Origin of the sequence: Pseudomonas sp. 44 R 15, assembly GCF_900004965.1 — a bacterium.
In the GTDB taxonomy this organism is placed as follows: Bacteria; Pseudomonadota; Gammaproteobacteria; order Pseudomonadales; family Pseudomonadaceae; genus Aquipseudomonas; species Aquipseudomonas orientalis_A.
In genome coordinates this window covers 68,475-123,037 of the sequence record NZ_CVTU01000099.1, presented here as the reverse complement: position 1 = coordinate 123,037, position 54,563 = coordinate 68,475, and the positions used below count along the sequence as shown (strand labels likewise).

52 protein-coding genes and 1 other RNA gene are annotated in these 54,563 nt (G+C 61.1%); 35 read left to right on the top strand and 18 right to left on the bottom strand.

All coding sequences use genetic code 11. The features are described from left to right. Nucleotides 1-314: 314 nt before the first annotated feature. The gene (argH, locus tag BFP93_RS16770; protein WP_065886979.1) at nt 315-1,709 is read right to left on the bottom strand and encodes an argininosuccinate lyase; all 1,395 of its coding nucleotides are present in this window, start codon (nt 1,707-1,709) and stop codon (nt 315-317) included. 502 nt (nt 1,710-2,211) lie between these two features. Between argH and BFP93_RS16765 the strand changes: the two genes are divergently transcribed. The 7 genes from BFP93_RS16765 (at nt 2,212) to BFP93_RS16735 (ending at nt 8,597) form a co-directional block, all read left to right on the top strand. Beyond that, nucleotides 2,212-2,958 (top strand): LytR/AlgR family response regulator transcription factor, encoded by a 747-nt coding sequence (locus BFP93_RS16765; protein WP_065893926.1) that lies wholly within the window; start codon nt 2,212-2,214, stop codon nt 2,956-2,958. A gap of 137 nt (nt 2,959-3,095) precedes the next feature. Further along, the gene (hemC, locus tag BFP93_RS16760) at nt 3,096-4,037 is read left to right on the top strand and encodes a hydroxymethylbilane synthase (protein ID WP_065893925.1); all 942 of its coding nucleotides are present in this window, start codon (nt 3,096-3,098) and stop codon (nt 4,035-4,037) included. Then, nucleotides 4,034-4,792: a uroporphyrinogen-III synthase gene (locus tag BFP93_RS29305; RefSeq protein WP_065893924.1), complete on the top strand. Its 759-nt coding sequence runs from the start codon at nt 4,034-4,036 to the stop codon at nt 4,790-4,792. Before hemC ends, BFP93_RS29305 begins: the two co-directional genes overlap by 4 nt. 18 nt (nt 4,793-4,810) lie before the next feature. Beyond that, entirely contained in the window at nt 4,811-5,926 is a 1,116-nt protein-coding gene (locus BFP93_RS29300) for a uroporphyrinogen-III C-methyltransferase (RefSeq protein WP_065893923.1), read from the top strand. A gap of 5 nt (nt 5,927-5,931) precedes the next feature. Then, entirely contained in the window at nt 5,932-7,173 is a 1,242-nt protein-coding gene (locus BFP93_RS16745) for a heme biosynthesis protein HemY (protein ID WP_065886984.1), read from the top strand. A gap of 237 nt (nt 7,174-7,410) precedes the next feature. Continuing rightward, nucleotides 7,411-7,962, top strand: a complete 552-nt coding sequence (locus BFP93_RS16740; protein WP_065893922.1) for a disulfide bond formation protein B — start codon at nt 7,411-7,413, stop codon at nt 7,960-7,962. Between the two features lie 179 nt (nt 7,963-8,141). Next, complete coding sequence (locus BFP93_RS16735) at nt 8,142-8,597, top strand: Rsd/AlgQ family anti-sigma factor (RefSeq protein WP_065893921.1); 456 nt, start codon at nt 8,142-8,144, stop codon at nt 8,595-8,597. Between the two features lie 52 nt (nt 8,598-8,649). On the opposite strand, the gene BFP93_RS16730 is transcribed toward BFP93_RS16735, so the two are convergent. Further along, nucleotides 8,650-9,327, bottom strand: coding sequence for an FKBP-type peptidyl-prolyl cis-trans isomerase (locus BFP93_RS16730; RefSeq protein ID WP_065893920.1), 678 nt, complete (start codon nt 9,325-9,327; stop codon nt 8,650-8,652). A gap of 192 nt (nt 9,328-9,519) precedes the next feature. Between BFP93_RS16730 and BFP93_RS27575 the strand changes: the two genes are divergently transcribed. After that, entirely contained in the window at nt 9,520-10,671 is a 1,152-nt protein-coding gene (locus BFP93_RS27575; protein WP_083205679.1) for an AlgP family protein, read from the top strand. Here the strand turns inward: BFP93_RS27575 and BFP93_RS16715 are convergent. Beyond that, a complete protein-coding gene (locus BFP93_RS16715; protein WP_065893917.1) occupies nt 10,668-11,132 on the bottom strand; it encodes a TIGR02444 family protein in 465 nt (154 codons plus the stop codon). The two genes, BFP93_RS27575 and BFP93_RS16715, sit on opposite strands and share 4 nt — an antisense overlap. A gap of 50 nt (nt 11,133-11,182) precedes the next feature. Between BFP93_RS16715 and BFP93_RS16710 the strand changes: the two genes are divergently transcribed. From BFP93_RS16710 to BFP93_RS16690, 5 genes are all read left to right on the top strand, one after another. Continuing rightward, complete coding sequence (locus BFP93_RS16710) at nt 11,183-13,093, top strand: ATP-binding cassette domain-containing protein (protein ID WP_065893916.1); 1,911 nt, start codon at nt 11,183-11,185, stop codon at nt 13,091-13,093. After that, nucleotides 13,093-13,665 (top strand): mechanosensitive ion channel family protein, encoded by a 573-nt coding sequence (locus tag BFP93_RS16705; RefSeq protein WP_065886992.1) that lies wholly within the window; start codon nt 13,093-13,095, stop codon nt 13,663-13,665. The genes BFP93_RS16710 and BFP93_RS16705 overlap by 1 nt, the downstream gene beginning before the upstream one ends. A gap of 87 nt (nt 13,666-13,752) precedes the next feature. Beyond that, on the top strand, nt 13,753-14,385 hold the full coding sequence (locus BFP93_RS16700) for a LysE family transporter (RefSeq protein ID WP_065886993.1): 633 nt from the start codon (nt 13,753-13,755) through the stop codon (nt 14,383-14,385). Nucleotides 14,386-14,496: 111 nt separating this feature from the next. Then, nucleotides 14,497-16,392: a cytochrome c/FTR1 family iron permease gene (locus BFP93_RS16695; protein ID WP_065893915.1), complete on the top strand. Its 1,896-nt coding sequence runs from the start codon at nt 14,497-14,499 to the stop codon at nt 16,390-16,392. A 2-nt stretch (nt 16,393-16,394) separates the two neighbouring features. Next, nucleotides 16,395-16,850 (top strand): YaiI/YqxD family protein, encoded by a 456-nt coding sequence (locus BFP93_RS16690; protein ID WP_065886995.1) that lies wholly within the window; start codon nt 16,395-16,397, stop codon nt 16,848-16,850. Between the two features lie 106 nt (nt 16,851-16,956). On the opposite strand, the gene elbB is transcribed toward BFP93_RS16690, so the two are convergent. Further along, on the bottom strand, nt 16,957-17,622 hold the full coding sequence (gene elbB, locus BFP93_RS16685; protein ID WP_065893914.1) for an isoprenoid biosynthesis glyoxalase ElbB: 666 nt from the start codon (nt 17,620-17,622) through the stop codon (nt 16,957-16,959). Between the two features lie 115 nt (nt 17,623-17,737). Here elbB and BFP93_RS16680 point away from each other — a divergent pair, with 115 nt between their 5' ends. After that, nucleotides 17,738-18,973 (top strand): sterol desaturase family protein, encoded by a 1,236-nt coding sequence (locus tag BFP93_RS16680; RefSeq protein ID WP_065893913.1) that lies wholly within the window; start codon nt 17,738-17,740, stop codon nt 18,971-18,973. Here BFP93_RS16680 and BFP93_RS16675 read toward each other — a convergent pair. Continuing rightward, the gene (locus BFP93_RS16675; RefSeq protein WP_065886998.1) at nt 18,954-19,589 is read right to left on the bottom strand and encodes a DedA family protein; all 636 of its coding nucleotides are present in this window, start codon (nt 19,587-19,589) and stop codon (nt 18,954-18,956) included. The genes BFP93_RS16680 and BFP93_RS16675 overlap by 20 nt on opposite strands. A 208-nt stretch (nt 19,590-19,797) precedes the next feature. Here BFP93_RS16675 and hemB point away from each other — a divergent pair, with 208 nt between their 5' ends. Further along, nucleotides 19,798-20,811, top strand: coding sequence for a porphobilinogen synthase (hemB, locus tag BFP93_RS16670; protein ID WP_065886999.1), 1,014 nt, complete (start codon nt 19,798-19,800; stop codon nt 20,809-20,811). A 17-nt stretch (nt 20,812-20,828) separates the two neighbouring features. After that, entirely contained in the window at nt 20,829-23,051 is a 2,223-nt protein-coding gene (ppk1, locus tag BFP93_RS16665) for a polyphosphate kinase 1 (protein ID WP_065893912.1), read from the top strand. Between the two features lie 130 nt (nt 23,052-23,181). Here the strand turns inward: ppk1 and ppx are convergent, their stop codons facing one another. Beyond that, nucleotides 23,182-24,684, bottom strand: coding sequence for an exopolyphosphatase (ppx, locus tag BFP93_RS16660; RefSeq protein WP_065893911.1), 1,503 nt, complete (start codon nt 24,682-24,684; stop codon nt 23,182-23,184). A 482-nt stretch (nt 24,685-25,166) separates the two neighbouring features. Between ppx and BFP93_RS16655 the strand changes: the two genes are divergently transcribed. The 4 genes from BFP93_RS16655 to BFP93_RS16640 all read left to right on the top strand — a co-directional run bounded on the left by BFP93_RS16655 (nt 25,167) and on the right by BFP93_RS16640 (nt 29,691). Further along, nucleotides 25,167-25,823 carry a DUF1120 domain-containing protein gene (locus BFP93_RS16655; RefSeq protein ID WP_065893910.1) on the top strand — a complete coding sequence of 219 codons (657 nt, stop codon included), beginning with the start codon at nt 25,167-25,169 and terminating at the stop codon, nt 25,821-25,823. Between the two features lie 131 nt (nt 25,824-25,954). Beyond that, a complete protein-coding gene (locus tag BFP93_RS16650) occupies nt 25,955-26,644 on the top strand; it encodes a fimbria/pilus chaperone family protein (protein WP_083203321.1) in 690 nt (229 codons plus the stop codon). A gap of 7 nt (nt 26,645-26,651) precedes the next feature. Beyond that, the gene (locus tag BFP93_RS16645; protein WP_065893908.1) at nt 26,652-29,153 is read left to right on the top strand and encodes a fimbria/pilus outer membrane usher protein; all 2,502 of its coding nucleotides are present in this window, start codon (nt 26,652-26,654) and stop codon (nt 29,151-29,153) included. Then, nucleotides 29,143-29,691, top strand: coding sequence for a hypothetical protein (locus BFP93_RS16640; protein WP_065893907.1), 549 nt, complete (start codon nt 29,143-29,145; stop codon nt 29,689-29,691). Before BFP93_RS16645 ends, BFP93_RS16640 begins: the two co-directional genes overlap by 11 nt. Here BFP93_RS16640 and BFP93_RS16635 read toward each other — a convergent pair. From BFP93_RS16635 to BFP93_RS16620, 4 genes are read right to left on the bottom strand one after another with little or no spacing between them, the layout of a single operon-like run. Continuing rightward, nucleotides 29,663-30,400, bottom strand: coding sequence for an amino acid ABC transporter ATP-binding protein (locus BFP93_RS16635; protein ID WP_065887006.1), 738 nt, complete (start codon nt 30,398-30,400; stop codon nt 29,663-29,665). The genes BFP93_RS16640 and BFP93_RS16635 overlap by 29 nt on opposite strands. Beyond that, the gene (locus BFP93_RS16630) at nt 30,387-31,037 is read right to left on the bottom strand and encodes an amino acid ABC transporter permease (protein WP_065893906.1); all 651 of its coding nucleotides are present in this window, start codon (nt 31,035-31,037) and stop codon (nt 30,387-30,389) included. The genes BFP93_RS16635 and BFP93_RS16630 overlap by 14 nt, the downstream gene beginning before the upstream one ends. Then, on the bottom strand, nt 31,034-31,702 hold the full coding sequence (locus BFP93_RS16625; protein WP_065887008.1) for an amino acid ABC transporter permease: 669 nt from the start codon (nt 31,700-31,702) through the stop codon (nt 31,034-31,036). Before BFP93_RS16625 ends, BFP93_RS16630 begins: the two co-directional genes overlap by 4 nt. 14 nt (nt 31,703-31,716) lie before the next feature. Beyond that, complete coding sequence (locus tag BFP93_RS16620) at nt 31,717-32,502, bottom strand: transporter substrate-binding domain-containing protein (RefSeq protein ID WP_065887009.1); 786 nt, start codon at nt 32,500-32,502, stop codon at nt 31,717-31,719. A 255-nt stretch (nt 32,503-32,757) separates the two neighbouring features. Here BFP93_RS16620 and BFP93_RS16615 point away from each other — a divergent pair, with 255 nt between their 5' ends. The 6 genes from BFP93_RS16615 (at nt 32,758) to BFP93_RS16590 (ending at nt 40,031) form a co-directional block, all read left to right on the top strand. After that, nucleotides 32,758-33,453 (top strand): FadR/GntR family transcriptional regulator, encoded by a 696-nt coding sequence (locus BFP93_RS16615; RefSeq protein WP_065893905.1) that lies wholly within the window; start codon nt 32,758-32,760, stop codon nt 33,451-33,453. A gap of 120 nt (nt 33,454-33,573) precedes the next feature. Continuing rightward, entirely contained in the window at nt 33,574-33,903 is a 330-nt protein-coding gene (trxA, locus tag BFP93_RS16610) for a thioredoxin TrxA (protein WP_015886460.1), read from the top strand. 234 nt (nt 33,904-34,137) lie between these two features. Continuing rightward, a complete protein-coding gene (rho, locus tag BFP93_RS16605; RefSeq protein WP_003176825.1) occupies nt 34,138-35,397 on the top strand; it encodes a transcription termination factor Rho in 1,260 nt (419 codons plus the stop codon). A gap of 157 nt (nt 35,398-35,554) precedes the next feature. Further along, nucleotides 35,555-37,537: an acyltransferase family protein gene (locus BFP93_RS16600; protein WP_065893904.1), complete on the top strand. Its 1,983-nt coding sequence runs from the start codon at nt 35,555-35,557 to the stop codon at nt 37,535-37,537. Nucleotides 37,538-37,596: 59 nt separating this feature from the next. Next, nucleotides 37,597-39,063, top strand: a complete 1,467-nt coding sequence (ubiD, locus tag BFP93_RS16595) for a 4-hydroxy-3-polyprenylbenzoate decarboxylase (protein WP_065887012.1) — start codon at nt 37,597-37,599, stop codon at nt 39,061-39,063. Beyond that, nucleotides 39,063-40,031, top strand: a complete 969-nt coding sequence (locus BFP93_RS16590) for a CDP-6-deoxy-delta-3,4-glucoseen reductase (protein WP_065893903.1) — start codon at nt 39,063-39,065, stop codon at nt 40,029-40,031. The genes ubiD and BFP93_RS16590 overlap by 1 nt, the downstream gene beginning before the upstream one ends. 181 nt (nt 40,032-40,212) lie before the next feature. On the opposite strand, the gene BFP93_RS16585 is transcribed toward BFP93_RS16590, so the two are convergent. Then, nucleotides 40,213-40,695 carry a sn-glycerol-3-phosphate transporter gene (locus BFP93_RS16585; protein WP_065893902.1) on the bottom strand — a complete coding sequence of 161 codons (483 nt, stop codon included), beginning with the start codon at nt 40,693-40,695 and terminating at the stop codon, nt 40,213-40,215. 326 nt (nt 40,696-41,021) lie between these two features. Here BFP93_RS16585 and BFP93_RS16580 point away from each other — a divergent pair, with 326 nt between their 5' ends. Then, nucleotides 41,022-43,409, top strand: a complete 2,388-nt coding sequence (locus BFP93_RS16580; RefSeq protein WP_065893901.1) for a TonB-dependent receptor plug domain-containing protein — start codon at nt 41,022-41,024, stop codon at nt 43,407-43,409. Between the two features lie 27 nt (nt 43,410-43,436). After that, nucleotides 43,437-44,090, top strand: a complete 654-nt coding sequence (locus BFP93_RS16575; protein WP_065887016.1) for a gamma-glutamylcyclotransferase — start codon at nt 43,437-43,439, stop codon at nt 44,088-44,090. Here the strand turns inward: BFP93_RS16575 and glpT are convergent. After that, nucleotides 44,087-45,424 (bottom strand): glycerol-3-phosphate transporter, encoded by a 1,338-nt coding sequence (glpT, locus tag BFP93_RS16570; RefSeq protein WP_065887017.1) that lies wholly within the window; start codon nt 45,422-45,424, stop codon nt 44,087-44,089. The genes BFP93_RS16575 and glpT overlap by 4 nt on opposite strands. Before the next feature lie 274 nt (nt 45,425-45,698). Further along, a complete protein-coding gene (locus tag BFP93_RS16565) occupies nt 45,699-46,676 on the bottom strand; it encodes an NADPH:quinone oxidoreductase family protein (RefSeq protein ID WP_065893900.1) in 978 nt (325 codons plus the stop codon). 150 nt (nt 46,677-46,826) lie between these two features. Here BFP93_RS16565 and BFP93_RS16560 point away from each other — a divergent pair, with 150 nt between their 5' ends. Next, the gene (locus BFP93_RS16560; protein WP_065893899.1) at nt 46,827-47,243 is read left to right on the top strand and encodes a flagellar basal body-associated FliL family protein; all 417 of its coding nucleotides are present in this window, start codon (nt 46,827-46,829) and stop codon (nt 47,241-47,243) included. 4 nt (nt 47,244-47,247) lie between these two features. Here the strand turns inward: BFP93_RS16560 and BFP93_RS16555 are convergent, their stop codons facing one another. Next, entirely contained in the window at nt 47,248-47,697 is a 450-nt protein-coding gene (locus BFP93_RS16555; RefSeq protein WP_065893898.1) for an EVE domain-containing protein, read from the bottom strand. 194 nt (nt 47,698-47,891) lie between these two features. Between BFP93_RS16555 and BFP93_RS28905 the strand changes: the two genes are divergently transcribed. Beyond that, nucleotides 47,892-48,038, top strand: a complete 147-nt coding sequence (locus tag BFP93_RS28905; RefSeq protein WP_015886446.1) for a hypothetical protein — start codon at nt 47,892-47,894, stop codon at nt 48,036-48,038. A gap of 6 nt (nt 48,039-48,044) precedes the next feature. Here BFP93_RS28905 and BFP93_RS16550 read toward each other — a convergent pair whose 3' ends face one another. The 4 genes from BFP93_RS16550 to BFP93_RS16535 all read right to left on the bottom strand — a co-directional run bounded on the left by BFP93_RS16550 (nt 48,045) and on the right by BFP93_RS16535 (nt 49,465). After that, nucleotides 48,045-48,674, bottom strand: coding sequence for a 5-formyltetrahydrofolate cyclo-ligase (locus tag BFP93_RS16550; protein WP_065893897.1), 630 nt, complete (start codon nt 48,672-48,674; stop codon nt 48,045-48,047). 58 nt (nt 48,675-48,732) lie between these two features. Beyond that, nucleotides 48,733-48,911, bottom strand: a non-coding RNA gene (gene ssrS / locus BFP93_RS16545) — 6S RNA. A gap of 30 nt (nt 48,912-48,941) precedes the next feature. Further along, nucleotides 48,942-49,259, bottom strand: coding sequence for a cell division protein ZapA (locus BFP93_RS16540; RefSeq protein ID WP_065887022.1), 318 nt, complete (start codon nt 49,257-49,259; stop codon nt 48,942-48,944). Next, nucleotides 49,256-49,465: a TIGR02449 family protein gene (locus BFP93_RS16535; RefSeq protein ID WP_003177365.1), complete on the bottom strand. Its 210-nt coding sequence runs from the start codon at nt 49,463-49,465 to the stop codon at nt 49,256-49,258. Before BFP93_RS16535 ends, BFP93_RS16540 begins: the two co-directional genes overlap by 4 nt. A gap of 139 nt (nt 49,466-49,604) precedes the next feature. Between BFP93_RS16535 and BFP93_RS16530 the strand changes: the two genes are divergently transcribed. The 5 genes from BFP93_RS16530 to BFP93_RS16510 are packed head-to-tail and all read left to right on the top strand — an operon-like array spanning nt 49,605 to nt 54,393. Then, on the top strand, nt 49,605-50,162 hold the full coding sequence (locus tag BFP93_RS16530) for a YecA/YgfB family protein (protein ID WP_057723388.1): 558 nt from the start codon (nt 49,605-49,607) through the stop codon (nt 50,160-50,162). 20 nt (nt 50,163-50,182) lie between these two features. Further along, nucleotides 50,183-51,505, top strand: coding sequence for a Xaa-Pro aminopeptidase (gene pepP, locus BFP93_RS16525; RefSeq protein ID WP_065893896.1), 1,323 nt, complete (start codon nt 50,183-50,185; stop codon nt 51,503-51,505). Continuing rightward, the gene (gene ubiH, locus BFP93_RS16520; RefSeq protein ID WP_065893895.1) at nt 51,502-52,689 is read left to right on the top strand and encodes a 2-octaprenyl-6-methoxyphenyl hydroxylase; all 1,188 of its coding nucleotides are present in this window, start codon (nt 51,502-51,504) and stop codon (nt 52,687-52,689) included. The genes pepP and ubiH overlap by 4 nt, the downstream gene beginning before the upstream one ends. Beyond that, on the top strand, nt 52,682-53,167 hold the full coding sequence (locus BFP93_RS16515) for a DUF4442 domain-containing protein (RefSeq protein ID WP_065887025.1): 486 nt from the start codon (nt 52,682-52,684) through the stop codon (nt 53,165-53,167). The genes ubiH and BFP93_RS16515 overlap by 8 nt, the downstream gene beginning before the upstream one ends. Before the next feature lie 8 nt (nt 53,168-53,175). Continuing rightward, nucleotides 53,176-54,393, top strand: coding sequence for a 2-octaprenyl-3-methyl-6-methoxy-1,4-benzoquinol hydroxylase (locus BFP93_RS16510; protein WP_163003354.1), 1,218 nt, complete (start codon nt 53,176-53,178; stop codon nt 54,391-54,393). Nucleotides 54,394-54,563 lie beyond the last annotated feature (170 nt).

The window sequence follows — 54,563 nt, the reverse complement described above, 5'->3', positions numbered from 1 at the left end:
TTTTGCGCTTTTCAAAAGTGAGCCGCCGTCAGGGCGGAACCCTAAGCAGCCGTTACCGCAGAAACGGATATGTACTCGGTCCAATCCAACATCCCGGCCAGCCCAGAGGCCGCCATCGGGGGCAAGCCCCCTCCCACAGTTCGACCTCGGAGCGTCAGGTAGATACGCGTTAGCTCCCTCGCCATAGGAGCGGTGTCGCACCAAAATTGTGTAGATACCTATGCCCCGATGAGGGAGTGTCAGTCAGCACATGTGTGACTGACCCACCGCCATCGGCGGGCAAGTCGAATCGTCGCACCGCCCCCCCACATTTTTTAGCGACTGGCGAGCAGTGCCTGGCCACGCACGACTGCGGCCTTCACCTGCGCCGGCGCGGTGCCACCGATGTGATTACGGGCATTCACCGAGCCTTCCAGGGTCAGCACGGCAAACACGTCCTGCTCGATCTGGTCGCTGAACTGGCGCAGTTCTTCCAGGCTCATTTCCGCCAGGTCCTTGCCGGTGTCCACGCCGTACTTCACGGCATGGCCAACGATTTCATGGCAGTCGCGGAAGGGCAGGCCACGACGCACCAAGTAGTCGGCCAGGTCGGTCGCGGTGGAGAAACCACGCAAGGCCGCTTCGCGCATGATCGCATGCTTGGGCTTGATCGCCGGAATCATGTCGGCAAACGCACGCAGTGAATCGCGCAGCGTGTCGGCGGCGTCGAACAGCGGTTCCTTGTCTTCCTGGTTGTCCTTGTTGTAGGCCAGCGGCTGGCCTTTCATCAGGGTCAGCAGGCCCATCAGCGCGCCGAATACGCGGCCGCTCTTGCCACGTACCAGTTCGGGAACGTCGGGGTTTTTCTTTTGCGGCATGATCGAGCTGCCGGTGCAGAAACGGTCCGGCAGGTCGATGAACTGGAATTGCGCGCTGGTCCACAGCACCAGCTCTTCGGAAAAGCGCGACAGGTGCATCATCGCAATGCTGGCGGCGGCGCAGAATTCGATGGCGAAGTCGCGGTCCGACACGCCGTCCAGGGAGTTACCGCCCACGGCATCGAAGCCCAGCAACTGCGCGGTGTACTCGCGGTCGATCGGGTAGGTGGTGCCGGCCAGCGCGGCGCTGCCCAGTGGCATGCGGTTGGCGCGCTTGCGGCAATCGACCAGGCGCTCGTAATCGCGGCTGAGCATTTCGAACCAGGCCAGCAGGTGGTGGCCGAAGGTCACGGGCTGAGCGGTCTGCAGGTGCGTGAAGCCGGGCATGATGGTGTCCGATTCGCGCTCGGCCTGTTCCAGCAAACCTTTCTGCAGGCGGGTGATTTCAGCCAGGATCAGATCGATTTCATCGCGCAGCCACAGGCGGATATCGGTGGCCACCTGGTCGTTACGGCTGCGACCGGTGTGCAACTTCTTGCCGGTCACACCGATGCGATCGGTCAGGCGTGCCTCGATGTTCATGTGCACGTCTTCCAGGTCGACGCGCCAGTCGAACGTGCCGGCTTCGATCTCGCCCCGGATGGTGGTCAGGCCTTCGATGATGCTGTCGCGCTCGGCATCGGTCAGCACGCCGACCTTGGCCAGCATGGTGGCGTGGGCGATGGAGCCCATGATGTCGTGGCGGTAGAGGCGCTGGTCGAAGTTGACGGAGGCGGTGAAGCGCGCGACGAAGGCGTCGACGGGTTCACTGAAGCGGCCGCCCCAGGACTGGTTGGTCTTGTCGGTGCTCATGAATTCGCTCGTGATCTGCTTAAAAGAGGCGTGAAGGTGTGCCGCCGATAATAACAGGGTTGTTCGCGGACGCGATGGTGCGGGTGGACGGCAATTTTATTTGTACAAAGGATGGCTAAGTGCCTTGCCGCCGATCGCATCCAGGACGAGACTGGGAGCAGGCCGTTATTGAAACGATATTTGACGATTGAGCAATATCGTTCCAGCGAGCGTCTACAGTTGGACTGAGAGTGTGTGAATGCACCAAAGTCGGGTGATGCGGTCAGAGCCCAGACTATCCATTAAATACGGGGGTATTCGGATTGTGTATCAGCAAACCCTATGACAATGCGCGAAGTTGGCGGGTCTTGGGCGCTATTGAACAGGTCCGGGTAAATTTGGGTGCCACTCCAAGGGCACTTTTTGCCGCTTGCGCCAGTCTTAGCGTGGATCGCTGTGACGTAAGTCACCGCACCTGTCTACGCTATCCTTGTGCGAGACTCACGCAGGAATCCAGCGCAATATGAATGTCCTGATCGTTGATGACGAACCCCAAGCCCGCGAGCGACTGAGCCGTCTGGTCAGTGAAATCGAGGGTTATACAGTCCTTGAACCGAGCGCCACCAGCGGCGAAGAGGCGTTGACGCTGATCGACAGCCTCAAGCCGGATGTGGTGTTGCTCGATATCCGCATGCCGCTCCTCGATGGCCTGCAAGTCGCCGCCCGCCTGAGCGAGCGCGAATCGCCACCGGCCTTGGTGCTGTGCGCGGCACAGGAAGAGTTTTCTGCACAGACGCTCGAAGAAAGCGGTGTGAGTTTTCTCGTCAAGCCGGTGGCCGGCGACGCATTGCTCAAGGCGTTGAAGAAGGCCGAGCGTCCCAGCCGCGCCCAGCTCGCAGCCCTGACCCAACCGGCTGCCCAGAGTGGCAATGGCCCCCGCAGCCATATCAGCGCACGCACCCGCAAGGGCATCGAGCTGATTCCCCTCGCTCAGGTGGTCTATTTTATCGCCGACCATAAATACGTGACCTTGCGTCACGAAGCGGGCGAAGTGTTGCTCGATGAGCCGCTCAAGGCTCTGGAGGATGAGTTCGGCGACCGCTTTGTGCGCATCCATCGCAATGCGCTGGTGGCTCGCGAGCGGATCGAGCGCTTGCAGCGCACGCCTCTTGGCCACTTCCAGCTCTTTCTGAAGGGGCTCAACGGCGATGCCCTGATCGTCAGTCGGCGCCATGTCGCCGGCGTGCGCAAGATGATGCAGCAGCTCTAGCCAGGGGCGGTGGCGAGCTCTGCAGTTCCTATCCCGGTGTGATGCGGCCAGGGAGGCCCCGCACTTGCTGATTCAAATCAAAGCGTATTTGCCTGAGCTGTTATTATCTGCCGTATCTATTCAGTACGGATTGATCCATGTCTTCTCGCGAAATCCGCATCGCCACCCGTAAAAGCGCCCTGGCCTTATGGCAGGCCGAGTACGTCAAAGCACGTCTTGAACAGGCTCATCCTGGCCTCAGGGTGACCCTGGTGCCCATGGTCAGTCGCGGCGACAAGCTGCTGGACTCGCCGCTGTCGAAAATTGGCGGCAAGGGTCTGTTCGTCAAGGAGCTGGAAACCGCGCTGCTGGAAAATGAAGCAGACATCGCTGTGCATTCGATGAAAGACGTGCCCATGGACTTCCCTGAAGGGTTGGGCCTTTTTTGCATCTGTGAGCGGGAAGACCCGCGCGACGCCTTTGTTTCCAACACTTACGCATCCCTGGATGAATTGCCCCTGGGCAGTATCGTGGGCACCTCGAGCCTGCGTCGCCAGGCCCAATTGCTGACCCGTCGACCCGACCTGCAGGTCCGCTTCCTGCGTGGCAACGTCAACACGCGCCTGGCCAAGCTGGACGCGGGCGAGTATGACGCGATCATCCTCGCCGCCGCCGGCCTGATCCGCCTGGGCTTCGAAGACCGCATCACCCGCGCAATCAGCGTCGAAGACAGCCTGCCGGCCGGCGGGCAGGGCGCGGTCGGCATTGAATGCCGTACCGCCGACAGCGAAATTCACGCACTGCTCAAGCCGCTTGACCACGCGGACACCGAAGTTCGCGTCACGGCCGAGCGTGCCCTGAACAAACACCTCAACGGTGGCTGCCAGGTACCGATCGCCTGCTATGCCGTGCTCGAAGGTGAAAACCTGTGGTTGCGTGGCCTGGTAGGCGACCCGGAGGGCGGAACGTTGCTGACCGCCGAGGTGCGCGGTCCACAACGCGACGCCACTGCCCTGGGCATCCAGGTCGCCGAGGAACTGTTGGACAAGGGCGCTGGCGCCATTCTGCAAAAAATCTACGGCGAGGCCGGCCCGCAGTGACCCAGTGGCGAGTGCTGCTGACACGGCCTGCCGAAGAATCGACAGCCCTGGCGGCGACATTGTCCGATGCGGGAATATTCAGCAGCGAACTGCCGTTGCTGGAGATCGAAGCTTTACCGGTCACGCCGGAACAACAGGCGGTCCTTGGGGCGCTGCAGCGCTATTGCGCAGTGATCGTGGTGAGCAAGCCGGCGGCGCGTCTTGCCTTGCAACAATTGACCGCGCCCTGGCCGCGACTGCCGTGGTTCAGTGTGGGGGCGGCCACGGCACAGGTACTGGCCGATCAGGGTTTGGACGTCCACTATCCGCCAACGGGTGACGACAGCGAAGCCTTGCTTCAATTGCCGGCCTTGCGCGAGGCTATCGCATGCCTCGGTGCCAGGGTATTGATCCTGCGCGGCGAGGGCGGCCGGGAGTTGCTCGCAGAGCGTTTGCGCGAGCGAGGTGTTAGTGTCGACTACCTGGAGTTGTACCGCCGTTTCCTTCCGGCCTACGACGCGGGCGCACTGATGCAACGCATCCAGTTGGAACGCTTGAACGGCCTGGTGGTCAGCAGTGGGCAGGGTTTTCTACACTTGCAGGCCGTGGCCGGCTCCGATTGGCCTGAGGTGGCGAAGCTGCCGTTGTTTGTGCCCAGTCCGCGCGTCTACGAGATGGCGCGGGCCGCTGGCGCAGAAAAAGTTGTGGATTGTCGAGGCGCGAGTGCCTCGGCTTTGTTAGTGGCGTTAGGGAGCAATCCCGTTCCCACTCTCTGATACGCAAAGGACGGATACGTGAGCGAAACAGCCTTGCCTAAAGATGAAGCTCAGCCCGCGCTCGATGCGCCGGTCGGGACACCGGTCACCGCGCCACGCCGTGGCAATGGCCTGGCGGTCGTCGCGTTGCTGCTTGGCGCTGCCGGTGTTGCCGCCGGCGGCTGGGGGATCTGGCAGGTCCGTGCCCTGCAAGCCAGCACCCAGCAGCAACTGGGTCAGGTGCAGACCCTCGATGGCCAATCCCAGAGCCTCAAGCAGAGCCAGCAACAATTGGCGGCCCGCCTGGCGCAGTTGCCCGGCGCGGATGAGCTGGAAGAGCGTCGACGCCTGGTTGCCCAGTTGCAGGGTGATCAGCAGCGCCTGAATCAGCGTCTGGAAACCGTACTGGGCGCCAGCCGCAAGGATTGGCGCCTGGCTGAGGCCGAGCATCTGATTCGTCTGGCCAGCTTGCGTCTGTCGGCTTTGCAGGACATCAACAGCGCTCAGTCGCTGGTCCAGGGCGCCGACGAAATTCTTCGTGAGCAGAGCGACCCAGGCGCGTTCGCCGCCCGTGAGCAACTGGCCAAGAGCCTGGCGGCGTTGCGCAGCACCGAACAACCGGACCGCACCGGCTTGTACCTGCAGTTGGCGGCGTTGCGCGACCAGGTGGTGCAATTGGCGGCTGTCGCTCCGGAGTATCAACTCACCGAGTCCGGTTCCCAGAGCCGTCCCAGCAGTGATACGGGTAACCAGTTGAGCCAATGGTGGGAACAGATCTCCCGTTATTTCCGTATCGACTTCAACCCGGATGACAACATTCGTCCGCTGCTGGCGGGCCAGGGGTTGAATCAGGTGCGCCTGGCCTTGAGCCTGGCGCTGGAGCAGGCACAGTGGGCAGCGCTCAACGGCGAATCGGCGGTGTATAGCCGTTCGCTGGGCGAAGCGCGTAGCGTGTTGCAGGATAACTTCAACCAGGACAACCCGCAGAGCAAGGCGATGCTGGCGCGTATCGCCGAGCTTGAGCCCAAGGCCGTTTCGGTGGTGACGCCTGACCTGGCCGCGAGCCTGGCGGCCGTGCAAGCGTACCTCGAGCGCCGCCATTTGTCTGCCGACGAAGCCAAGGCTTCGGCTGCCAAGCCTGCGACCCAGGAGTAGAACCGATGAAGCGTTTCTATGTGATCCTGGTGCTGGCAATTGCGATCGCCCTGGCGCTGGCCGTGGGCATTTCCAAACACACCGGCTACGTGCTGATTACCTATCCCCATTTGCTGCATTACGAGTCGAGCCTGTGGGCCACATTGGTGGCGGTGTTCGCCATAGGCCTGGCGATCTACCTGATCCGAGTGCTGTTGGGTCTGGTCAGCGTTTCCGGCGGTGTGGTCAACCCGTGGTCGCGGCGCAATCGCAGCCGCCGTGTGCAAGTTGCAATCGAGCAAGGCCAGATGGACCTTGCCGAAGGCCGCTGGGCCAGTGCCGAACGCCACCTGCACCGTGCTGCCGAGGCGGAGCGCCAGCCATTGCTGTACTACCTCGGCGCGGCACGTGCGGCCAACGAGCTGGGCCGTTACGAGGCATCGGATGCTTTGCTCGAGCGCGCCCTGGCTCGCCAGCCCCAGGCGGAGCTGGCCGTTGCCTTGAGCCATGCGCAACTCCAGATGGACCGTGGCGATACGGAAGGTGCCCTGACCACCCTGCAGGCCATGCACGAGCGCCATCCCCACAACGCCCAGGTCCTGCGACAGTTGCAGCGATTGCACCAGCAGCGTGGCGATTGGTCGTCGGTGATTCGCCTGTTGCCCGAACTGCGTAAAGACAAGGTGTTGCCGGCCAGCGAGCTGGCTGAATTGGAGCGTCGGGCCTGGGGAGAAAACCTTGGCCTGGCGGCCCAGCGTGAGGAGCATGGCGAAGCCGGCTTGCAGTCCCTTGACCGCGCATGGGAGCAATTGACTTCAGCCCAGCGCCAGGAGCCACAACTGGTGTTGGCTTATGCCGATCAACTGCGTCGACTGGGCGCCGATGCCAGGGCCGAGGAAGTGCTGCGCGGTGCGATCAAGCGCAGTTATGACAGCCATCTTATTCGGCTCTATGGCCTGCTGCGCGGCAGCGACCCGGCCCGTCAGTTGAAGTTTGCCGAAGGCTGGCTGAAGGATCATCCTGGCGATGCCAGCCTGTTGCTGACGCTGGGTCGTCTCTGCCTGCAGAACAGCCTGTGGGGAAAGGCCCGGGATTATCTGGAAAGCAGCCTGCAGGTGCAGCGCAATCCCGAAGCCTGTGCCGAATTGGCCCGTTTGCTCGCCCAATTGGGTGATACCGAGCGCAGCAACCGGCTGTTCCAGGAAGGCTTGGGGTTACTCGATAATCGTCTACTGGCCTCACCCTTGCCAGCACCGGCGCAAGCTTGAAGTAGGAAAGTGTTCACGGGTTGGCTCAGATCTATCTGTCAGCCAACCCTTTAACCCTTTGTAATTACTGAGCTTAAGTAGGCCTGTAATCAATTCTTACGTGTTGTAGGGCGATTTCCTCCGTGTGTTGACGGAATCTCCTTGTCTCTTCGCGGAATTGTCCGCTCCAAGGCGTATTGAAAGGGATCGGGCCTTTCCTCTACCGTAGCGACCTATCTCTTGCGGTGCGGATAAACAATGTCTTTGGCCCCTTTACGCTCCTTGTTTGTCCTGGCGTTCATGGCCGGTGCGCTGACGTTGGGCGTGTCTTTCTATCTGGAATATGGTGCGCTGTTACAGCCCTGCTTTTTGTGCCAGGTACAACGGTTGTTTCTCGCCGTCTTTGTACTGATCAACCTGATCGCCGCCCTGCATAATCCTGGCCGCACAGGCGTGTGCCTGTATGGGCTGGCGAGTATCGGGTGTGCATTATTCGGCGCCGTCACCGCCGGGCGCCAAGTGCTGCTGCAGAACACTCCGTCGGATCAGATGCCCAACTGCTGGCCAAGCCTGGACTACATGATTGAGCACCTGTCGTTCTGGCGGGCTGTCCAGTCAGTCTTCAAGGGTTCGGTCGACTGCGTCGAAATCAATTGGACGCTATTTGGCCTCAGCGTTCCGGAGTGGAGCCTGCTGTTTTTCCTGGCGATGCTGATTCTGTGGAGCACACTGCTTTCCCGGTTGTTGCCTGGCCGGCGTCACGTATCACAAAGCGAGGAAAATTCTGTTCATGTGGTAGGACGGGATTAAACGCTTGTATGAACTTTCTCTCCTGCGTACCTTGAAGCCATAGTGATGCGGGCATAATCTGGCCCGCACGCGTTATCGAAACCGCTTGTCAGACGCGACCTCGTCCGATTGCCGCTTCAACCCTGAAGCATTGCGCGGGCACGGTGCAGCAGCGTCCCCTATAGGGAAGAGAGATCATCATGTTGGAACGTTGCAAGAATGCTCGCGAACGCTGGGGTGGCGTGCACACACTGATCGATAAGTGGTTGGATGCGCGTCGCAAATTGGTTCTGGCTTTTGATGAGTTGGGGGCCGAGCCTGGAGCGCTGGCCGAGAAGCGTGAGCCGTTGCAGGACTTCTGTGTTGTACTGGTGGATTACGTTTCTGCCGGTCACCTGAGTATCTACACGCAACTCACCAAGGAAGCGGAAGCCTTCGAGGACAAGCGCGGTCTTGAGTTCGCTGAGACCCTTTACCCGCGCATTGATGTGATTACCGAAAAGCTGCTGGCTTTTAACGATCTGTGCGATGAAGGCGAGTGTGTCGCGGAAAAATTCAAAGAGCTGGGTGGTCTGTTGCATGAGCGTTTCGAGCTTGAAGATTGCCTGATCGAAGTGCTGCACAACGCCCACAAAGAAGAGCCTGCTCAGGTCTGATCGGGGCAATGCGATAAAAAACGGTGCGCTTGACGCACCGTTTTTTTATGCGTCAGTGGCGGGTCCCGAGTAACTCGATGTCGAAGACAAGGGGTGTGTAGGGCGCAATCAATTCGCCTGCGCCGTCCGCGCCGTAGGCTTGGGACGAGGGTATGACCAGGCGCCATTTCGCGCCTGTGGGCATCTGCTGCAACGCACTGCGCCAGCCACTGATCACGCTGTCCAAGCGAAACCACTGGGGCTGTGCGCTCTGGTCAAACACGCTTCCATCGGGCAGCCGACCCACATATTTCACCTGCACCTCATCAGTTGCCAACGGCTTGGTGCCGGTGCCCGGCGTCAACTCGGTGAGCAGGATGCCATCCGCCAACTCACGCACACCCTTTGCAGCTTTTTCCTTCGACAAAAATTGCTGTTCGGCGGCGAGTGCTTTTTCGCTCTGCGGCGCTGGGTTGTCTGTGGCGTTCTGTGCTTCGTGCTGTGCAAGAATCTGTTCGATGCGCGCGTTGTCCAGTGCCAATGGTTTGCCCTGGTAGGCTTGTTTGAGTCCATCGATCAGGGCCTGGATCTGCAAGTCGGGGACCTCCTGGCGCAAGCGTTCTCCGAGACTGGCGCCCAGGCTGTAGGCGAGGTCATGCTGATCTTGGACAGCGGTTTTTGGCGGCGATTGCTCTTCCGCATGGGCGCTGGAAATCGCCAGGGCAAGCACTACGAAAAGGTAACGCGACATGGGTGTCCTCCCGCCTGAAGTGCGACGGATTATGCCAGCGTAAATGGCTGAGCAGTGGTGCGCTTTTCTGTTATATCGATAAGAATTTTCGTACGTTGCAACGCAACGCAAACGATACTGTCAACATGCCCTAGCGGCGGTAAGAGCAGAGGGCTAGTATGAGCCGCACCCACGTCAGCCAGGAGGTAAACCATGTCGGCCAAACAGAAGCCTGTAAATACCCCGTTGCACTTACTCCAACAATTGTCGGGCAGCCTGCTCGAACATCTGGAAAGCGCTTGTTCCCAAGCCTTGGCCGATGCAGAAAAACTGCTCGCCAAACTGGAAAAACAACGCGGCAAAGCGCAAGAAAAGCTGCACAAATCCCGCACCAAACTGCAAGACGCCGCCACTGCCGGCAAGGCCAAGGCACAAGCCAAGGCCAAAGACGCTGTTAAAGAACTTGAGGACCTGCTGGACGCCCTCAAGGATCGCCAAGCCGAAACCCGCAGCTACATTTCCCAACTCAAAAAAGACGCTCAGGAAAGCCTGAAACTGGCTCAGGGCGTTGGTCGTGTGAAGGAAGCTGTCACCAAGGCGCTGGGTACTCGTACTCCGGCTAAAGCTGTCGCAGCCAGCGCGGCCAAGAAGCCGGCGAGCAAGGCTGTTGCAGCGAAGGCACCGGCTAAAACGGCCGCCAAGCCAGCTGCTAAAACCGCTGCTGCAAAACCAGCCGCCAAGCCTGCTGCCAAAACCGCTGCTGCCAAACCAGCCGCCAAGCCAGCTGCCAAAACCGCTGCTGCCAAACCAGCCGCCAAGCCAGTCGCTAAAACCGCTGCTGCCAAACCAGCCGCCAAGCCAGCCGCTAAAACCGCTGCTGCCAAACCAGCCGCCAAGCCAGCCGCTAAAACCGCTGCTGCAAAACCGGCCGCTAAGCCAGCTGCTAAATCTGCTGCTGCCAAACCAGCCGCTAAGCCAGCCGCTAAAACTGCTGCTGCCAAACCAGCCGCCAAGCCAGCCGCCAAGCCAGCCGCTAAAACCGCTGCTGCAAAACCAGCCGCCAAGCCAGCTGCCAAAACCGCTGCTGCCAAACCAGCCGCCAAGCCAGCTGCCAAAACCGCTGCTGCAAAACCGGCCGCCAAGCCAGCCGCTAAAACCACTGCTGCCAAACCAGCCGCCAAGCCAGCTGCAAAACCGGCCGCAAAACCCGCTGCCAAGCCTGCTGCGGCAAAGCCAGCACCTGCAAAGCCAGCAACTCCCGCAGCAACTGCCGCTACCCCGGCAGCGTCCTCCGCTCCAACCGCATCCGTCGGCAGCGCTGCTGCACCGGCAGCGCCAAGCGTCACCCCAACCAGCGCTTCCTAAGCGCGGGTGACCATGACGCGCAGCTGCTGCAGCGCGTTGTGGTCAAGGTTGGCGGCCTCGGTCGCCAGACCTTCAAGCCATTCCTGTCGACCTGTCACCTCGTTGCTCGACCATGTCTGCGCCAGTGCTTCCAGGCGCATCAGCAAGGCTCGCTCGGCCTCCAGCTCCAAAGCCTTGACCTGCTCTCGCAATTCAGCCAGCTGCGCATCCTGCTGTGCCATTCCCCGCCATTGCACACGTACCGCTCGCAAGGGTTCGACGACGTGCATCCGCCACGGCCGCGCAAGCTGTTGCAGTGCCACGACGCGCTCGGGCAGCCGCGCCACACCCCGTTGTTCCAGCCACGCACCACACAGCAGCAGGCACACATCCGCTCCCTGTTCCTGCAACCGCAGGCAAGCGGCCTCCACACCGGGGCGGGCATAAGTCGAGAGGGCAAAGCTCCACAGGTCAGCGCACATATTCACACCCAAGCCAGCGGTCAACGAAGCTGGTAGACTCCGCCGCCATTATGATCCGACTTCAAAGCCTAACATTACAGCGTGGCTCGCAACGTCTTCTTGAAGATGCCGAGCTGACCCTGCACGCCGGTCACAAAGCCGGCCTGATCGGTGCCAACGGCGCCGGAAAATCCACGTTGTTTGCCCTGTTGCTGGGTGAGCTGACCCCGGATTCCGGGGACTGCCTGCTGCCGGCCGACTGGCGTATCGCCCATATGCGCCAGGAGATCGACACCCTGGACCGCATCGCGATCGACTACGTGCTCGATGGCGACCTGCGTCTGCGCCAGGTACAGCGCGACCTCGCCGCGGCGGAAACAGCCCAGGACGGCGCCGCCCAGGCGCGCCTGCACTCGGAACTCGACAGCGCCGACGGCTACACCGCCGACGCCCGCGCCCGCAAGATGCTGGCCGGCCTGGGTTTTACCAACGAACAGATGGATCGCCCGGTCGCCGACTTCTCCGGCGGCTGGCGCATGCGCCTGAACCTGGCTCAGGCGCTGATGTGTCCCTCGGACCTGTTGCTGCTCGACGAACCGACCAACCACTTGGACCTCGATGCGATCCTGTGGCTGGAAGACTTCCTCAAGAACTATCAGGGCACCTTGTTGCTGATTTCCCACGACCGGGATTTCCTTGACGCCGTGGTCGACAATATCGCCCATGTCGAACAGAAGAAAATCACGCTCTACCGTGGCGGCTATACCGCCTTCGAGCGCGCCCGTGCCGAGCGTCTGGCCCAACAGCAGCAAGCGTTCGAGAAGCAACAGGCGCAGCGCGCGCACATGGAAAGCTACATCGCCCGGTTCAAGGCCCAGGCCACCAAGGCCCGCCAGGCCCAGAGCCGGATCAAGGCCCTTGAGCGCATGGAAGAGCTGTCGGCGGCCCACGTCGATTCGCCGTTCGACTTCGTGTTCCGTGAGTCGGTGAAAATCTCCAGCCCCCTGCTCGACCTGTCGGATGCGCGCCTGGGTTATGGCGACAAGACCGTCCTGGAGAAGGTCAAGCTGCAGCTCATACCCGGCGCGCGGATCGGTTTGCTGGGGCCTAACGGCGCGGGCAAGTCGACGCTGATCAAGAACCTGTCGGGCGAGCTTGAGCCTTTGGCCGGGCACCTGACCCGTGGCGAGAACACGGTGGTGGGTTACTTTGCCCAGCATCAACTGGACTCGCTCGATGCCAAGGCCAGCCCGTTGTTGCACCTGCAGCGCCTGGCGCCGAGCGAACGCGAGCAAACCCTGCGCGACTTCCTCGGAGGCTTCGACTTCCGTGGTGCGCGCATCGACGAGCCGGTGCTGAACTTCTCCGGTGGTGAAAAAGCCCGACTGGCCCTGGCCCTGATTGCATGGGACCGCCCGAACCTGTTGCTGCTCGACGAACCGACCAACCACCTGGACCTGGAAATGCGCCTGGCGCTGACCATGGCCCTGCAGGAGTTCAGCGGTGCAGTATTGGTGGTGTCTCACGACCGCCATCTGCTCAAGAGCACCACCGATAATTTCCTGCTGGTGGCCGATGGCAAGGTCGAAGAGTTTGATGGCGACCTGGACGACTATGCGCGCTGGCTGACTGACTATCGTCTGCGCAATGCGCCGGTGAGCAATACCCCGGTCAACCCGGACAAGACCGACAAGAAAGCCCAGCGCCAGGCCGCCGCCGCACTGCGTCAGCAGTTGGCCCCGCACAAGCGCGAAGCCGACAAGCTGGAGGCCGAGCTGGGCAAGGTGCATGAGCGCCTGGCCAGGATCGAAACCAGCCTGGGCGACAGCGCCGTGTATGAGGCCGCGCGCAAGGATGAATTGCGTGACTTGCTGGCCGAACAGGCCAGGCTCAAGGTGCGCGAGGGGCAATTGGAGGAGTCCTGGATGGAAGCCCTCGAACTGCTTGAAACCCTGCAAGCGCAGCTCGAGGCGCTGTCCTGATGGACGCGTTGCAGCTGCCCTTGCCGGCGCAATGGATCGAACCTGTGTGGATCGGCGTGCAAATCCTGCTGATCCTGCTGGCCGGCTACCTTGCCCAGCGTTTTGTCGCCAAAGGCCTGACCCGCCTGGGTGAGCGCTATCCGTTCCCGCCGCAGTTGCTGATGCCGCTGCGTGGAGGCCTGCGCTGGCTGATCATGGGCAGCGCGCTGATCTTCGTGTTGGGCCGCCTGGGTGTATCTGCCACGGTGCTGTGGACTGCGCTGTCAGGCTTTGTGGCCGTGGCGGCAGTGGCTTTCTTCGCCATGTGGTCCGTGCTGTCCAATTTGCTGTGCGCCATTTTGATCTTCACCGTGGGTCCGTTTCGCCTCGGCGATATCGTCGAACTGGTGGACACCGTCGACAAGCCCGGCGTGAAGGGGCGCGTGGTGGCGATCAATCTGCTCTATACCACGCTGATCGAGGTGCAGGAGGCCGGCACCGACAGTGCGATGGTGCAAGTGCCCAACAGCTTGTTCTTCCAGCGTTCGGTACGGCGCTGGCCTGGTACGCACGTGTTCCCTGGCGACCGCTAGAATCATATCTTGTAAAAATTTATAGCCAGCCTTTGGTCGCCGGAGTTAGCTTAAGGCACAACCACAAACTCCCTTTCGAGGTGTGCTATGGCACTCGACACGTGGCTGGCTTTTCTCGTGGCCAGCTGGATCATTTCCCTTTCCCCCGGCGCAGGCGCCATCGCCTCGATGTCCAGCGGTCTGCAGTACGGTTTTGTACGCGGCTACTGGAACGCCATTGGCCTGCAACTGGGCCTGGCGATGCAGATTGCCGTGGTGGCGGGCGGCCTGGGGGCGATTCTGGCGACGTCATCGACCGCGTTCTATGCGATCAAATGGTTCGGGGTGGCGTACCTGGTGTACCTGGCCATCAAGCAATGGCGCGCCTTGCCGCTGGACATGACCGATGACGCGGCGATACGTCCGATCGGCAAGCCGCTGGCGATGATGTTCCGCGGGTTCCTGGTCAACGCCAGCAACCCCAAGGCGCTGGTGTTCATGCTCGCGGTGTTGCCGCAGTTCGTGAATCCACAGGCGCCGTTGGCGATTCAGTACCTGATCATCGGTGCGACGATGATCAGCGTCGACATGATCGTGATGGCCGGTTACACGGGTCTGGCCTCGAAAGTCCTGCGCCTGCTGCGCTCGCCCAGACAGCAGAAGCGTGTAAACCGTACGTTCGCCGGGCTGTTCGTCGGTGCCGCCGGTTTTCTCGCCAGCCTGCATCGCGCGACGGCCTGACTGAAGAAACTGGATCAAAATGTGGGAGGGGCGTGACGAAATAACACCTTGAGTCAAATCGGTTAAAGCTCAACAATAGTGTTACTTCGTATTTCCACCTGAGATTCATTCATGACTGCCCCTTTCCGCTTTCTCGCCTGGCTGATGCTGCCGGTGTTGATGTCGTGCAGCTTCAATCTATGGGCCGCGACCGCCGAAGGCGCACCACAGGCTCTGCATTTGCTCGATTACATCGGCGCCGACTACCCGCCGACGGTAGAGGCGGGCAAGGTGGTGGACGACTCGGAATACCGCGAGCAGGTGGAGTTCCTGGGCGTGCTGCAGGGTCTGGTCGCGCAACTGCCGGAAAAACCCGAACGCGCCGAGTTGATAAAGGGCGTCGATGAGTTGCTGGCGGCCGTCACTGCCCATGCAGACGGCGCAACTGTCGCCCGCCAGGCGCGTCAGTTGGGCGCCAAACTGGCAGTGGCGTATGAAGTCAGCCAGGCGCCGGCGATCACTCCAGATCCCACGCGCGGTGCGCCGCTCTACGCACAGCACTGTTCGGTGTGCCACGGTACTGCTGGCGCCGGCGATGGCCCGGCCGCCATGGGCATGACACCGCCGCCGGCTAACCTGCGCGATGCCACGCGACTGGATCGCCTGAGCCTGTATGCGATCTACAACACCCTGGGCCTGGGTGTCGAAGGCACCGACATGCCATCCTTTTCCGATCAGTTGGATGACCGTCAGCGTTGGGACCTCGCCACGTACATCGCAGGTTTCACAGCGGACCCGGCTGCGGCCAAGAGCGAACAGCCCTTCAACCTCGCCGACTTGGCGCGCCAGACGCCCAACGAAGTGCTGGCGGCAGACGGCCCTGCGGCGGCGGCGACCTTCCGCGCCCAGCGTGCACAACCGCCGCAGGTCAAGCGCGGCCCGGCGCAGTTGCTCGATTACACGTCCGCCACCCTGGACAAAAGCCTGGCCGCGTTCCGTAACGGCGACCACGAACAAGCCTATGACCTGTCGGTAGCCGCTTATCTGGAAGGCTTCGAGCTGGTGGAAAGCTCCTTGGATAACGTCGACGCCAATGTGCGCAAGGACACCGAGAAGGCGCTGATGGCCTATCGGCAGTCATTGCAGGACGGCCTGCCGATCGAGCAGGTGCAACAGCGCCTGGACGTGGCCAAGGGCAAGCTTGGCGAGTCTGCCGGCTTGCTCGGCGGCGACGGCCTGAGTTGGTCGTTGAGTTACATCTCCGGTTTGCTGATCCTGCTGCGCGAAGGCCTGGAAGCGATCCTGGTGCTTGCCGCGATCCTGGCTTTCCTGCGTAACACCGGCCAGCAATCGGCGGTGCGCAGCGTCAACGTCGGCTGGGGCCTGGCGCTGTTGGCCGGCTTGGCCACCTGGGCGCTGGCGGCGTACGTGATTGATGTCAGCGGCGCCCAGCGTGAATTGCTGGAAGGCTGCACGGCGCTGTTTGCCAGCGTGATGGTGCTGTGGCTGGGCGTCTGGATGCACGACCGGCGCCACGCGGCGGCCTGGCAGGACTACATCAAGAGCAGCCTGGTGGGCGGCGGTGGGCGCTTTGGCTTTGCGCTGCTGGCATTCTTCTCGGTGTACCGCGAACTGTTCGAAGTGATCCTGTTCTACGAAACCCTGTGGCTGCAAGCCGGCCCGGCCGGGCACGAAGCGGTGCTGGCGGGTGGCGCCACCGCCCTGGTGCTGCTGGTGGGCCTGGCCTGGGTGATTCTGCGCGGTTCGGCGAAGCTGCCGCTGGCACTGTTCTTTGGCATCAACGCCGCGCTGTTGTGCGCACTGTCGGTGGTATTCGCCGGGCATGGCGTCAAGGCGCTGCAAGAGGCAGGCATCTTCGGTACTCGGCCGGTGGCGTTTTTTGACTTTGACTGGCTGGGCATTCACGCCGATGCGTATTCGTTGAGTGCGCAGGCCGTGGCGATACTGGCGATCGTGGTGCTGTATGGCCGCAGTCGCCTGGCCGAGAAGCAAAGGGCGGCGGCGTAGGCATGCGGGTCTGGATCGACGCGGACGCTTGCCCACGGGCGGCCAAGGATCAGGTGGTGAAATTCGCCCTCAAGCGTCAATTCGAGGTGGTGCTGGTGGCGGGGCAGAGTCAGATCAAACCTGGCTTTTCCTGCGTGAAGTTGATCGTGGTGCCCAGCGGCCCTGACGCGGCCGATGATTATCTCGTTGAACACGCTGTGCCTGGCGAACTGGTGATCTGCAGCGACGTGCCGTTGGCTGACCGGCTGGTGAAAAAGGGCGTCACGGCCCTTGACCCACGGGGCAAGGAGTTCAGCCCGGCGAACATGAGCGAGCGCCTGGCGGTGCGTAACCTGTTCACCGATCTGCGTGAGCAAGGCCAGATGGGCGGCGGGCCGCCGCCCCATGGTGAAAAAGACAAGCAAGCGTTTGCCAATGCGCTTGACCGCCTGCTTACCCGTTTAATGAAGCCTTTGTAGGAGCGAGCTCGCTCGCGAAGAACGTCAACGATAACGCGGGCATTCTGGATGGACGCGGCGCTCTTAGATTCTTCGCGAGCAAGCTCGCTCCTACAGGAAGAGGGCGTCAGTCGTTTTCGTGGGTCAGTTCCAGCACCCGGTCTACCAGCTTGTTGATGCCCGACGCGACTTCACTGATGTTCTTGCCCAGCATATAGGCCGGCGTACTCACCAACTTGCGCGCGGTGTCCTCGACAATATCTTCCACTGTGCATTCCTGATGGGTGGCGCCCATTTTGTCCAGGGCGGCTGCGGTGTCGGCATCGTTGCCGATGGTGCAGGTCACGCCGGGGCCGTAGATTTTCGCGGCCAGGGCAGGGGAAATGCAGATCAGCCCCACAGGTTTGCCGGCTTCGGCAAAGGCTTCGGCCAATTCCAGGACTTGCGGGTTGACGCTGCAGCCGGCGCCTTGCACGGCAAAATCCGACAGGTTCTTCGCCGCGCCGAACCCGCCCGGCACGATCAGCGCATCGAAGTCAGCAGCGTTGGCCTCACGGATATCCTTGACCGCGCCTCGGGCGATGCGCGCTGACTCCACCAATACATTACGCGATTCGGGCATTTCTTCGCCGGTGAGGTGGTTGATCACATGCAATTGCGCAATATCCGGCGCAAAACATTCAACGTGAGCACCGCGCTGGTCCAGGCGCAGCAGGGTGATCACGCTTTCCTGGATCTCTGCACCGTCGTATACGCCACAGCCGGAAAGGATCACTGCAATCTTTTTGCTCATGGGCATTTCTCCTGATTCATGGCGTTAAATGTCTACTAATTTGTAACCTGTTGCCAATGGGAACTCACGCCACTGCACCTAATCTTGCTGTAACAAAAAAAGACCGGACTAGCCCATGGACTTCGTGCCTTACGCGGTACCGTTTTTCATTGCGTTGATCGTGGTTGAGCTGCTGGCCGACCGCTGGCGCGGTGCGCGCAACTATCGAGTGGCGGATGCCATCAACAGCCTCAGCACCGGGGTGCTGTCCACCACAACCGGGTTGCTGACCAAAGGTGTGGGCCTTTTGACTTACGCGTTCGCCCTCAAGCACCTGGCGCTGATCGAGTTGTCGGCCCGGAGTGCCTGGACCTGGGTGTTCGCATTCGTGTTCTACGACTTCTGCTATTACTGGCTGCATCGCATGGGCCATGAGCGCAATATCCTCTGGGCTGCGCACTCCGTGCACCACCAGAGCGAGGACTACAACCTCACCACCGCGCTGCGCCAGACCAGCACCGGCTTCTTGCTGAGCTGGATCTTCTACCTGCCCCTGGCCGTGCTCGGTGTGCCGTTGGTGGTGTTCATCAGCGTGGCTTCGCTCAACCTGCTGTATCAATTCTGGGTCCATACACGTCACGTTCCCAAGCTCGGCTGGTTCGAATGGTTCTTCGTCACCCCGTCCAATCATCGGGCCCACCACGCACAGAACGCTCTCTACATGGATCGCAACTATGGCGGGGTGTTCATTTTTTGGGATCGGCTGTTCGGCACGTTCCAGGAGGAAGATGACAACGAGCCGGTGATCTTCGGTGTAACCACGCCCCTGGCCAGCTGGAACCCGCTGTGGGCAAACCTGCAGTTTTATGCGCAGCTGTGGAACGATGCCCGCCGTACTGAAAGCCACTGGGACAAGTTGCGCATCTGGTTTATGCGCACCGGCTGGCGCCCCGCAGACGTCAAAGCCAAGTATCCGCTGGCCAAGCCGGACCTGGCCCGGTTCCGCAAATTCGAGGTGCCGCTGGACAGACGCCAACAGGTTTATGTCGCGTTGCAATTCGCAGTTTACGTGGGGTTTGGCAGCTATCTGATGAATATCGGCGAAGGTCTGCCCACGGAGGCGCTGGTCCTGGGCTGGGGAGCGATGGCGTTGGGGCTGTTCACGTTGGGGGTCGCGTTGGAGAATCGCCCGTGGTCGCTGAAGGCCGAGTGGGTGCGCCTGGGGCTGAATGTGCCCTTGGCAGGGCTGGCCCCGTGGGTCGGCCTGTGGCCCGCCGGCAACCTGGGCTGGCTGGGCCTGGCGAGCTACAGCGTGCTCAGCGTGATCGGCCTCTACTGCTGCAGGGGCCGGCTTACGCGTCTGGCGTCTTAGGCGTTTCGACCGGCGCGGGTTCGGCAGCGCGCCGAGCCTTGGCCTCGGCGCATGCCTCGCGGGCGATGCGGGCATTCTTGAAGCGGCGTCGCAGCCACAGGCCAAAACCCAGCACCAGCAAGGCGCCCAGCACCCACAGCTCGTATTTCTTGACGCTGCCGAGCATGCCTTCGAGCACTGCGCCGAAGTGGTAGGCCGCAGCCCCCAGCGCTGCCGCCCATATCGCTGCACCAATACCGTTAAGGATCAGATAGCGCAGGGGCGGGTAGCCGGACAGGCCAATCGCCACGGGCATGACCGTGCGCAAACCGTAGACGAAGCGAAAGCTCAGTACCCAGATATCCGGATGCTTGCGGATATGCTCCAGCGCCTTGTCGCCCATCAATTGCCAGCGCGGTTTGCGCGCCAGCAACTTGCGGCCGTGCTTGCGCCCCATGTAGTACCAAAGCTGGTCGCCGGCGTAGCTGCCGAAGAAGGCAACGACCACCACCAGGTTGATATCCATGTATCCACGAAACGCCAGGAAGCCTGCGAGTACGAGGATGGTCTCGCCTTCGAAGAACGTGCCGAGGAAGAGGGCAAAGTAGCCGAAGTCATGCAGAAATTGTTGAAGCATGGTCTAGGGTGCTGGCGAAATGAACGCGCAGCCTACGCCTTCACGAAGATTCATGAAAGTATCGAGATGTGTCACGAAGTGAACAATTCCTATGTCAGTGCAGAATGTGACTACAGGTCGCATCGATAAGCACAACTGTCATTCGTTCGTCATAATGGCCGCTTATAACTGCACCGCTCGCCCGTAAACGCGGGCTCAGGAGTCTGTCGTGAGCTTTACCCCCGCCAATCGGCTGTTCCCCGCCACGCGTCTGCGTCGTAACCGTCGTGATGATTTTTCGCGCCGTCTGGTACGTGAAAATGTACTGACGACGAATGATCTGATCCTGCCGGTATTCGTGCTGGACGGTGAAAATCGCCGGGAAGCGGTGGCTTCGATGCCAGGGGTGGAGCGCTTGAGCATCGATCTGCTGCTTGAAGAAGCCGCGCATTGGGTGGCGCTGGGCATTCCGGCGCTGGCGCTGTTCCCGGTAACGCCTGCGGAACTCAAGTCACTTGACGCGGCCGAAGCCTGGAACCCGCAGGGCATCGCCCAGCGCGCCACCCGCGCCCTGCGCGAGCGTTTCCCGCAGCTTGGGGTGATCACCGACGTGGCCCTCGATCCATTCACCACCCATGGGCAGGATGGCATCCTCGATCCGTCAGGCTACGTCGAGAACGACATCACCGTCGATGCGCTGGTCAAGCAGGCCTTGTCTCACGCGGCGGCCGGTGCCCAGGTGGTGGCGCCGTCGGACATGATGGACGGTCGCATCCAGGCGATTCGCGAAGCGCTTGAGCTGGCCGGACATGTCAACGTGCGGATCATGGCCTACTCGGCCAAGTATGCCAGCGCCTATTACGGCCCCTTCCGCGAGGCAGTGGGCTCGGCCCTGAACCTGGGCAAGGCCGACAAGGCTTCGTACCAGATGGACCCGGCCAACAGCCAGGAAGCCCTGCACGAAGTGGCGGCCGACCTGGCTGAAGGCGCCGATATGGTCATGGTCAAGCCAGGGATGCCTTACCTGGACATCCTTTGCCGGGTCAAAGAGGAATTCAAAGTGCCGACCTTTGTCTATCAGGTCAGCGGTGAATACGCCATGCACATGGCCGCAATCCAGAATGGTTGGTTGAGTGAAGGGGTGATCCTCGAATCCCTGACAGCCTTTAAACGTGCCGGCGCTGATGGCATTCTGACCTACTTCGCCGCCCGCGCTGCCCAATTGCTTAGAGAGCAACAATAGCCCTCACAGGAACACTCATGAATACCGAAGGACTTACAGAAGTTGCCGTAAAAGACGCTCATCCGGTGGTTGAACAAGTCGCCGAGACCCCGCCGGAGCTGGAGCCGGCCCCGCCTGCGGTGGTTGCCGAAGCGCCGGCGCCGGCGCCGGTTGCCGTGGTCACCAACCTGGATGACAGCAGCCTGTACATCCACCGCGAGCTGTCACAACTGCAATTCAACATCCGCGTGCTGGAACAGGCGCTGGATGAGTCCTATCCGTTGCTGGAACGGCTCAAATTCCTGCTGATTTTCTCGAGCAACCTGGACGAATTCTTCGAAATCCGGGTCGCCGGCCTCAAGAAGCAGATTACCTTCGCCCGTGAGCAAGCCGGGGCCGACGGTCTGCAACCGCACCAGGCCCTGGCGCGCATCAGTGAACTGGTGCACGGCCATGTGGACCGCCAATACGCGATCCTCAACGACATCCTGCTGCCGGAACTGGAAAAACATCAGGTTCGCTTCATCCGTCGCCGTCACTGGACCACCAAGATCAAGACCTGGGTGCGCCGTTACTTCCGTGACGAGATCTCACCGATCATCACCCCGATCGGCCTCGACCCGACGCACCCATTCCCGTTGCTGGTGAACAAGAGCCTCAACTTCATCGTCGAGCTGGAAGGCATCGACGCCTTCGGCCGCGACTCGGGCCTGGCGATCATCCCGGCGCCGCGTCTGTTGCCACGCATCATCAAGGTACCCGAAGAAGTGGGGGGCGCTGGGGATAACTATGTATTCCTGTCGTCGATGATCCATGCGCACGCCGATGACCTGTTCCAGGGCATGAAGGTCAAGGGCTGCTACCAGTTCCGCCTGACCCGTAACGCCGACCTGGCGCTGGACTCCGAAGACGTCGAAGACCTGGCGCGTGCCCTGCGCGGCGAGCTGTTTTCGCGGCGCTACGGCGATGCGGTGCGCCTGGAAGTGGCCGACACCTGCCCCAAACACCTGTCGGACTACCTGCTCAAGCAGTTCAACCTGGCCGAATCCGAGTTGTATCAGGTCAATGGCCCGGTCAACCTGACGCGCCTGTTCAGCATCACCGGCCTGGACAGCCATCCGGAGCTGCAATACAAGCCGTTTACGCCGCAAATCCCGAAACTGCTGCAGAACAGCGAGAACATCTTCAGCGTGGTGAGCAAGCAGGACATCCTGCTGCTGCACCCCTTCGAATCGTTCACGCCGGTGGTCGACCTGTTGCGCCAGGCCGCCAAGGACCCTCACGTGCTGGCCGTGCGCCAGACGCTGTACCGCTCAGGCGCCAACTCGGAAATCGTCGATGCGCTGGTGGATGCTGCGCGTAACGGCAAGGAAGTCACCGCAGTGATCGAGCTGCGGGCGCGCTTTGATGAGGAGTCCAACCTGCAACTGGCCAGCCGTCTGCAAGCGGCCGGTGCGGTGGTGATCTACGGCGTGGTCGGCTTCAAGACCCACGCCAAGATGATGCTGATCCTGCGCCGCGAAGCCGGTGAGATCGTGCGTTACGCTCACTTGGGCACCGGCAACTACCACGCCGGCAACGCCAAGCTCTACACCGACTACAGCCTGCTGACCTCCGACGACGCCTTGTGCGAAGACGTCGGCAAGCTGTTCAGCCAGCTCATCGGCATGGGCAAAACCTTGCGCATGAAGAAGCTGCTGCACGCGCCGTTTACCCTGAAGAAGGGCATGCTCGACATGATTGCCCGCGAGACCCAGTTTGCCCTCGACGGCAAGCCGGCGCACATCATCGCCAAATTCAACTCGCTGACCGATCCGAAGATCATCCGCGCGCTGTACAAGGCCAGCCAGTCGGGCGTGCGTATCGACCTGGTGGTACGTGGCATGTGCTGCCTGCGCCCGGGCATTGTCGGCGTCTCGCATAACATCCATGTGCGCTCGATCATCGGCCGCTTCCTGGAGCACACGCGGGTGTTCTACTTCCTGAACGGCGGCGAAGAGCAGATGTTCCTCTCCAGCGCCGACTGGATGGAGCGCAACCTCGACAAGCGTGTGGAGACCTGTTTCCCGGTGGAAGGCAAAAAGCTGATCATGCGCGTCAAGAAGGAGCTGGAAAGCTACCTGACCGACAACACCCATAGCTGGAGTTTGCAGTCGGACGGGCGGTATGTACGCAACACGCCGACCGGCAACCAGAACGCGCGCAGTGCACAGGCGACGCTGCTGGAGAAGCTGGGCAGCCCGATCCTGACGGTGAACTAGAGCCCAGCGCGGTGTGAAAAATGTGGGAGGGGCGGTGCGACGATTCGACTTGCCCCCGATAGCGGTGGGTCAGTCACTTATTTGTAAACTGACCCACTGCCATCGGGGGCAAGCCCCCTCCCACATTTGGTTAGCGCAAGTTCAGGCTGAACCCAACCCGCGTCAGCCACTCCGCTTCCTGGGCGAAGTCCGCCTGGGTCAGCTGGTTTTCGTCCAGCCAGCCTTTGGGGAACATCACTTCCAGGCTGTCGCCGTCGGCGCGCAGTTTCACCTGGGGCATTTCCTGGGTGCCGCGGATGTGGTGGAACAGGATTGCAAAGCGCAACAGCGCGCACAGCCGAATCAGCTTGATGCCGTCCATGCCGAACTCGGCAAACTTGTCCTTGGGAATATTGCGGCGGTGACCGCGCACCAGCAGCGCGAGCATCTGCTGATCTTCCCGTGAGAATCCGGCCAGGTCCGAGTGCTCGATCAGGTAGGCGCCGTGCTTGTGATAGTGGTAGTGGGCGATGTCCAGGCCCACTTCGTGCACCTTGGCGGCCCAGCCCAGCAGTTCGCGCCATACACCGTTTTGCAGGTCCCAGTCGTCGGCCACCTGGTCGAAGGCATGCAGGGCTTTGCGCTCGACGCGCGCCGCTTGCTCCAGGTCGACGTGGTAGCGCTCCATCAGCGAACTGAGGGTGCGCTCACGCACGTCTTCATGATGATGGCGACCGAGCAGGTCATAGAGCACACCTTCGCGCAGGGCGCCGTCACAGTGGTCCATGCGTTGCAGTTCGAGGGCGTCGAAGATGGCTTCAAGAATCGCCAGGCCCGCCGGGAAGATGGTGCGGCGGTCAGGCTTGATGCCGTCGAAGTCGATCTTCTCGGCATCCCCCAGCTTGAACAGCTTGCGCTTGAGCCACGCCAGGCCTTCGGCATTCACCTCGCCAGTGCCATGGCCGCCGGCCTTGAGCGCCAGGCCGATGGCACGGATGGTGCCGGAGGAGCCGATGGCTTCATCCCAGCTCAGGCGGTGCAGGGCGTGTTCGATACTCATGATCTCCAGACGCGCCGCCGTGTAGGCCTGGGCATAGCGCGCCGGGGTGATCTTGCCGTCCTTGAAATAACGCTGCGTGTAGCTGACGCAGCCCATCTGCAGGCTTTCGCGCAGCAGGGGTTCGAAACGCTGGCCGATGATGAATTCGGTGCTGCCGCCGCCAATGTCCGCGACCAGGCGTTTGCCCGGGGTGTCGGCCAGCGTATGGGAAACCCCGAGGTAAATCAGGCGCGCTTCTTCGCGGCCGGAAATAACCTCTACCGGGTGCCCGAGGATTTCCTCGGCGCGATGGATGAATTCATTGCGGTTGCGGGCTTCGCGCAAGGCGTTGGTGCCCACTATTCGTACAGCGCCAGGGGGCATGCCGTTGATCAGTTGCGCAAAGCGCTTGAGGCAGTCGAGCCCACGCTGCATGGATTCTTCATTGAGCTGACGTTCGTCGTTGATCCCGGCAGCCAGTTGCACTTTCTCGCCGAGCCGCTCAAGGATGCGGATTTCACCGTTCTGGGCCTTGGCCACGACCATGTGAAAGCTGTTGGAGCCCAGGTCGATGGCTGCGATCAGGGACAGATTCTTGGCTTGGGATTGCGGCATGGTTTGGGGATCTCGGTCGATAACCCAACCATCGTGCCACGATCGACCGCTGGAGCCAACGCGTTGTGCTTCGGTAATTTTTCTGAAGCTGTCTGCGGGGATATCTTGTGAGATATGTAGGGTGATATCCCATGATAGCTGCTGAGTAGTGACTTAGTTTTGTAGGGGTTTTTAACTCTGGTTGTAGTAATGCCGGATTTTGATTATTCCTACAAAGTGCGTTTGGTTATTCCAGCTATTAATTTGTCTTGGCCTACCTTGAAGTTGTTATTAGGTAGCCTGAAATTTTTACTGTTCTTACAGTGGTCGTAGTTTTATCCGATTCTTTAATGCGGCGCCAAAGCGACACACTGTTATCCGGCAATTGTGCCTTGGTGTTATCTATGTGTCGTTGTGCATGTCCGGGAAGATAAGGTGTTTGGCGATGGAGCCGCCAAGACGACAACAGAAAGCACCTGATAACTTTAAGTGACAGGTCGAATATGAAGAAAATTGTTGGATTGACCCTGGGTCTCGCCTGCATGGCGGCAAACATCGGTGCCCATGCTGCCACCAGCGCCGAACTGATCGTCAGGGGCGTCATCAAGCCCGCTGCCTGCAACCTCAGCATGAGCGGCGGCGGCATTATCAACTACGGCGATATTCCCTCCGGTCAACTGTCCCAGACGGCGTTCAACGCGCTTGGCGAAAAAACCACGCCTATCACCGTCAGCTGTGGCAATACGCCGGCGCAGTTCGGGCTCAAGTTTGTCGACCTGCAAGCCGGCAGCAAGGTAACGGGCATACTCGCGGCACTCGGGGGAGGTTACACCGAGGCGCAGAACTTTGGGTTGGGCACCGTGGCCGGTCGCAAGACCGGTGGTTTTGCCGTGACCCTCAAGGACCTGCGCTCGCCGAGCGCAACGCTGTCTCCGATCATGCGTGTCAGCAGTGGCGCCTGGCAAAACAGCGATGGCAAGGTTGCACAGTCGCCTAGTCAATATTCCTGGCGCAGTGGTTCATCGCCCACGCCTGCCGCGATCTCCCAGTTGACCGGGACGATCACGGTGCGAGCGGTTATCAATAAAGGCCAGGACCTGGACCTGAGCCGCGACGTTACTCTGGATGGGCGCGCAACACTTGAACTGAGTTACATCTAAGCGACATAACGACAGTCGATCAAGAGGCTTGATGTTTCTGATCGACTGTTTTTTATGCGCGGCCGGCGATCAGCAGTCAACTTTAAGGTTGTGGGGAGCACAGTGTGTCCAGTCGTCCAGTATTAAAAAATATGCGCTTATTATTTGCAATGTTGATGCTCTGTGTTGTCGGTGTTGCGGTGGCAGATGGCATGTTGCCCGAAACCACGGTCATTGTGCTGAACGAAGAGCAGGGTGAAGCGACTATAAACATCAAGAATACCGACGCGGCGCCAGCATTACTGCATTCGGTAATAGAAAATGTGCCTGAAGATATGGAACCGCTTTTGATCGTAACGCCGCCTATTGCGCGGGTGGAAGCGGGAGAGACGCAACTGGTCCGTTTTATCAGCACTTTGAAGGCACCTTTGAAGACTCAGCGGTTAAAGCGCGTAACTTTTGAAGGCATCCCCCAGGCGCGTGCTGCGGGCGGTGCGACCATTGGTATCACCCTGCGGCAGAACTTGCCGCTGATCCTGCATCCCCAGGGTCTGCCCGTTCATCACACGCCCTGGGAACTGTTGAAGTGGCGGAGCACAGGGCAACGCTTGTCGGTTCACAACGACAGCGCTTATGTGGTGCGCATGGCACCACAGGTCCGGTTATTGCCACAGGGAACCCTGGCTACGTTGCCACGCACCTACATCCTGCCGGGCGAAGCGCTGGCGGTGAAGGTTGAAGGCCCCCTGCAGGGACTCACCGGCATTGAGATTCAGCCGGCCACGATCTACGGCTTTTCGGTAGAAAACTACCGGGCCCCGATCACTGCCGATGGGGGTTGATCAACCCATGACCAACCTGTCGAATCACCGAACTGGAACATCTTTACGGGCCCGCCGACCCACCCTGCTCGTGGGGGTCGCGACACTCTGGAGTTTGCCTGGCGTTGTCCCGGCGTTGGAGTTGGGCGAGGGCTTTGACCTGGCGGCATTGACCACGCACGGTATTGACCCGAAAGTCTCGGACTACTTTCGCACGGCGGCGCGCTTTCGCGAGGGCACCCAGGTGGTGGGATTGCAAGTCAATGGCAACCCGCTCGGGTTGGTGGACGCGCAGTTCGATGCCAATGGGCAGTTGTGCTTTACCCCGGCGTTGCTGGAAAAAGCCGGGTTGGTAAAGCCTGATGGGGTCGTGCGCAAGGGCGCCACCGCCGACCAGGCGTGCCATGACTTCCTGGGAGCCTTCCCTACCACCATGGTGCGGCTGCGCCCGGGCAACGACGAGGTGTCGCTGGTGGTGCCCACTTCATCATTGCGCGGACCGCAGTGGGAAGCCGGCGATTTTGCCCGGGGCGGGGCGGCGGCGCTGTTCAACTATGACGTGCAAGGTTTCGACAGCCATTCGCGCGGCGGGAACAACCGGTTCGTATCGGCCTACACCGAAGCGGGTTTCAACTTGGGTGATTGGATTGTTCGCAGTCGTCAACTCTATGTCTCCGATAATGGCGTGGCGCACAATGAGCACCTGTATGCCTATGCGCAGCGGGACATCGCCGCATTGCAGTCGACGTTCCAGGCTGGCCAGCTTTCCAGCAACAACCCATTGTTTGGCGGCATCCAACTGTCGGGTGTGCAGTTTTCCCCCGACGGGCAGTCGCGCGTGCCGGCAGGCAGCAATAATGCCGTGGTGGAGGGTTTGGCCCAGAGCCAGTCGCGCATCGAGGTGCGGCAGTCCGGTGTGTTGATCCACAGTACGCTGGTGCCCGAGGGGCCTTTCCGACTGACCGGTTTGCCGTTGCTCAATGGCACGAGCGACCTTGAGGTCAGCGTGATCGACGTGCGCGGAGCCCGACGCAGCTTCGTGGTGCCGGCGGCTTCGTTCGCCGGCGCCGTGCCGGCGGCGCCTGGTTATTATTTTTCCCTGGGCAAGGTACGTGAAGAAACGCAGGGTGAGGGCCCTTCGCCCATTGTCGCAATGGGCAGCGGGACCTGGGCGTTGGGGCGTGACTCATCCGCCGGTTTCGGCTTGTTGAGCAGCGACGAGTACTGGTCGGCAGGTGGCACGTTGAGCAGTGTGTTTTTCCAGCGGGTCTCGGTGGGCGCGCGCCATAAGCTGTCCCGCGACAGCCGTAATGCGGTGTCCGGTTCACGCAGTAGCGTATCCGTGAGCAGCCCGGTCTCCGCTGGCATCGATCTCAATCTCAGCGCCACCAGCCAGACCCGGGGCTATCGCGAGGTGGTCGAGGTCGGCCAGCCCCTCGAGGGCGATGTGCTGGAATCGCGCTTCAAGAATCAATACACGGCGGGCGTGACATGGGTCGACCCCACCCTGGGGGCGTTCTCCCTGAACTATAACCACAACGCTCAATTTGACGGACAATCGAGCGAACATGTATTCGCGTCATGGAACAAGTCGTTCCGTTACGCCGATGTTGCGTTGATTGCCGACTCCCAGGTCGGCAGCACCCAGTCCCGCCGTGACGCTGCGCGGGATCGTAGCCGGCGCGACACCGTGCGCGAGGATGACTTGTCCTTGCGGTTGCAGGTCAGCGTGCCCTTGGGCGTTGATCGTCGCGTGAGCAGCTATGTCAGCCGCCGTGGGGGGCAATCCCGTGCCGGTACGGCGCTCAATGAGCGGGTCAACGAGTATGTGAATTACGAGGTGGGCGTCGAGCGCGACCTCAGTGCGAGGGAGCAATCGGTGCGCGGCCAGGTAGATCTCACGCCGCGTTATACCCGAGTCGGTCTGGGTGCCAGTCGCGACTCATTGGGCACCAGTTATAACGGGCAATTGCAAGGTGGTGTGGTCGCTCACGGAGGTGGGATCACCTTCTCGCCTTACACGGTGCAGGACACCTTCGGTATTGCGTCGGTAGGCGACATTGGTGCTGCCAAAATCGACACCCCGCAAGGCCCCGTATGGACCGACTTCACCGGCCAGGCTGTGCTTCCTGGCTTGCCTGCCTACACCAACAGCCACATCGAAGTGCAAACCCAGTCCTTGCCAAAGCGCGTTGATTTGAAGAACGGCACCCGGGTGCTTGCCGCAGGTCGCGGTTCCGTCAACACGGTGGCATTCGATGTGGTGAAAGTGCGCCGTATGCTGGTCAACGCCACGGATGATCAGGGTCGGCCATTGCCCCAGGGAGCTGCGGTGTTCGGCAAGGGCGATCGTTTTCTGACCAGCGTGGTGGGCGAGGGCACGATCTTTCTCAATGACGTGAACGACTTGCAGGACCTGAAGGTTTTACTGCCGGACTCTGCCAGTTGCCTGCTGAACATTTCACCTGGAGGCCAGCCTGACAATGACAAGTTCTTCGAAACCACTGCGGCGGTGTGCCATGGTCGGTAAGCTCGCAAGCATCGCCGCTGCGCTGTTCTGTACGGTGTTGCTGGCCCAGGAGGCACGGGCCGAAAACTGCCGGTTGTCGTTGAGCCAACCACGTATTGACTACGGTGTCATTCGCAGGGAGGCGTTGGCCGAAAGCGCTACGGTCACGCTCGGTACGCGATCGCTGCAGCTCAACGTGTTGTGTGTCGAGCCATCGGCAATGGCGTTGCGGTTTATCGGTGCCGCCGATGGGCAAACGTTCCGCTTCGGCCAGCAGGGCCGACTGCGGTTGAGCCTCAAGCATGCACAGGTGGATGGGCGTCCCGTCGAATGGGCGATGATGAGCCAGCCTGATGGCGGCGCGGGCGGGCAGTTATTGCCCGGACAGGTCCTGGTGGCCCGTGCCGCAGGGGGACTGGTGACAGGCCAGCGCTTGACGGCCCAGGTCGACATCGACACCGACCTGCCCGCCGACGCCTTGCAAGTACGCAGCCAGACGCTGTTGGAAGGGCAGGGTAGTTTTGAACTGGTCAGCCCGGCTGTTCCACGGAGCCGATGAAGTTTGCGAGCTCGGGCGTTTGCGGGTTGGCAAACACGACCTTGGGGTCGCCCACTTCATGCACCTTGCCCTGGTGCATGAACACCAGCTTGTCACCGACTTCGCGGGCGAAGCGCATTTCGTGGGTCACCATGATCAGCGTCATGCCGTCTTTGGCCAGTTGGCGCACCACACTGAGCACTTCATTGACCAGTTCCGGGTCCAGGGCCGAGGTGATTTCGTCGCACAACAGCACCTTGGGCGACATGGCCAGCGCGCGGGCAATTGCTACACGTTGCTGCTGGCCGCCAGACAGGCGGTCGGGGAAGGCATCGAACTTCTCCCCCAGACCCACGCGTTCCAGCATCTGTTTAGCCAACTGCGCTGCCTTGGCCTTGGGCACTTTCTGCACCACCTGCGGCGCGAGCATGACGTTCTCGCCCACGGTCAAATGTGGAAACAGGTTGAACTGTTGAAACACCATGCCGACCTTCTGCCGCAGGCTGCGCAGGTCGGCGCGGGCGGCGTCGAGGTATTCGCCATCGACTTCGATCACGCCGTCGTTGATCGACTCCAGGCCATTGAGGGTACGCAGCAAGGTGGATTTACCCGAGCCACTGCGGCCGATGATCGCCACCACCTGGCCTTCTTCAACGGTCAGGTCAATGCCCTTGAGCACGTGGTGATCGCCGTAATATTTATGCAGGGCAGAAATTCTAAGCAGAGGCATGCAGTCTCCTTTCCAGGTAGCGCGCACTGAGGGACAAGGGGTAGCAGAGCAGGAAGTAACCGAGGGCCACGAGGCCGTAGACCATGAAAGGTTCGAAGGTGGCGTTGGCGAGCATGCCGCCGGTCTTGGTCAGTTCGGTAAAGCCGATGATCGAGGTCACGGCGGTGCCTTTGACCACCTGCACCGAAAACCCTACGGTCGGCGCCACGGCAATACGCAGGGCCTGGGGCAGGATCACGTAGCGCAGTTGTTCAAGAGGGTTGAGCGCCAGGCTGGCCGACGCCTCCCACTGCCCATGGGCAATGGAGTCAACGCAGCCGCGCCAGATCTCGGCGAGGTAGGCGCTGGTAAACAGGGTCAGGGCAATGGCTGCCGCCAGCCACGGCGAGATATCCACACCGAGCAGGGCAACGCCGAAGAACACCAGAAACAGCTGCATCAGCAGCGGCGTGCCCTGGAACAGCTCGATATAGGTGCGCGCAACGTTGCGCGCGAATGCCTTTTTGCTGATGCGCAGGGTCATCACCAGCAACCCGATCAGGCCCCCGCCGATGAACGCCACCAGCGACAGCAACAGCGTCCATTGCAGGCCGGTGAGCAGGTTGCGCACGATGTCCCAGAAGGAAAAATCACTCATCGACTGTTCCTCATCACATAGCGGCGGCCGATCCAGTTCAGCAACTGGCGAATCATCAACGCCATGCACAGGTACACCAGGGTGGTCAGGGCATAGGTTTCAAAGGCGCGGAAATTGCGCGATTGAATGAAGTTGGCGGCAAAGCTCAGCTCTTCGGTGGCAATCTGCGAACACACCGCCGAGCCGAGCATCACGATGATGATCTGGCTGCTCAGGGCCGGCCACACCTTGCCCAGTGCCGGCAGCAGCACCACATGACGGAACGCTTCGAAACGCGTCATCGCCAGTGCGGCGGCGGCTTCCAGCTGCCCCTTCGGGACGGCCTGGATGCCGGCACGGATGATCTCGGTGGAATAGGCGCCCAGGTTGATCACCATCGCCAGCACTGCGGCTTGCCATTCCGTGATCTTCAGCCCCAGGGAGGGCAGGCCGAAAAAAATGAAGAACAGCTGCACCAGGAACGGCGTGTTGCGGATCAACTCGACATACACCCCGAAAAACCAGGCGAATGGCTGGATCTTCCACGCCCGCACGACGGCGCCGAGCGTGCCCAGGGCCACGCCGAGGATCGCGCCGATGGCCGTCAGCTCAAGGGTGAACAGCGCGCCGCGCAACAGCAGGTCGGTGTTGGCCAGCACCGGCATAAAGTCAAATTGATACGCCATGGATCAACTCCGGCTTAGAGGTCGGCAGGCAAGGGCTCTTTGAGCCATTGCAGCGCGTTCTTTTCAAGGCTGCCGTCGGCCTTGGCCGCGACCAGGATCTGGTTGACCTTCTCCAGCAACGCCGGCTCGTTCTTGTTCACGCCGACGTACACCGGCGAGTCCTTGAGCTTCACTTTCAGCGCCGGTACGCGCTTGGGATTGCGCTCACTGATCGCCACCATCACCACGTTGCCGCTGGCGATCAGGTCGACCTGGCCGGCCAGATAGGCGGCGATGGTCGAGTTGTTGTCTTCAAAGCGCTTGATGGTCGCCTCCTTGGGCGCGACAGCCGTCAGCTCGATGTCCTCGATGGCGCCACGGGTCACGCTGATAGTCTTGCCCTTGAGGTCGTCGGTGCTGCTGACGGCGGCGTCAGGCGGGCCGAATACGGCGAGGTAGAAAGGTGCGTAGGCCCTGGAGAAGTCGATGACTTTTTCGCGCTCGGGGTTCTTGCCCAGGCTCGAGATCACCAGGTCCACCTTGCCGGTGGTGAGGAACGGGATGCGGTTGGTGCTGTTGACCGGGGTCAACTCCAGCTTGACCTTGAGTTGGTCGGCCAACAGCTTGGCGGTGTCGATGTCCAGGCCGCGGGGTTTCATGTCGGGGCCTACCGAACCGAATGGCGGGAAGTCCTGCGGCACAGCAACCTTGAGGGTGCCACGGGCGACGATATCGTCCAGACCGTTGGCCTGGGCGGGTGCCTGGCTCAGCATCAGGCTGGCAAACAGGGCAGTGAGCAGGGCGCTGTAGCGCTTGGTCATGGCAACTCTCCGAGAAGGGCGAAGGAATTTTCTGAGTTTGCTCAGTGCACAGCCCATGCCAGCCCTCTTGGAATCATCTGAAAGGCACGCAGTCGTTGAGATGAGATGGTCTTACTGGTCTGAACAGTCGTTGAGCTTTTCGCACCCTTTTCGAGCGCCGTGAAAAGCGCGCGAGCCCCTTTGGGGCGTGGCTTGCCGGCAGACATGAATAGCTTTACAACTAGTCACTCAATCGACTGCAACCTTGAGTTTTCCATGAATTCCATCGCCCAAGCCGTACCGGAGGCGGCCCTGCAGGCCATCCGTAAACTGATCAAGGAGCAGGGCTTCGGGCCGGGCGATGCATTACCTTCTCAACGTGATCTGGCGCTGCGCCTGGGCGTCAGTCGGGCGTCGTTGCGGGAGGCGTTATCGTCCTTGAGCGCCCTGGGTGTGGTCAGTGTGCAGCCGGGCAAGGGCGTGTTCGTGCAGGTACCGCAGCCGCCGTCCGAACTCGCCTGGCCGTTTGCGACGCAGGCCACGCCGCTGGATATCTTCCAGCTGCGTTACGCCCTTGAAGGGTTCGCAGCCGGTTTGGCGGCGGTCACCTTGACCACCGATGAACTCGACAGCCTCCAGGACAATGTCGAAGCAATGCGCAAGGTGCTTAAGGCCGGTGACTTTGAAAGCGCCGCCCGGCTGGACTTCGAGTTTCATCGGCGCATCCTGCTGGCCAGCGGCAACCAGGCGATGGTGAGTATCCTGAGCGCCAGCGCCGAGGTCTTCCTGGAAAGCCAGAAACTACCGTTCATCCGGCCGGAACGCGCCATGGAAACCTGGCAGGAACATCGCAAGATCCTGCGCGCCCTGGCCCGGCGCACCAGTGCGGCAGCGCAGAAAACCATGCAGGAACATGTACGTAATGCGGCGATGCGCACGGGCATTGCCTTCGTCACACCTGTCTCGCCGTGAGCGGGCGATATTCAAAGTCATGCGCGGCCATAGCAACACTCAATCAGAGGCGGCTTCCTGAACGGGGGAAGGGCGGCTATGATGGGCAACGTTTTTTTTGCTTACAATCCGGAGACATCCATGAGCAACGATCTTATCAAGCACGTCACCGACGCGACCTTTGAGGCCGAAGTACTCAAGGCTGCCGGCCCGGTGCTGGTTGACTACTGGGCTGAATGGTGCGGCCCTTGCAAAATGATCGCTCCGGTCCTGGACGACATTGCAACCACTTACGAAGGCAAGCTGACCATTGCCAAGCTGAACATCGACGACAACCAGGAAACCCCTGCCAAGCACGGCGTGCGTGGTATCCCAACGTTGATGCTGTTCAAGAACGGCAACGTCGAAGCCACTAAAGTGGGCGCGCTGTCGAAGTCCCAGCTGCAAGCTTTCCTCGACGCCAACATCTAAGCGTCGCCAAAAAAGCCCCGAAAATCTCGGGGCTTTTTCGTAAAACAGGGCTAGACGCTCCGAAATTCAGGTGGTACATTCGGCCCCGCACTGGTTTCTCCACTGCCCCCTGCAAGCCGTCGCCGACGCATTCCTTTTCGATTAGTACGCGATCCTGTCGCCTTCTCTGCGGCGCGGCCTCATTAAGCCAAAAGCTTAATTTCCCCCCTCCATAAATGATTACGTCATTCCTATATGAATCTGACTGAACTCAAGCAAAAGCCGATTACCGACCTGCTCCAACTGGCCGAAGAAATGGGCATAGAAAATATGGCCCGTTCGCGCAAGCAGGACGTGATTTTCTCCCTGCTCAAGAAGCACGCGAAAAGCGGCGAGGAAATCTCCGGTGATGGCGTGCTGGAGATTCTCCAGGACGGCTTCGGCTTCCTCCGCTCTGCAGACGCTTCCTATCTCGCCGGCCCAGACGATATCTATGTCTCGCCGAGCCAGATCCGTCGCTTCAACTTGCGCACCGGCGACACCATCGTTGGCAAGATCCGACCGCCGAAGGAAGGCGAGCGTTATTTCGCCCTGCTCAAGGTCGACACGATCAACTTCGATCGTCCGGAAAACGCGAAAAACAAGATTCTCTTCGAGAACCTGACCCCGCTGTTCCCGACCGTGCGCATGAAGATGGAGGCCGGCAACGGTTCCACCGAAGACTTGACCGGTCGTGTGATCGACCTGTGCGCGCCGATCGGCAAGGGCCAGCGTGGCCTGATCGTCGCGCCGCCGAAAGCCGGTAAAACGATCATGCTGCAGAACATTGCAGCGAACATCGCGCGCAACAATCCTGAAGTTCACCTGATCGTACTGTTGATCGATGAGCGTCCGGAAGAAGTGACCGAAATGCAGCGCACTGTGCGTGGCGAAGTGGTTGCCTCGACGTTCGATGAGCCGCCAACCCGTCACGTACAGGTTGCCGAAATGGTCATCGAGAAGGCCAAGCGCCTGGTCGAGCACAAGAAAGACGTGGTGATCCTGCTCGACTCCATCACCCGTCTGGCCCGTGCCTACAACACCGTGATCCCGAGCTCCGGCAAGGTGTTGACCGGTGGTGTCGATGCCCACGCCCTGGAGAAGCCAAAGCGTTTCTTCGGCGCCGCGCGGAACATCGAAGAAGGCGGTTCGCTGACCATTATCGCCACCGCGCTGGTTGAAACCGGCTCGAAGATGGACGAAGTGATCTACGAAGAGTTCAAGGGTACCGGCAACATGGAACTGCCCCTGGACCGTCGTATCGCTGAAAAGCGTGTGTTCCCGGCCATCAACATCAACCGCTCCGGCACGCGCCGCGAAGAGTTGCTGACCGCCGACGACGAACTGCAGCGCATGTGGATCCTGCGCAAGCTGCTGCACCCGATGGACGAAGTGGCCGCTATCGAGTTCCTGATCGACAAGCTGAAAACCACCAAGACCAACGACGAGTTCTTCCTGTCGATGAAACGCAAGTAATACGGCGTTTCAGGTCCGAAAAATGGCGTCCCGCCCGGGGCGCCATTTTTTTTGCGTCGAGATTCATCGTTTTTTATGGCATAAGTGTCCGTTAAGTAACAAAAATTGTATCCGCGACTACGCTCACTCCTTTCGTCACAGACTGACCACAATTCTTATGACCACTCTTGCTTACCGCAGGGACATTGACGGCCTGCGTGCCATCGCTGTCCTCGCAGTCGTGCTGTTTCACTTCGGCGTTCCTGGCCTCACCGGCGGTTTCGTTGGCGTCGATGTCTTCTTCGTCATTTCCGGCTTTTTGATCACGTCCATTATTTGGCGTGAGCGTCAGGCCGGGCGCTTCAGTTTCATCGACTTCTGGGCTCGGCGCGCACGGCGCATCCTGCCGGCGCTGTTCGTAATGATTGCGGCCACACTCGCGGTGGGCTGGTTTCTGTTGGCGCCCAAGGACTACGAAGAGTTGGGGCGGTCTGCGCACTATCAGGTGACCTTTACCTCCAACCTGTTGTTCTCGCGCCAGCATGGCTACTTCGATGCAGCTTCTGACATAAAGCCCCTGCTGCACACCTGGTCGCTGGCGGTAGAAGAGCAGTTCTACATTTTCTTCCCGCTGTTGCTCACGCTGCTTTCAGCTCGCCTGAAGCACTGGCGCCTGGCGCTGTTCGCGGTGCTGCTGGGCTCGTTTGGCATGAGCGTCTGGGCGGTTGAGCACGAGCCGCAAAAAGCCTTCTTCCTGCTGCACCTGCGTGCCTGGGAATTACTGGCCGGTGCGATGCTGGCGGTGATGCCCAAATATCAATGGCGCGCTTCGCCTGCCCTGGCCCAGGGGGTCAGCCTGGCCTCTATGGCACTGATCCTGATCGCGGTATTCGGTTACGACGCGAAAACCCCGTTCCCCGGTCCGGCCGCGCTATTGCCGGTGCTGGGCGTGGTCGGGTTGATCTGGGCCAACGGGCAGCAGCACACCTGGGTCGGGCGCCTGTTGAGTACGCGGCTGATGGTCGGTATCGGGCTGATTTCCTATTCCTGGTACCTGTGGCACTGGCCGGTGTTCGTGTACGCCAGCTATGCCGCGGTGGATGGCTTGAGCGTCCTGGAACTGGCCGGCTTGATGCTGCTCTCGTTGGTGCTGGGCTACCTGTCCTGGCGCTTCGTGGAAACGCCGTTCCGGGAAAAACGCTTGCTGGCCTCGCGTAAGGCAATTCTTGCTTCAGCCGTGGTCGGCATCCTGGGGCTGGGCTTTACTGGCTTGGCGATCCGTGAATTCGACGGTGTGCCGTCGCGCTTGTCTGAGCAGGCGTTGATTTTCGCGAAGGCAAAGAAGTGGAGCCCGGAGTTGATGGCGTGCATGGCTGACAAGGACACGCCCGATGAGCGGTTGTTCTGCCATTTCGGTCCCAAAAGTCAGTCGGTTTCGGCGCTGGTATGGGGCGACAGTCACGCCACCGCGCTGATTCCGGCGCTCAAAGAGGGCGCTGATCGCCATGATATCAGCGTGATTGAAGCCAGCTTTGCCGGCTGCATCCCCTTGGATGGCCTTGAGAACATTGCCCGGTGTGCGCATTTCAACCATCGCGTCGAGAAGGCGATGGCCGAAAAGAAAATCAGCGATGTGGTGTTGGCGGCGCGCTGGAGCCTGTATGTCTACGGGCAAATGTCGGGTGACAAAGAGCATGCGCTCAAAGACCCCAGCACCGGCGAGTACGTGCAGGCTGTGGCTGAGCAACGCTTTGCCCAGGGGATGCGCGAGCGCATTCAGGCGCTGCGCGCTGCGGGGCACAAGGTCTGGCTGGTCAAGGAGGTGCCGCTGCAGGAAATCATCGTGCCTTACCGTCTCAGTCGCCTGGCAATGATGCACCGACCGTTTGACGGCGAAGGTCTCGACGTAGCCAAGCATCTCAAGCGCCAGGCGTTTATCAGTCAGTTGTTCGACGAACTGGCGGCCGCCGACAGCGGCGTCGCGGTGCTGGACCCGGCGCCCTCGCTGTGCGGCACCGATGGCTTGTGCCGGGTCGAGCTCAACGGGCGTGCGCTGTACACCGACGATAACCACCTGTCTGAAGTGGGCGCGCGGCATATCGAGGCCTTTATGGAACCGCTGTTCAGTTCGCTGCAGTCACGGGGGCTGACGGCCAATTAAGCTGCCAGCCGCCTCGAGAGCAGGTAGGATGTACGCCTATTTTACGGGTGGCATGGTTAATGAAATTCAAGGATCTTCGGGATTTCGTGCAGCAACTTGAGCAGCGCGGAGAGTTGAAACGTATCCAGATGCCGATTTCACCGGTACTGGAAATGACTGAGATTTGCGACCGTACCTTGCGTAACAAGGGCCCGGCGCTGTTGTTCGAGAACCCGACCGGCTACGACATTCCGGTGCTCGGCAACCTGTTCGGCACACCCGAGCGCGTCGCCTTCGGCATGGGCGCCGAGGCGGTCAGCGAACTGCGCGAGATCGGCAAGCTGCTGGCCTTCCTCAAGGAGCCCGAGCCGCCCAAAGGCTTGAAGGACGCCTGGTCGAAGCTGCCGATCTTCCGCAAGATCATTGCCATGGCGCCCAAGGTGGTCAAGGACGCGGTGTGCCAGGAAGTGGTCATCGAAGGCGATGACGTCGACCTGGCCATGCTCCCCGTGCAGACCTGCTGGCCCGGCGACGTCGGCCCGCTGATCACCTGGGGCCTGACCGTCACCAAAGGTCCGAACAAGGACCGCCAGAACCTCGGCATCTACCGCCAGCAAGTGATCGGCCGCAACAAGGTGATCATGCGGTGGCTGAGCCACCGTGGCGGCGCCCTGGATTTTCGCGAATGGTGCGAAAAACACCCGGGCCAGCCATTTCCGGTCTCCGTGGCGCTGGGCGCCGACCCGGCCACTATTCTGGGCGCAGTGACGCCGGTGCCGGACAGCCTGTCCGAGTACGCCTTCGCCGGCCTGCTGCGCGGTAACCGCACCGAGCTGGTGAAGTGTCGCGGTAACGATCTGCAAGTGCCGGCCACCGCCGAAATCATCCTGGAAGGTGTGATTCATCCCGGTGAAATGGCCGATGAAGGGCCTTACGGTGACCACACCGGTTATTACAACGAAGTCGACAGCTTTCCGGTGTTCACCGTTGAGCGCATCACCCATCGGATCAAGCCGATCTACCACAGCACCTACACCGGCCGGCCGCCGGATGAGCCGGCCATCCTTGGCGTGGCGTTGAACGAGGTGTTCGTGCCGATCCTGCAAAAGCAGTTTCCGGAAATCACCGACTTCTACCTGCCGCCGGAAGGTTGCTCGTACCGCATGGCCATCGTCACCATGAAGAAGTCGTACCCAGGCCATGCCAAGCGGGTAATGCTGGGTGTGTGGTCGTTTTTACGACAGTTCATGTACACCAAGTTCGTTATCGTCACCGACGACGACATCAATGCCCGCGACTGGAACGACGTGATCTGGGCCATTACCACGCGCATGGACCCCAAGCGCGACACGGTGATGATCGACAACACGCCGATCGATTACCTCGACTTCGCTTCGCCGGTGTCGGGGCTTGGGTCGAAAATGGGCCTGGATGCCACTCACAAATGGCCGGGTGAAACCACCCGCGAGTGGGGCCGGGTCATCGTCAAGGATGACGCCGTGACTGCTCGCGTCGATGCAATCTGGAAAGAATTGGGAATAGATTGATGCGTGTAACCCTGCAACCTTCCGGCGCGGTACTGGAACTGAACCCCGGCGAACGCATCCTCGACGGCGCGCGCCGCCTGGGCTACGAATGCCCGCAGGCGTGTCGCAACGGCGTATGCCACGTGTGTGCGGCGCTGTTGGTGGAGGGCCGTGTGCAGCAGGGCGGTGAAGTGCGCGATCATGGTGAGTTCTACACCTGCATCGCCGAGCCGTTGGAAGATTGCATTGTGTTGTGGGATGGCGTGCTGGCGCCGGGGGAGTTGCCGGTGCGCAAATTGTCGTGCCAGTTGAGCGAATGCGTGGAAGTCGGCGGCGATGTGTGGCGCGTGCGCCTGCGGGCGCCGGCTGGCAAGGCGGTGCGTTACCACGCCGGGCAGTACCTGATGATCGAGCGTGAGAACGGCGAGAAGTCGGCGTTTTCCCTGGCATCGGCACCTCACTGCGGCCGCGAGCTGGAACTGCATGTGCTGGCCCGTGAGGACAGCGCACGCAACCTGTTGGAGCAGCTACAGCGCAACCGGATGGCGCGGGTTGAACTGCCGTTCGGTGACACCCACCTGGCCCAGTTGCCGGACGGGCCGCTGGTGCTGATCGCCGCCGGCACGGGCATGGCCCAGATGCACAGCCTGATCGAGCATTGCCGGGCTTCCGGCTTCAAGCACCCGGTGCACCTGTATTGGGGCGTGCGTCGCCCGGAAGATTTCTACGAGATCGAGCACTGGGATCAATGGCGGCAACTGCCCAACCTGTTCCTGCACAAAGTCGTCAGTGACCTGTGCGGTTGGGAAGGGCGCTGCGGCTTGCTGCATGAAGCCGTGTGCGAAGACATTACCGACCTCAAGGCCGTGCACGTGTACGCCAGCGGATCACCGGCGATGATCTACGGCACGCTGGATGCGTTGGTCGACGCCGGGATGGATGCGCACCAGATGCGCGCCGACGTATTCGCCTACGCCCCGCGTCCCTGACGTAATCAACGTATGGGAGGGGGCTTGCCCTAATGCCGCCCTCTGTAGGAGCGAGCTTGCTCGCGAAAAACTCACAGGCACCGCGTTCATTCAGAAAACACGCGTTATCGTTGACGGTTTTCGCGAGCAAGCTCGCTCCTACAGACAGGGCTTGCACCCTCCCACATTGATTTGCGCCCGTTCAGAATCTTAGTCCAGTCGTCACCATCGCTGCATTGAACCCCAGCAACGCCAGTTCTGCCGCCATCGGCCCGTAATGCGTGCCCACGGACGCAATGATGACGGGCGCCACGCCATAACGGTTCAGGGGGATCTTGTCACGGTACTTGCCGCGATAACCCTGGATCGCCCCACCCGTGACGTTCAGGTACACCGGGTACTCGGCCATGTCATAGCGCTTGCCGGCGTATGCGTAGTAGGCGCGTTGCCTGAACGAGTTGCGAAAGGTCGCCGCGCCATAGACCAGACCGGACGCTTCGTTGCGCTCCATCCCAATCAGGTTTTGCTGGTTGTTGTGCTCGGGGTCGGGCGCGAAATGCCGGGTGTAGACGCTGGTCTGCGCGTACCAGAAGCCTTTGTCGTCGTTTGCCGGTGGGGTTTCAGCTGCCAGTGCAGTGGTGGCCTGGGCCAGGAACAACAGGCCAGGCAAGCGGATTTTGTGCATGGGCGGCCTCGATAGTCGATTGGGTGAGCGGCTAAGTGGGTCGTGGTGTGTGCGGCATTTTGGCGGATTGCCCGCTGCTCAGGCTGAACCTGGGCTGAAAGCGCTCGGATTGCCATCGCGGTGGCTGATGAGCGGGGAGGGTGCTTATGCATTCGCTTATTCCTTTAAGGTATTTATTTTATTCGATGAATATCTTTAGGCTATATGTCAACGGACTACCGACTTCATCCACAGCCACCAATCACTGACCGCTACCGCCCGCCAGCCGGATCGATCGTACGAACTCAGAGCGTTGAAGTTCTATTAATTGATTCATAGGGAGCGGTATGGGGAGCTACAGAAAACACGCGTTATACACGGCGATTTTGTCGGCCAATTTGCTGACCACCGTGGGATTCAATCCCGTTCTTGCGGATGAAACGTCCGCCGTCGATGCGCCACAACTGGATACGGTCATCGTGACCGGCACCCGCGCCCAGGAGCGCACCGCCAGTGCTTCGCTGTCGCCAATCGATGTGATCTCCGGCGAAACCCTGCGCAGTACCGGTTCCGACGAGCTGGGCGCGGTGCTGGCGCGCCTGATCCCATCGATCAACTTTCCACGGCCGAGCCTGGTGGATGCCGCCGAGCTGGTACGCCCGGCGCAGTTGCGCGGTTTGTCACCGGACCAGGTGTTGGTACTGGTCAACGGCAAGCGCCGTCATACCAGCGCTTTCGTCAACCTCGGCGGTGCGGTCGGTCGCGGTTCGGCACCGGCGGACCTGAATGCAATCCCACTGTCGGCGGTGGACCACATCGAAGTGCTGCGCGATGGCGCGTCGGCACGTTACGGCTCCGACGCGATCGCCGGCGTGATCAACGTGATCCTCAAGCACGACGACCAGGGCGGTTCGATCTCCACTCGGTTCGGCGGGTACAAAAAAGGTGACGGCATCCAGCGTAATGTCAGCGGCAATACGGGCCTGGCATTGGGCGAAAACGGCTTTATCAATCTGTCGGCCGAAGGTGCCGACAACGATTACACCAACCGTGCCGGCAATGATTACCGCCCAGGCAGCGTCGGTTCCACCACCTACGGCCAGCGTGTATTCCGTCAAGGCGAGCCGGCCACCAATGAGGGCAAATTCCAGTTCAACTCGGAATATTCCTTCAACGATGCCGCCGAGTTCTACAGTTTCGGTGGCTACAGCAAGCGCCGCGGCGAGACGGCAGCGTTCTACCGCGCCAGCAACGCTTCCAACAATATTGCGGCACTCAACCCCAACGGCTACCTGCCGCTGATCAAGGGCAACCTGGAAGACACCTCGCTGGTGGTGGGCCTGCGCGGGCTGCTCGCCTACGACTGGCACTACGACCTGTCGGCCAACTACGGCAAGAATCAGTACGAGCTCGGCACCGAAACCATCAACACCTCTCTGGGCCTGGCGACGCCGCGCAAATTCAACAACGGCACCCTGAGCAACGAGCAGAAGCAAGTCAGCCTGGACCTGTCCCGTGAGTTTGATCTGGGCTGGCTGCCGTACCCGGTGGCCGTGGCGTTCGGCGGTGAATACTTGCATCAGGGCTATGAAATCCAGGCAGGTGAGCCCGCGTCCTACTACCAGACCGGCAGTTCTGGCCTTGGCGGGTTCCGCGATGCCGATGCCGGCACCAGTACGCGGCATAATTGGGCGCAATACCTGGATTTGGAAACCCACTTCACCGAAAAACTCAGCGCCTCGGCCGCCGTGCGCCATGAGGACTACAGCGATTTTGGCTCCAACCTCAGCGGTTCGCTGTCGGCGCGTTACGACTTCACCCCGCAAGTGGCGTTGCGCGGCAGCATTTCCAATGGCTTTCGCGCGCCGTCCCTGGCCCAGCAGAACTTCGCCTATACCTCATCGCAATTGATCGGTAATACGATCCAGGAGGCCGGCACGTTCCCGGCCAACAGCCAAGTGGCGCGCCTGCTCGGTGCCGAAGACCTCAAGGCTGAAAAATCGCGTAACTACAGCCTTGGCCTGGTGCTGGAGCCTGCCGACGACCTGACGGTGACACTGGATGTGTACCGCATCGACATACGCGACCGCATCAGCCTGTCGTCCAACCTGAATCTCAATCCGGCGACGGTGGCCTACCTGCAAGCTAACGGTGTCGGCAATATCAACTACACCACAGCGCGTTATTTCACCAACGCCACCGACACCAGCACCGACGGTGTCGACCTGGTGGCCAACTATCGCTATCAGTTCGATAACGGTATTCGCTGGAACAGCACCGTGGGCTACAACTACAACCACACCAAGGTCACCGATGTGAAGGCCAATCCGGCCGTCCTCGACAGCCTGGGCGCCAACCTGGTGCGGGTGGACCGTCGCGAGCGCATCGGCCTGCTCGGCGATACCACACCCCAGCACAAGCTGAGCCTGGGCAACGACTTCACCTTCGGCAATTGGGCGCTGCACAGCAACCTGGTGCGCTATGGTGAGTTCACCAGCTACCAGGCGGACAAGGTCAACGACCAGACCTTCAAGGCAGCCTGGGTGCTGGACCTGTCGGCGGACTACAAGTTGAAGAACTGGACCTTCACGCTCGGCGGCGACAACGTCACCGATAAATACCCCGAGAAGGTCAATGCCTACGCCAGCAGCGGCGGCAACCTGGCCTACAGCACTTTTTCGCCGTACGGTTACAGCGGCGCGTTTTATTACGGTAAAGTCGCTTACAACTGGTAGCACACAGGAGGCGCAACGCTTTTCGCCATGACCGCCATTGAAACCGATCTTTTGCAGTTGGCTTACCCTCCGCGGCTCGATCTTGGGCCGCAACTCACTCACGAACAATTAATGAGCTCGATGCAGGCCACCATGGCCCGGCATAAGGGTGGGCCGGTCTGGCTGTTTGCCTATGGTTCGTTGATCTGGCGTCCTGAATGTTCGTCGAGCGAGCGGGTGCGCGCACGGGTTCACGGTTATCACCGTGGCCTGTACCTGTGGTCCCACGAGCACCGGGGTACGCCGGAGTTGCCGGGCCTGGTCTTCGGGCTGGATCGGGGCGGTTCGTGCAGCGGGTTTGCCTACCGCTTGCCGGAAGATCAGTTGGAGGCTTCGCTGTATGCGTTATGGCAACGCGAAATGCCTTACCCCTCCTACAAGCCGCACTGGCTCAGTTGCCGCCTGGAAGATGGCAGTCAGGTGCAGGCGTTGGGATTTGTGCTGGAGCGGCACTTGCCCAGCTATGCCGGCAACTTGCCCGATATCGTACTGAACCATGTGCTGCAAAGCGCTTGCGGGCGTTACGGCACTACTCGCGATTATGTCGAGCAGACCGTGAACGCCCTGCGTAGCCACGCCATGCCAGATAAAAACCTGGAGGCGCGGCTCAAGCGTTGTGCGAAGGATTGCCCGGGCAGTTAGCGCGCCGAGCTGACGCTGTTGGTGTGCCACAGGGTCGGGATCAGGAAGGCGATCGCCAGCACGCACGCGCCAATCAGCAGCACGAAACCACCGTCCCAACCGAAGTGGTCCACGGTGTAGCCCATCGCCGCGCTCGCCGCCACCGAACCGCCCAGGTAGCCGAACAGGCCGGTGAAGCCAGCCGCGGTGCCGGCGGCTTTCTTCGGTGCCAGTTCCAGCGCCTGCAGGCCGATCAGCATCACCGGGCCGTAGATCAAAAAGCCGATGGAGACCAGCGCAATCATGTCGACCATCGGGTTGCCCGGCGGGTTGAGCCAGTAAACCAGAGTCGCCACGGTCACCAGCGCCATGAACACGATGCCGGTCAGGCCGCGATTGCCACGGAAGATTTTGTCCGACATCCAGCCGCACAGCAGCGTGCCCGGGATACCAGCCCACTCGTAAAAGAAATACGCCCAGGACGACTTGTCGACCGTGAAATGCTTGGCTTCTTTCAGGTAGGTCGGCGCCCAGTCCAGTACGCCGTAGCGCAGCAGGTAGACGAACACGTTGGCGAGGGCGATGTACCACAGCATTTTGTTGCGCAGCACGTACTTGACGAAGATTTCCTTGGCGCTGAATTCGTCTTCGTGGCTGGCGTCGTAGCCTTCCGGGTAGTCGTTCTTGTACTGCTCGATCGGCGGAAGGCCAACCGATTGCGGCGTGTCGCGCATGGTGATGAAGGCAAACGCCGCCACTGCCAGCGCCACCGTGGCCGGGACGTAGAACGCCGCATGCCAGTCATTGAACCAGGCCATGCCCAGCAGGAACAGCGGACCGATCAGGCCGCCGCCGACGTTGTGCGCCACGTTCCACACCGAGACCACGCCGCCGCGTTCTTTCTGCGACCACCAGTGCACCATGGTCCGCCCACTTGGCGGCCAGCCCATGCCTTGGGCCCAACCGTTGATGAACAGCAAAATGAACATCATGGTCACGCTGGACGTCGCCCAAGGCGCGAAACCGAAAATGAACATCACCCCCGCTGACACCAGCAGGCCGAAGGGCAGGAAGTAACGCGGGTTGGAGCGGTCGGACACCAGGCCCATGAGGAACTTGGACAGGCCGTAGGCAATCGCGATGGCCGACATCGCCAAGCCCAGCTCACCGCGGGTATAGCCCTCGTCGATCAGGTAGGGCATGGCCAGGGAGAAGTTTTTGCGCAGCAGGTAATAGCCGGCGTAACCGAAGAAAATACCGGCGAAGATCTGCCAGCGCAGGCGTCGGTAGGTGCTGTCTATTTTTTCTTCAGGCAGGGGCGCCTGGTGTGCGGCAGGTCGGAAGAAAGCAAACATTCAAGGGCTCCAAATTTCTTGTTTTGACTGCGGATGCGAATGTTACAGTTTCGTTACCGAAAATAGCATCGCCTCTTATCCGCAAACACAGGAAATGGGAGCAATTGCATGTTCTCTTATGAACATGTCGCGAATAGGTAAGTGTGGGTCGTTGAGGATCAAATGTGGGAGGGGGCTTGCCCCCGATGGCGGTGTATCAGGTTAGTCATTGCTGGCTGACCCACTGCTATCGGGGGCAAGCCCCCTCCCACATTTGGGCTGCATTCCACTTCGGTCAGCGGATTTGCACGACAACCTTACCCACCGCCTTGCGCTGCCCCAGGTCATTGATTGCCTGGGCCGCCTGTTCCAGCGGGTAAACCTGTGACACCAGCGGCTTCAACTTGCCCTCGGCATACCAGGTGAACAGTTGCTGAAAATTGGCCGCATTGTCCTGCGGCTGACGCTGGGCAAACGAGCCCCAGAATACGCCCACCACCGCCGCGCCCTTGAGCAGTGCCAGGTTCACCGGCAATTCGGGGATGCGCCCGCTGGCAAAGCCCACTACCAACAGACGACCATTCCAGGCGATCGAGCGGATCGCCTGGTCAAACAGGTCACCACCCACCGGATCGTAGATCACATCGGCGCCGTTGCCGTCGGTGAGGCGCTTGACCTCATCCTTGAGGTTGGCTTCGCTGTAATTGATCAACTCATCGGCGCCGGCCGCCTTGGCCACCGCGAGTTTGTCGGCGCTGCTGGCGGCGGCGATCACCCGGGCGCCCATGGCCTTGCCGATTTCCACGGCGGCCAGGCCCACGCCACCGGAAGCACCGAGCACCAGCAGGGTTTCGCCGGGTTGCAGGTTGGCGCGCTGTTTCAGCGCGTGCATCGAGGTGCCGTAGGTCATGCTGAAGGCGGCGGCGGTGTTGAAGTCCATGCTCGGCGGGATCGGCAGCACGTTATAGCCCGGCACCGCCACCTGCTCGGCAAAACTGCCCCAGCCGGTCAGGGCCATCACGCGATCACCGACTTTCAAGTGGCTGACCTTCTCCCCGACGTCACTCACCACGCCCGCCGCTTCGCCACCCGGAGAAAACGGGAAGGGCGGCTTGAACTGGTATTTACCCTCGATGATCAGGGTGTCCGGAAAATTCACCCCGGCCGCGTGCACGTCCAGCAGGACTTCGTTCTTCTTGATCGCGGGGCTGGCGATCTCTTCCAGCACCAGGGTTTCGGCGGGGCCGAAGGCTTTGCACAGCACAGCTTTCATCGGACTATTCCTTTTGGCGTCGTGGCCGATAAGTGTAGGAGGGTACGCCCGTGGGTCAACAAGCATGCCCGCGCCTGATAAGCCCCCATAAGCTTGTGCTCAGCCTTGCTAGCGTTATGCTACCCGGCAACCGAATTCGAGGAATGAACTGTGAAAGCGTGGATCCTGTTGATGCTGGCCCTGACCTTGCCGATGGTCGCCCAGGCCGAAGAAGCCAAAGAGGCCAAAGAGGGCGAGGCGCCGAAGGTCAGCTATATCAGCCTGACGCCGCCGTTCGTGGGCAACTACGGCCTGGATGGCACGGCAAAACTCAAGGTATTCAAGGCCGACATCGCTCTGCGCGTTACCGGCACCGAAGCCGCCGCAGCGGTCAAAGCCAATGATGCGTTGATTCGCAACCAACTGGTGGCACTGTTTACCCAGCAGACCAACGAAGCCATGAGCACGGTTGAAGGCAAGGAAAAGCTGCGCCAGGAAGCGTTGAAACAGACGCAGCAGGTGATGAACGATGAGACCGGCAAGCCGATGGTGGAAGACCTGTTGTTCAACAACCTGATCATTCAGTAACCCTTCAACGCAACGCCAGGACTGCCGCCCACTGTTCGGCAGTGACCGGCATCACCGAGAGCCGGCTGCCTTTTTGCACCAGAGGCAGTTCGGCCAGCGCGGCCTGCTGTTTCAGGTAGCCCAGGCCCATCACCTTGGGAAAGGTCTGCACGTGCGCGACGTCAATTGCGCTCCACGGGTTTTTTTCCGGGGTGGCCTTGGCATCGAAGTAGTGGCTTTCCGGCTCCAGCGCGGTGGGGTCGGGATAGGCGGACTTGACGATCTTGCCGATGCCGGCAATGCCTGGCTCGGGGCAGCTGGAGTGGTAGAAGAAGAATTCGTCGCCCACCGCCATGGCCCGCAAAAAGTTGCGCGCCTGGTAATTGCGCACCCCGTCCCAGCGGGCTTCACCGAGCGTTTCCAGGCCTTTGATCGAGAGTTCGTCGGGCTCGGATTTCATCAACCAGTAGGCCATTTTTGCGCTCCTGAAAAAGGCATTGGGCAAGTTGTCGGGCAATCCCGTGACAAACCGACAGTCGGTTGGCGTCAAGGTTTGCGTGTTGGTTCACGTTACCGCAGAATGCCGGGCTTCAAGCTTGGCGCAGCTGCAACGGACTACTTTGGAACGTTGTTGTCATCGTGTACGAGATGCCTGAAGGGGGGCAATCGATGCAACGTAAACCGGATTTACTATGGATATTGGTTATTTTGTTTGGTCTGGGTGTCGTGACCACCGGGTATGCCCAGAGCTTGTGGTCGAACAAGACCGATGCACCGGTTGAGCTTTCGCCTGTGCAGCAGCAATTCAAGCGTTAACGCGATTTAAAGCGTCGCTGGTTCCAGCGGCGTTTCTGCTACATACCATTGCTTTTCGGTGACAGTGCCCGCCAGCGGCACGTCCCAACTCGCCTGCGCCAAGCGATCGACTTGCTGACATTCATGGGCCAACCCCAGCAGCGTCGGCTTGCGCCACGTGTTGCGCCTGGCCAGGTAAGCCAGGCTGCGGTCATAGAAGCCGCCGCCCATGCCCAATCGCCCACCCTCATTATCGAACCCCACCAGCGGCATCAGCACCAGGTCCAGCGCCCACACTTTGCGTTGGCGGTGGGCATCGGCCCGAGGCTCGAGAATACGAAAGCGGTTGGGCAGCAACTTATCCCCAGGCCGCACGCGCTGGAACACCATTTTGGTTCGTGGCCACGCACTCAGTACGGGCAGGTAGGTGGCCTTGCCCCGGCGCTGGGCAGCGCGCAGCAGCAGGCGCGGATCGATTTCACCGTCCGTCGGTAGATACAGGGAAATATGTCTGGCCCGGCGAAACAGCGGGTGCTGTGCCAGTTGCCGGTAAAGACCTTGCGCGGCCTGACGCTGCTCGCTCGGTGTCAGAGCGCGGCGTGCTTTGCGCAACAGGCGTCGAAGTTGCGGACGGGAAAGCGGCGCAGGTTCGGTCATGGCTGTTCGGCTCATAAAACAATGCCAGTCCGAAGACTGGCATTGAGTTTGGGAATTCAGGCTCCCCGGCAGAGCCGCTGTCGACTAAGCCCTTGAACCCGAAAGTTCAAGGTGGAAGAAGCAGTAGGCTTTAAGGCTTTCCGTCTAGCGGACATGCACACCAGCCCAACGTGCAACTTCCAGGGTAGTGCGAATCGGCTCCGGGACATCGCCGACTGGCAAACACGCCAGGGAGTGAGGCGAGTATACCTTAAACAGACTCGGCAATCAGCCCTTGGGTGCGTCGGAATCGGTGGAAAGCGCCAGGTCGACGCGTTCGAGCAGGTCACGCACTTGCTCGCGGGTCGAGCCGCTGGCCTGCGCGTCAGGGCGTTCCTGCTTGTGCAGCAGGTCGTGGGTAATGTTCAGTGCAGCCATCACGGCGATGCGGTCGGCGCCGATCACTTTGCCGCTGCTGCGGATTTCACGCATCTTGCCGTCCAGGTAGCGGGCAGCGCTCACCAGGTTGCTGCGCTCCTCCTGGGGGCAGATGATCGAATACTCTTTGTCGAGGATCTGCACGGTAACGCTATTGCTTGAACTCATGAGTCTTGCTCCAGGGCCTTCAGGCGCGAAATCATCGATTCGACCTTACGCCGGGCGATTTCGTTTTTTTCAATGAGGTGAGCGCGTTCCTCGCGCCAGGTCTTTTCCTGAGCTAATAGGAGTCCGTTTTGACTCTTAAGTTGCTCGACCCGATCAATTAGCAGTTCGAGTCTGGCCATCAGCGCTTGCAGGTCGGTGTCTTCCATTGGGTTCCACTGGATTTTGTCTGATGAATGGCAACTTCAGGATAAACGATCTGACGCCCTCGATAGTCTTGGTGCGTCTGCCGGTGCTAGGATACAGCGCTCCATTCTAGACATTGCGCCGTCTGGCGCCTAGCTCACCATGCCCATTCAGAACTCCCCGTACGACGCTTTTTCCAAACTGCTGAGCACCAGCGGTCATCCTTGCTCGCCTGCCGAACTGCACGGCGTGCTGTTGGGCCGCAGTTGCACCGGCGTGGGCTTCGATGCCGACAACTGGCTGGCCGATGTGGCCGAGCTGCTGGAAACCGAACCGACCGAGAACGTGCGTAACGCGCTGATCGGCCTGCAAGAGATGGTCAAGGGCGAGCTGACCGGTGATGACGTCACCGTGGTCCTGCTGCTGCCGACCGACGACGCACCGCTCGCCGAGCGTGCCGCTGCACTGGGCCAATGGTGCCAGGGCTTCCTCCACGGTTTCGGCGTGAATGCCGGCGGCCTGGAACTGAGCACCGACGCCAAGGAAGTGTTGCAGGACCTGGCAGCCATCTCCCAGGTGCAAGACGCCCTGGAAGAGTCCGAAGACGGCGAGGGTGACTACATGGAAGTCATGGAATACCTGCGCGTTGCGCCGTTGCTGCTGTTCACCGAGACCAGGAAGTCCGCTGAACCTGCGGCGCCCAAGCCGTCGCTGCACTGAAAAAGGAAGCCCATCTGCCCATGATCCATATCCCCAGAGCGGAATACACCCGTCGCCGCAAGGCGCTCATGGCGCAGATGGAACCCAACAGCATCGCGATCCTGCCGGCTGCCGCCGTGGCTATCCGCAACCGTGATGTAGAGCATGTCTACCGTCAGGACAGCGACTTCCAGTACCTGAGCGGCTTCCCTGAACCGCAGGCGGTGATCGTGCTGATGCCCGGTCGCCAGCATGGCGAGTACATAATGTTCTGCCGCGAACGCAACGCCGAACGCGAATTGTGGGACGGCCTGCGTGCCGGTACCGAAGGCGCGATCCGCGATTTTGGCGCTGACGACGCGTTTCCCATCACCGATATCGACGACATCCTGCCCGGCCTGATTGAAGGCCGTGACCGGGTGTATTCGGCCATGGGCAGCAATGCCGAATTCGACCGGCATGTGATGGAGTGGATCAACGTGATCCGCTCCAAGGCGCACCTGGGCGCCCAGCCGCCGAACGAATTCGTTGCCCTGGATCATTTGCTGCACGACATGCGCCTGTATAAATCGGCGGCGGAAGTGAAGGTGATGCGCGAGGCGGCGCGAATTTCCTGCGCCGCCCATGTGCGCGCGATGCAGGCCAGCCGTGCCGGCCTGCATGAGTTCAGCCTGGAAGCCGAGCTGGATTACGAGTTCCGCAAGGGCGGCGCGAAAATGCCGGCGTATGGCTCCATTGTGGCGGCCGGGCGCAACAGCTGCATCCTGCATTACCAGCAGAATGACGCGCTGCTCAAGGACGGTGACCTGGTATTGATCGACGCCGGTTGCGAGATCGACTGCTACGCCAGTGACATCACTCGCACCTGGCCGGTCAACGGCAGGTTTTCGCCCGAGCAAAAGGCGATCTACGAGATTGTGCTGGCCTCCCAGGAAGCCGCTTTCGCGCAGATCGCGCCGAACAAGCATTGGAACCAGGCGCATGAGGCGACCGTGCAGGTCATCACGGCCGGGCTGGTCAGGCTGGGGTTGCTGCAAGGCGAGGTTGACGAACTGATCGCCAGCGAAGCCTACCGCGCCTTTTACATGCATCGCGCCGGTCATTGGCTGGGCATGGATGTGCATGATGTGGGCGAGTACAAAGTCGGCGGTGAATGGCGCGTGCTGGAAGTCGGCATGGCCTTGACCGTGGAGCCGGGGATCTATATTTCACCGGATAACCAGAACGTAGCGAAGAAGTGGCGTGGCATTGGCGTACGCATCGAGGACGACGTGATAGTGACCAAGCAAGGCTGTGAAATTCTGACCGGCGCGGTGCCCAAGACGGTGGCCGAGATCGAAGCGCTGATGGCGGCTGCCCGATGAGCCGGGTCAACCTGGCGATCATCGGCGGTGGCCTGGTGGGCGCCAGCCTGGCGCTGGCGTTGCAGGCCGGGGCCAAGGCGCGAGGGTGGAAAATCGCACTGATCGAGCCCTTCGCGCCCGGCGACAGTTATCAGCCGAGCTACGATGCGCGCTCCTCGGCGCTGTCCTTTGGTGCCCGGCAGATCTATCAGCGCCTGGGCGTGTGGCAGGACATTTCCCGTCGCGCCGAGCCGATCAAGCAGATTCATGTGTCCGACCGTGGACGCTTCTCCACCGCGCGTCTGTCAGCCCTGGAAGAGGGTGTGCCGGCCCTCGGTTACGTGGTGGAAAACGCCTGGCTGGGCCAATGCCTGTGGCAAGGCCTGGATAAAGAGGTGGTCAGCTGGCGCTGCCCGGCGGAAGTCACGCGCATGGAGCCGCTGCCTGATGGCTACCGCCTGACCCTCAACGATGAAACCGTGCTCGAATGCGACCTCGCGGTATTGGCCGACGGCGGCCGCTCGGGCCTGCGCGAACAACTGGGCATCGGCGTCAAGACGCGCCCTTACAACCAGAGCGCGCTGATCGCCAACATCACCCCGAGCGAAGGCCATAATGGCGAAGCGTTCGAGCGCTTCACCGATGAAGGGCCGATGGCCTTGCTGCCGCTGCCCGACAACCGCTGCGCGCTGGTCTGGACCCGCATGGGCATGGACGCCGAGCGCCTGGCGGGCCTTGACGAGCGCAGTTTCCTGAGCGAATTGCAGGGCGTGTTCGGCTATCGCCTGGGCACCCTGAAGCAGGTAGGCGCGCGGCATCTGTATCCGCTGACCCTGGTGGAAGCGGAAGAACAGGTCCGCTCGCACCTGGTGGTCCTCGGCAATGCGGCGCACAGCCTGCACCCGATCGCCGGGCAGGGTTTCAACCTGTCCCTGCGCGACGCCAACGCCCTGGCCGAAGCCTTGCTGGCCGGCCCTGCCGTGCCGGGCGACCTGGCGACGCTGCAGCGCTACCGCGAGCGCCAGCGCCTGGACCAGCAACTGACGGTGGGTTTCTCCGACCAGGTCACGCGCCTGTTCGGCAGCGGCCAACCGTTGGTGGCGCTGGGGCGCAACATGGGCCTGCTCGGCCTCGACCTGCTGCCGCCGGCCAAGCGCTGGTTCGCCCGCCAGGCCATGGGCCTGGGTACGCGCCCCGATGCGTAAGTGGCTGATCCAGCGCCTGGGCAAGGCGCGGCTGCTGCGCTGGGTGATGACGCTCTATCCGCCGTACCTGGGCGCCGGGGTCAGCGTGCAGCAGATGAGCGCCGACTTTCGTCACGTCAAGGTGCGCATGGGCCTGGGCTGGTATAACCGCAACTATGTGGGCACCCAGTTCGGCGGCAGCCTGTATTCGATGGTCGACCCGTTCTACATGCTGATGCTGATGGAGAACCTGGGCCGTGATTACATTGTCTGGGACAAGGCCGCCAGCATCGACTTCATCTCGCCGGGCAAAGGCCCGGTGTATGCCGAGTTTTCCATCGACGACGCCCTGCTCGATGAGGTTCGTCGACAGACCGCCGATGGCGAGAAATATTTGCCTCGGCTCAAGGTCCAGATTCATGACGGCTCCGGCACTCTGGTGGCGCGGGTCGACAAAACCCTTTACGTGCGGCGCAAGCCGCCAGCGAGACAGGCTTGACTATGGACATGCGCGCAGATGTGCTGATTGTCGGGGCCGGAATGGTCGGAAGCGCCCTGGCGCTGGCGTTGCAGGGCAGTGGCCTGCAGGTATTGCTGCTTGACGGTAGCCCGCTGAGCGTCAAGCCGTTCGAACCGGCGGCGGCGTTTGAACCGCGGGTCAGTGCGCTGTCCGCCGCCAGCCAGCGCATTCTCGAACGCCTTGGCGTGTGGGACGGCATCGTCGAGCGCCGCGCCAGCCCCTATGGCCAGATGCAAGTGTGGGACGGCAGCGGCACCGGGCAGATCCACTTCTCGGCGGCCAGTGTGCATGCCGAGGTGCTGGGGCATATCGTCGAGAACCGCGTGATCCAGGATGCCTTGCTGGACCGCCTGCATGATTGTGACCTGGGGCTGCTGGCCAATGCGCGCCTGGAGCAGATGCGCCGTTCCGGCGATGAATGGCTGCTGACCCTGGCCGATGGGCGCAAGCTGCGCGCGCCGCTGGTGGTCGCCGCCGATGGCGCCAACTCCGCAGTGCGCCGCCTGACCGGCACCCCCACCCGTGAATGGGACTACCTGCACAACGCCATCGTGACCAGCGTACGCAGCAGCCAGCCGCACCAGCGCACCGCGTGGCAACGCTTCACCGACACGGGCCCGCTGGCATTCCTGCCGCTGGTGCGTGATGGTCAGGAGGACTGGTGCTCGATTGTCTGGTCGACCACGCCGGCGGAGTCCGAGCGTTTGATGGCCCTGGACGATGAGCGCTTCTGCGGTGAGCTGGAGCGCGCCTTTGAGGGGCGCCTGGGCACGGTGGTCAGCGCCGACCCGCGCGTCTGCGTGCCGTTGCGTCAGCGTCACGCCAAACGTTACGTGGCCGAAGGCCTGGCGTTGATTGGCGATGCGGCCCACGTCATCCATCCCTTGGCGGGGCAGGGCGTGAACCTGGGCTTTCTCGATGCCGCGGTGCTGGCCGAAGTGCTGCTGGCGGCCAGCGAACGTGGCGAGCGTCTGGCGGATGTGAAGGTGCTGAGCCGCTACGAGCGTCGGCGCATGCCGCATAACCTGGCGCTGATGGCGGCAATGGAAGGCTTCGAGCGCCTGTTTCAGGCCGATCAACTGCCGCTGCGCTGGTTGCGCAATGCCGGGTTGAAGATCGTCGACCAGATTCCCGAAGCCAAGGCACTGTTTGTACGCCAGGCCTTGGGCCTGACCGGCGACCTCCCGGACCTCGCCAAACTGTAAATTGAAATGCGGCCCCCTGTGGGAGGGGGCTTGCCCCCGATGGCGGCCTCTTGGCTTGCCAGTATCTTGGATCAGACCGAGTACATATCCATTATTTAGGTAACGGCCACTTAGGGTTCCGCCCTGACGGCGGGTCACTTTGGAAAAGCCCCAAAGTAACCAAAGGGCTC

What these genes read in the sequence shown, in the direction of transcription:
- BFP93_RS16675 (WP_065886998.1), bottom strand. Translation starts at nt 19,589, where the DNA reads ATGCTTCAACAATTTCTGCATGACTTCGGCTACTTTGCCCTCTTCCTC.
- BFP93_RS16530 (WP_057723388.1), top strand. Translation starts at nt 49,605, where the DNA reads ATGCCCATTCAGAACTCCCCGTACGACGCTTTTTCCAAACTGCTGAGC.
- BFP93_RS16625 (WP_065887008.1), bottom strand. Translation starts at nt 31,702, where the DNA reads ATGGCGTATCAATTTGACTTTATGCCGGTGCTGGCCAACACCGACCTG.
- BFP93_RS16630 (WP_065893906.1), bottom strand. Translation starts at nt 31,037, where the DNA reads ATGAGTGATTTTTCCTTCTGGGACATCGTGCGCAACCTGCTCACCGGC.
- BFP93_RS16515 (WP_065887025.1), top strand. Translation starts at nt 52,682, where the DNA reads ATGCGTAAGTGGCTGATCCAGCGCCTGGGCAAGGCGCGGCTGCTGCGC.
- BFP93_RS27575 (WP_083205679.1), top strand. Translation starts at nt 9,520, where the DNA reads ATGTCGGCCAAACAGAAGCCTGTAAATACCCCGTTGCACTTACTCCAA.
- BFP93_RS16695 (WP_065893915.1), top strand. Translation starts at nt 14,497, where the DNA reads ATGACTGCCCCTTTCCGCTTTCTCGCCTGGCTGATGCTGCCGGTGTTG.
- BFP93_RS16620 (WP_065887009.1), bottom strand. Translation starts at nt 32,502, where the DNA reads ATGACCAAGCGCTACAGCGCCCTGCTCACTGCCCTGTTTGCCAGCCTG.
- BFP93_RS16510 (WP_163003354.1), top strand. Translation starts at nt 53,176, where the DNA reads ATGCGCGCAGATGTGCTGATTGTCGGGGCCGGAATGGTCGGAAGCGCC.
- ubiD (WP_065887012.1), top strand. Translation starts at nt 37,597, where the DNA reads ATGAAATTCAAGGATCTTCGGGATTTCGTGCAGCAACTTGAGCAGCGC.
- BFP93_RS16635 (WP_065887006.1), bottom strand. Translation starts at nt 30,400, where the DNA reads ATGCCTCTGCTTAGAATTTCTGCCCTGCATAAATATTACGGCGATCAC.
- BFP93_RS16585 (WP_065893902.1), bottom strand. Translation starts at nt 40,695, where the DNA reads ATGCACAAAATCCGCTTGCCTGGCCTGTTGTTCCTGGCCCAGGCCACC.
- BFP93_RS16645 (WP_065893908.1), top strand. Translation starts at nt 26,652, where the DNA reads ATGACCAACCTGTCGAATCACCGAACTGGAACATCTTTACGGGCCCGC.
- ppx (WP_065893911.1), bottom strand. Translation starts at nt 24,684, where the DNA reads ATGCCGCAATCCCAAGCCAAGAATCTGTCCCTGATCGCAGCCATCGAC.
- BFP93_RS16615 (WP_065893905.1), top strand. Translation starts at nt 32,758, where the DNA reads ATGAATTCCATCGCCCAAGCCGTACCGGAGGCGGCCCTGCAGGCCATC.
- BFP93_RS16700 (WP_065886993.1), top strand. Translation starts at nt 13,753, where the DNA reads ATGGCACTCGACACGTGGCTGGCTTTTCTCGTGGCCAGCTGGATCATT.
- trxA (WP_015886460.1), top strand. Translation starts at nt 33,574, where the DNA reads ATGAGCAACGATCTTATCAAGCACGTCACCGACGCGACCTTTGAGGCC.
- ppk1 (WP_065893912.1), top strand. Translation starts at nt 20,829, where the DNA reads ATGAATACCGAAGGACTTACAGAAGTTGCCGTAAAAGACGCTCATCCG.
- BFP93_RS16555 (WP_065893898.1), bottom strand. Translation starts at nt 47,697, where the DNA reads ATGGCCTACTGGTTGATGAAATCCGAGCCCGACGAACTCTCGATCAAA.
- argH (WP_065886979.1), bottom strand. Translation starts at nt 1,709, where the DNA reads ATGAGCACCGACAAGACCAACCAGTCCTGGGGCGGCCGCTTCAGTGAA.
- elbB (WP_065893914.1), bottom strand. Translation starts at nt 17,622, where the DNA reads ATGAGCAAAAAGATTGCAGTGATCCTTTCCGGCTGTGGCGTATACGAC.
- BFP93_RS16590 (WP_065893903.1), top strand. Translation starts at nt 39,063, where the DNA reads ATGCGTGTAACCCTGCAACCTTCCGGCGCGGTACTGGAACTGAACCCC.
- BFP93_RS16710 (WP_065893916.1), top strand. Translation starts at nt 11,183, where the DNA reads ATGATCCGACTTCAAAGCCTAACATTACAGCGTGGCTCGCAACGTCTT.
- hemC (WP_065893925.1), top strand. Translation starts at nt 3,096, where the DNA reads ATGTCTTCTCGCGAAATCCGCATCGCCACCCGTAAAAGCGCCCTGGCC.
- BFP93_RS16745 (WP_065886984.1), top strand. Translation starts at nt 5,932, where the DNA reads ATGAAGCGTTTCTATGTGATCCTGGTGCTGGCAATTGCGATCGCCCTG.
- rho (WP_003176825.1), top strand. Translation starts at nt 34,138, where the DNA reads ATGAATCTGACTGAACTCAAGCAAAAGCCGATTACCGACCTGCTCCAA.
- BFP93_RS16580 (WP_065893901.1), top strand. Translation starts at nt 41,022, where the DNA reads ATGGGGAGCTACAGAAAACACGCGTTATACACGGCGATTTTGTCGGCC.
- BFP93_RS16640 (WP_065893907.1), top strand. Translation starts at nt 29,143, where the DNA reads ATGGTCGGTAAGCTCGCAAGCATCGCCGCTGCGCTGTTCTGTACGGTG.
- BFP93_RS16650 (WP_083203321.1), top strand. Translation starts at nt 25,955, where the DNA reads ATGCGCTTATTATTTGCAATGTTGATGCTCTGTGTTGTCGGTGTTGCG.
- BFP93_RS16690 (WP_065886995.1), top strand. Translation starts at nt 16,395, where the DNA reads ATGCGGGTCTGGATCGACGCGGACGCTTGCCCACGGGCGGCCAAGGAT.
- BFP93_RS16705 (WP_065886992.1), top strand. Translation starts at nt 13,093, where the DNA reads ATGGACGCGTTGCAGCTGCCCTTGCCGGCGCAATGGATCGAACCTGTG.
- BFP93_RS16680 (WP_065893913.1), top strand. Translation starts at nt 17,738, where the DNA reads ATGGACTTCGTGCCTTACGCGGTACCGTTTTTCATTGCGTTGATCGTG.
- BFP93_RS16765 (WP_065893926.1), top strand. Translation starts at nt 2,212, where the DNA reads ATGAATGTCCTGATCGTTGATGACGAACCCCAAGCCCGCGAGCGACTG.
- pepP (WP_065893896.1), top strand. Translation starts at nt 50,183, where the DNA reads ATGATCCATATCCCCAGAGCGGAATACACCCGTCGCCGCAAGGCGCTC.
- BFP93_RS16715 (WP_065893917.1), bottom strand. Translation starts at nt 11,132, where the DNA reads ATGTGCGCTGACCTGTGGAGCTTTGCCCTCTCGACTTATGCCCGCCCC.
- glpT (WP_065887017.1), bottom strand. Translation starts at nt 45,424, where the DNA reads ATGTTTGCTTTCTTCCGACCTGCCGCACACCAGGCGCCCCTGCCTGAA.
- ubiH (WP_065893895.1), top strand. Translation starts at nt 51,502, where the DNA reads ATGAGCCGGGTCAACCTGGCGATCATCGGCGGTGGCCTGGTGGGCGCC.
- BFP93_RS28905 (WP_015886446.1), top strand. Translation starts at nt 47,892, where the DNA reads ATGCAACGTAAACCGGATTTACTATGGATATTGGTTATTTTGTTTGGT.
- BFP93_RS16655 (WP_065893910.1), top strand. Translation starts at nt 25,167, where the DNA reads ATGAAGAAAATTGTTGGATTGACCCTGGGTCTCGCCTGCATGGCGGCA.
- BFP93_RS16550 (WP_065893897.1), bottom strand. Translation starts at nt 48,674, where the DNA reads ATGACCGAACCTGCGCCGCTTTCCCGTCCGCAACTTCGACGCCTGTTG.
- BFP93_RS16535 (WP_003177365.1), bottom strand. Translation starts at nt 49,465, where the DNA reads ATGGAAGACACCGACCTGCAAGCGCTGATGGCCAGACTCGAACTGCTA.
- BFP93_RS16565 (WP_065893900.1), bottom strand. Translation starts at nt 46,676, where the DNA reads ATGAAAGCTGTGCTGTGCAAAGCCTTCGGCCCCGCCGAAACCCTGGTG.
- BFP93_RS16730 (WP_065893920.1), bottom strand. Translation starts at nt 9,327, where the DNA reads ATGTCGCGTTACCTTTTCGTAGTGCTTGCCCTGGCGATTTCCAGCGCC.
- BFP93_RS16600 (WP_065893904.1), top strand. Translation starts at nt 35,555, where the DNA reads ATGACCACTCTTGCTTACCGCAGGGACATTGACGGCCTGCGTGCCATC.
- BFP93_RS16735 (WP_065893921.1), top strand. Translation starts at nt 8,142, where the DNA reads ATGTTGGAACGTTGCAAGAATGCTCGCGAACGCTGGGGTGGCGTGCAC.
- BFP93_RS16540 (WP_065887022.1), bottom strand. Translation starts at nt 49,259, where the DNA reads ATGAGTTCAAGCAATAGCGTTACCGTGCAGATCCTCGACAAAGAGTAT.
- BFP93_RS16740 (WP_065893922.1), top strand. Translation starts at nt 7,411, where the DNA reads ATGTCTTTGGCCCCTTTACGCTCCTTGTTTGTCCTGGCGTTCATGGCC.
- BFP93_RS16575 (WP_065887016.1), top strand. Translation starts at nt 43,437, where the DNA reads ATGACCGCCATTGAAACCGATCTTTTGCAGTTGGCTTACCCTCCGCGG.